Origin of the sequence: Halalkalirubrum salinum, assembly GCF_005543295.1 — an archaeon.
In the GTDB taxonomy this organism is placed as follows: Archaea; Halobacteriota; Halobacteria; order Halobacteriales; family Haloferacaceae; genus Halalkalirubrum; species Halalkalirubrum salinum.
Window position 1 is genome coordinate 14,754 of the sequence record NZ_SRSG01000037.1, and the last position, 54,149, is coordinate 68,902.

Here is a 54,149-nt window from a genome sequence, read left to right on the forward strand (position 1 = left end):
TCGTGTGCGCTCGAAAGGTGTCGCGAACCGAGCGCAGCGAGCAGTGACAGCTCACCGGCGAGCGCGCCGGTCGCGATGCACTCCGCGAGCGCATCCGCGTTCGACCCCGCAGGATCGCCGCCGCCGCGGATCCCGAGCACGTCGAGTGCTTCTGACTGTGTCGGGAGCTTCGTTCCGCCGCCAACGGTCCCAACCTCAAGGCTCGCAAGCGAGACCGAAACGTATAGCGACCCATCATCTGTGACCTCGGCAGTCGTGATCGCGTTCGCCCCTTCGACAACCTGCGCTTCGTCTTGGCCCGTCGCGAGAAACATCGACGCAACGACGTTCGCAACGTGGGCGTTGAAGCCGATCGACCCAGCCTTCGCCGACCCAAGCAGGTTCTTTCGGGTGTTAATTTCGGCGATCGCCGCGGGCGTGGTGTGGAGCTTTGACTCGACGACATCACGTGGGATCTTTACGTCCGCAGTTACCGAACGCCCGCGACCCTCAATCGCGTTGATCGCGGCGGGCTTTTTATCAGAACAGACGTTGCCCGACAGCGCAATGAGCGAGGCGTTGGTTTCGGCCTCGATCACGTCACAGGCGGCCTTGGTGGCGATCGTGGCCATGTTCATTCCCATCGCGTCTTTTGTATCGTAGCGGAATCGCGGATAGACGTTGTTTCCGACAACGTACGGCGTCACGTCAAGTAGTTCGCCGTGGTTCGTCGTTTCTTCGGCGGCCGCGGCGAGTGCGTCTTCGTTGTCTCGAATCCACGAGACGAGCGCCTCGGCTTCGACGACATCTGCAACGCGAAACACCGGTGCGCGAGTCATTCCAGACTTCGTCACGCGTGCGGTTGCGCCACCCGCGCGGTTCAGCGCCGAACACCCCCGGTTGACCGAGGCCAAAAGCGCCCCTTCCGTGGTCGCGAGTGGGAGATACGCCTCTCCGGTGTAGGCACCACCGTCGATCGACACCGGACCCGCGACGCCGATCGGCACCTGGGCTGCCCCGAGCATGTTCTCGATGTTGGGTTCGGCGTCGGCCGCGGGGAACGCGTACGAGCCGATCGTTTCGAGGTCTGCACCCGTCTCCTCGGCGACGATCTGCCGGCGAGCGGCGGTCGCGATGTCAGGGTCGGCGTGGGATTCGAACTCGTGAAAGCGGATGTCGTTCGCTCGGAATCCTTCGACGAGTCGATCGATCGCGTCCGACGGCTGGCTGGCGTCCGGATCAGTCATGGCAGTACCTCATTCGGGCGGCCGCAAAGGAATATCGGCTCGCGATCGCCGGCACGTATACCAGATACTGCTATAGCAAATTGGTGTGGCCCACGTTAGAGTAACCGTACAGAGGGATAGACAGGGCGCTAACCACTCACACGAATGCTAGTCGGTCAGTTCGAACACAAACCGTGCTCCACCAGCAGTGCCATCGGTCACGGACAGTTCCCAGCCATGAGCTTCTACGACCCGTTTTACGATGGTCAACCCAAACCCGGTGCCACCACGCATCGACGAGTGGCCTGGTTCAAATACTGTTTCGCGCTTGTCCGCTGGAATCCCAGGCCCATCGTCTTCGACGTATATTCCTTGTTCACCGTGCGCTCCGACGTGTACAATCACTCCAGGGCCGCCGTGTTCCACGCTGTTCCGGAACAGATTCTCGAAGACGTGCTGGAGTCGATCAGAATCACCCTGAAATATCATCTCCTCGGTGATTTTGATGGTTGCGTCTTCGGTGTCCACCGTCGCCCAGCACTTCCCGACGAGGTCTGTCAAGCTAATTGACTCCGTTTCCGCAATTACGTCGCCCTGACGAGCAAGCGTCAACGTATCGTCAACGATCGCCTCCATCCGGTTGAGCGCTGTCAGGAGTGGCGCAAGATGCTCGCTCTCGGTCTGCTCGGCGAGGAGCGTCGCACGCCCCTGAGCGACGTTGAGCGGGTTTCGCAGGTCGTGGGAGATAACACTCGCAAATTCGTCGAGGCGCTCGTTCTGCTGGCGCAACCGTCGCTCTCGTTCGACGCGTTTAGTCACATTTCGAGTGATTCCAACAAGTTCAGTTATCTGCCCATCAGTGATGATAGGTGCAAGCTTCGTTTGCCAGAAGCGGGCTCGCTCGTCGATCCGTAGTTCTTCCTGATAGGAAATTGGCTCACCAGCGTTGACACAGCGGTGGTAGTTTGCTTCAAGTTCTGCACCCTGGTCGGCCCCGAATACGTCTTGAGGGGTTTGTCCCTGGACGTCTTCGGTCATGATGCCGGTCTGTTGCTCATAGGAGGGACTGAGTCGTTCGAATTCGAATCTGATAGAGTCAGCTGGCCCTTCGACATTGACAAGAAAAATCGCGTCTTCCACGTTGGTCAACAGCGCTTCGTACTCTTCGGCGAGTTCGCGAGCTTCGGCCTCGTACGCTTTTCTCGTGGTAATATCTCGACTGCTGAGGAGGATGCCATCGACAGCGTCATCGTCAAGTCGATTGCTCATCGTTGCTTCGATCCAGCGCCACGATCCGTCAGCGTGCCGGAATCGGACCTCAACAGTCTCGGACCCCGAACGAGTCGATCGAACCGCGGCCACCGCGTTGGCATTTCGCGCCCGATCTTCGGGATGGACAAATTCGTATCCTTCGTGGCCGACCAACTCGTCAGGGTCGTAGCCGAGAACGCGTGTGACAGCAGGGCTGACGTAGGTGATCGTTCCGTCGGTATCAATGACTGTTGCGATGTCAGTTACTTTCTCAACGATCGTCCGATACCAGTCAGCCCCTTTTGTACCATGCTCTTCAGGGGTCAGACTGTCTGTCATAAATACTAGTATGATTTCGAGATACAAAAACAGCCCCAAACGCCGGTAGCAGTACCAAATGGACAGAATAAAGGGATTTCAGCTGTCCCGAGTGTCAAGAAGATTATCTGGATGTGGCCGCTACAGCGACCCGATCGCCGGATCCGTCAGATCAGCACCCAAGACAAAGTCGGGTTCGTCGGCAACGGGCACCCGTGCCCGCGCAGTGTCAGCGATCCACCGGGCTGACTCCGGAATCAGCACGCGGGTTCGATCGACACCCGCGGCCGCCGCATCTCGTTGAATCGCGTGATACAGCGCCTCGGCTGCAGCCGGCGTCTCCCAGGCGGCAACACCGTACAGCGCCCATGTTTCGGTTTCGCCAGCCTCGGCCGATCGTTCGATCGTTCGGTCACGGTAGGCGATACCCGCGACACCCCCGTCGCGGACGGTCAACAGCCGGTCATCCGCGGCGGCCCCAACGAGTCGATCGCGGGTGAGCGTCGACAGCGCCCACGACTCTTCGTCGTCCATGACGAGTCCGCGAAGGTCCTCGCGGGCGGCTGCGGTCGTCCAGAACGACCACGCCGCAGTCGGGTTGTCCCCGATCGGGAGGGCAGGTTCGGCATTCGGATCGGGTTCGGGCTCAGCAAAGCGGAACTCCGTTTCTGGCTCGAAGCCGACCGACTGCGCCTGGCCCAAGCCGGCGATGTTCCACGAAAAGACCATCACGCGCGCGACGGTCGCTCCTTGCTCGCGACACCACCGGAGGCCAGCGTTCGCCAGCGACTTCGATCGGCCCTGTCCCCGGTATGCGGGGTTCATCCGCATCCCCTGCAGCCATCCCTCGTGGTCGCTGAGCATAGCCGCCTGACAGATGCCGGCGATGTCCTCACCGTGGTTGACGTCGAGAACGAACGTCCGCTGGGCAGCGCCATCAGTCTCGACCCACTCAGCGAAGACCCGCGGGATATAATCGGAGACGTCGCGATCACTCCAAGTGTCTTCGGTGAACGCGACGACGGCCGCCTCGTCGTCGGATTGAGCCTGTCGAACGGTGAGCGTTGGAGACGATCGAGTCATGCTTATCGCCAGGGTTGGGACTCTTCGGTGAGTTCGCCGGCAAGATCAGAACGCATGGCGTCCCGAACAGCGGTCTGCTCGCCGGCGAGGTTTGCGAGCGCCCACATGAGCTTCACCTTCGCCGTGCCAGCCAGCGTGTCGCCGGCCTCGACGACACCCGCATCGAGGAGATCACGGCCCGTGTCGTAGACGCGATCGCACACCCGGCCAGCGAGACACTGACTCGTCATAACGACCACGGTTCCATCGTCGACGAGCGATTCGATCCGCGGAATCAGATCGGTGTGCACGTGTCCGAGCCCGGTTCCCTCGATGACGACACCGGCCATTCCGTCGAGATAGTCCCACGCGCGTGGGTCCATCCCGGGGGTGAATTTGACGAGTTCGACCGCCGGTTTGAGATCATTGGCGAGCGAAAGACTCCGTTCGCCGCGTTCGGTGTACTCGCGGACAAACTCGATCGCCGCTGTCGCGACTGATCCGTCAGCGCCGTCGTCTGTTGCGGTCTCGTAGGCGATCGTCCCAAGCGGTTGGTTGCCGATCGTCTCGAAGGCGTCTCGCCGGGAGGTGTGGTTTTTGCGGACGCGGGTTCCCCGGTGCAGCGCACAGCTATCGTCGCTTTCAGAGCCGTGCATGCATACGAGCACTTCGGCGCAGTCAGCTTTTGCGGCTTCAACTGCACAGATCGCGTTCATGACGTTGTCCGAGGAGGGCCGATCGGCCGACCGCTGGCTTCCGGTGAACACGATCGGCACGGGCGTCTCAAGCATGAACGACAGCGCCGCCGCGGAGTACTGCATCGTGTCGGTCCCGTGCATGACGACGACGCCGTCAGCGCCGGCGTCGATCTCCTCGTAGACGGCGGTTGCGAGGTCACTCCAGATCGAGGGATCCATGTTTTCAGAGAGGATGTTCGCAACGACGCGTCCGCGGTAGTTCGCCCGGCCGGCGAGCTCTGGAACTGCCCGAAGGACGTCTTCGGCGTCGAACTGTGCAGTCACCGCGCCCGTCCGATAGTCGACCGTCGACGCGATCGTCCCGCCAGTAGAGATGAGCGAGATCGTCGGGAGATTGTCCTCGAACGTGATTTCGGAGACGTCGCTGGAGTCATCTGTGTCGTCTGTGTCATCATCGCCAACGTCGTAGACATTCGTTTCGAGCACGTCGACAGTGGCGTCTGTCCGATCGATACCGATGTTGTAGCCACCGTCGAGTTTGATTACGAGATTGTCGCTGTCCGAAGAGGGCATCAACACGCCCTCGTTGGTGACGTCGTCGCGGGTGACGCGGACCCGATCGCCTGGATGCATACCGATCGGTTGCCGGTGGGCGGACTTGAAACCAACCGTTTGTGCCGAGAAACGGTGTGTGAAAAACACACAAATCGATGGGGAGAACACACAAGTCGATCGCTCGCGTATACACGGCCATGCAGCGTTCCAAGAGCCGATCGAGCGACGGACAGACAGTCGCCGAGGGGACAGACATGGACGGTCGACTTGGTGGGACGGGAGCCGACAGTGGTTCGGAGCAAGCCGACAGTCCTGGACGAATCGGCATGGACGGAACGCTCTTTTCAGCGAAAGCGCTGGGCCTGTCGCTCGTCCTCCTCGCAGTCGGGGCGGTCGCCGGCGGCGCGATCCCACTTGTTGGTGTGATTGGTCGGCTCGCCGGTGTCTTTGTCGCCGCGTTCGTCGTTGGACTCCTCGCGAGCCGATCGCGATATCTCGAAACGACGATCGCGGGTGCGATCATCCTCGCAGCGTCGTTCGCGTTCGGGCTGTTATCTGTTGGCGTGTTACCCGTCGGATTAGATTTCTTGTCGCAGTACGGGCTGGGCTTTTCAGCGCTTGGGGCGGCGATCGGTGGCGGAATCAGTGTAGTCGGCCACTACTTTGGACGCGATCTCCGCGCCGGCCTCACAGAAGAGATTCCCTGAACAGAGGACCGCACCCCGGCTTATTTGACCGTCCAGCGATCGCCCGTTCGTTCGATAAGACCGCGGTCTTCGAGCAAATCGAGGGCGTCGGTGGTCGCAGTCGCGGCGGCACCGACGCGTTCGATCACCGAACTCGTCTGCCCATCGGATTCGGCGACCGCAGCAAGAACCTCTGCGTAAAATCGGCTGTCTGTCTCGGTGCCGAGTCGATCATTGAGCTGATCAAGCGTGTCGTTGATCCGCCCGTGAACCCACCGTTGGGCGAGCGAAAGCTCGTTTTCGAGCGATTGGAGTCGCGCAAACTCAGTAGCTAGCTCCTCGACCGAGTTGGCTCCGAGATTCTCGGTTGCTGAGTCGATAGAGAGGTGCGGACAGCGCCCGGACATATCCAGCGATGTACTCGCGGGATACGCGCTTTTGGTCCCAAACCCGTGCGGGGAGACGTTGACTTCGAGCCGGAGACTCCGAGAGATGTGAAAGTACTTCCGTCGCTGGTTGTCCGTCCGGCTCTCGATGAGTCCTGCCTCTTCGAGCTTTCGAAGGTGATCGATTACCGCCTTGGGGCTGACGCCGAGGTACTCGCTGATTTCGGTCACGTAACACGGCTTCTGTGAGAGCAAACGGAGAATGCGCCGCCGGTTCTCGTTTCCGAGTAAGTCCAAAAGCACCGCGGAATCCATACCCGTCGATAGGTCACTGCGGTTGAAAACGTTGTCTCCCACGAAGCACGCTCATTCGTCAAGCTGATCGAACGCCCACGCCGCCACCGCGACGGTGACGATCGACAGTCCGACAGTCACCGTCGCCAACACGATCCCAGGATCGTACCGGATCGGGGGATGATACCCGAAGCCGTAATCGAAGAGATCGTTTGTGAGCAACAACGCGAGTGCGCCCACGAGCGCACCGCGCGTGGTTCGGCCGTAGTGGACGATGAGAAACGCCTGAACGACGAATAACAGATGTGTGAACAGAATGAACCAGTACGCGTACAACGAGGCGACGTCGAAGCCGATGTACAGGTCAATCCGACGATTGAGCGCGATAAACGTCCAGATGCCATACTTGAAAAGCCACACAAATGCGAGGGTGTGTAGATATGCCAGTGGACGGTTTTGCGGTACATTGTCGAGTGGATGCCCAAGGGTGGGTAACAGCGTCGCCAGTGAGAGCGTTGCCAGCGCGATCGCTGTCGGCGAATCGCCGTACAGCGGCCACAGAAACGTCGGTACACTGGAAAGTGTCTCGACGTAGTACAGCACGCCGACGAGAAATGCCATTGCGTTGACGACGAGCAACACAACGAGACTCGGCGCGTTGGTGAGATAGTATTCCGCGTGTCGTTTTGCGATTGGTCGGCGAAGCGAGGCCATCCGTGCAACCGTTCGTGGAGTATCGTGAAATCGGTTGCCTTCGTCAAAGCGATCGTCAGGGGCGGGACCCGTGGAAACGACCATGATTGGGCTGGATGCATCGAAACAGATCTCGGGCGGTTGGATGCGTCGAAACAAAGCGTAATTACGCGCGAGCACGCACAGGGTAGGTATGGACGCAGGTCTCGTTATTCTCGATGGGTGGGGATTAGGCGATCACGATCGCCGCGATGCGGTCAAAGCCGCCGACACGCCGAACTTCGATCGACTCAAAGCCGCTGGCGCGTACGGGACACTGAAAGCCGACGGCCGGGCGGTCGGATTGCCGAACGGGCAGATGGGCAACAGCGAGGTCGGCCACCTCAATATCGGTGCGGGCCGGGTGGTAAAACAATCGTACACGCGAATCGGCGATTCGATCGCCGACGGAAGCTTCCGAACCAACGAGGCGATCAACGGGGCGTTCCAATACGCCGACGAACACGATGGCCGAGTGCACTTCATGGGCCTCCTCAGTGACGGCGGCGTCCACTCGGACATCGAACACCTCAAGGCGCTCATTCAAATGGCCGCCGAATACGGGATCGAAGCGGTTACCCACGCGTTCACAGACGGTCGAGATACATCACCGACGGGTGGCGCGTCGTATCTTGCCGACCTCGAGGGGACGATCGCTGACGCGGGAACAGGTGAGGTGGCGACTGTCGTCGGAAGATACTACGCGATGGATCGAGATCAAAACTGGGAGCGGACTAAACGCGCCTACGATGCGATCGTCCTCGGGAAGGGCGACTACGAGGTTGATAGCGCTGTCGAAGCTGCGGATGCCTCCTACGACCGTGGCGTGACAGACGAATTCATTGAGCCGACAACAATCAAGAGAACACCGCCACTCGGTAACGGCGACGCGATCGTCTGGTTCAATTTCCGGGCCGATCGCGCCCGACAACTGGTTCGCATGCTCGCGGATATCAATCCCGAATGGGACTTTCAGACCAACCCGCCGGAGGCGCGGTTGGTCACGATGACCCAATACGACAAAACCTTCCACCTGCCAGTGGCGTTTCCGCCCGAACAACCCACCGACACGCTCGGGGAGATCGTCTCAGCGGCCGGCCGGACACAGTTGCGACTCGCCGAGTCCGAAAAGTACGCCCACGTCACCTACTTTCTCAACGGGGGCCGCGAAATCATGTTCGACGGCGAGATCCGAAAAATTGTCAAAAGTCCCGACGTGCCGACGTATGACTTCAAACCAGAGATGAGCGCTGCGGAAGTCACAGACACCGCAATCGCGGTCATCGGGTCCGACGATCCAGATTTGCTCGTCTGTAACTACGCGAACCCAGACATGGTCGGTCACACCGGCGATTTCGAGGCGGCGATAGCCGCTGTTGAGGCCGTTGACGAACAGCTCGGTCGGCTCGTTGATGCAATCACTACCGCTGGTGGCGCAGTACTCATCACGGCCGATCACGGTAACGCAGACGACATGGGGACCCCGGAGAATCCACACACTGCGCACACCTACAATCCAGTTCCGATTATTTATCTCAACGCCGAGGGGACAAGCGGCGGTAACCAGATTCGCGCCGGTGGCGCGCTGTGTGACCTCGCGCCGACACTGCTTACAATGATGGGACTCCCCCAGCCCGAAACGATGACCGGTAAATCGCTACTTGAGTGAATCTCTCGGCGATCAGACAAACTCGAATCGCGCGCCGCCGGCCGTGCTTTCGGTAATCTGCATCTCCCACCCGTGTTCGGTAGCGATGTCTTTGACGATCGCGAGGCCGAACCCGGTATTGTCCGGGCTCGTTGAATAGCCCATCTCGAGCACGTCTGTCCGCTCGTCTGGGGCTATCCCAGGACCACTATCTTCAACAAAAAACCCACCGTCAGAGAGCCCACCAACTCTGACGTCGATACTGACACGTGCACCCTCGTCAGCCTGACTTGGTTGTGTGCGGTGAGCCGTTGCGCCGTGTTTGACTGCGTCGTCGGGCTTCGCCCGGTTGCCCGTGGAACTGTGTTCCACGCTGTTTCGAAACAGGTTTTCGAGCAGCTGTCGGAGCCGGCTTGGCTCCGCATCGATCGTCTGATCACTCTCGATCGACAGTGTCGCTTCGGGTACCGAAACGGTTCCCCAGCAATCCCGAGCGACCGATGCCAGCGAGACGGAACGCAACTCAACATCCGGATCAGGTTCTTTGGCAAGCCGGAGTAGATCGTCGACAAGAGTGTTCATCCGGTCGATCGCATTCAGCGCAGCGTCGATATTATCACTGTCATATTCTTCTTGAACGAGTTCGAGGCGGCCGTGTGCGACGGTGAGCGGGCTACGGAGGTCGTGTGAGAGGACAGTAGCGAACTCGTTGAGCCGATCATTTTGTCGCTCAATTCGGTCCCGTTCAGATCTGAGCGTGCTTTCGCGTTCTTGGGCACGTAAGGCGGTTTTTCCAGCGGTTGCGAGGATTCGTGTTGAAAATACGTCTGTCTCATCGAACGCCGACGATGTGGTCTCACCGACCGCGATCGTCCCGTACTCGTCTAGTGGAACATGCAACAGACTCCGAAGGCCAGTGTCTTGATCGGCGGCAAATGCAAGCTCCTCGATGTCGTCGTAGACCCGCACCGCTCCAGTCTCGTAGGCCTGCCAGTTTAGACTCCCTCCCTCAGGAGTAAACACATCTCGTTCGGGAAGTTTCTCCGATACGGAATCAGAGCCAGCGATTGGGACGAGACCGCCGGCATCGGCGTCGTACAGCCGGACGACGACGATCGAAAAGCCAAGAATATCTTCGGCAGCCCCGACGAGGCGATCGGCGATTTCCTGCGTGGAGTCACACTCGATCAACTCGCCAGTCGCGTGGTGAAGCGCTTCGAGCTGATTCCGCTGTATCTCCAGTTTTTGTCGGCTTTGAGCCTGTGAAACAGCATTTTCAATTCGATTGGCGAGTAACGTGTACTGTTCGCTCCCCGAACTCTTTTGCAGGTAGTCGGTGACTCCCGCCGAAATCGCTTTGCTTGCAACCTCCTCGCTACCTCGTCCAGTAAAGAGAATAAACGGGAGGTGTTCGAACTCCGATTTGACGGTTCGAAGCAGTGAGATCCCGTCGGTTCCGGGCATATTGTAATCGGACACGACACAGTCGTATGTGTTCAAATTGAGCCGCTGCATGGCCTCCTCGGCGTTTGCTGCGGTGTCGACGACCATCGATTCGCACTCCCGGACAAGGTACGTCGCCGTCAGATCTGCGAAGCCGGGATCATCGTCAACGTGTAAGACCCGGATCGTGTCCTCCATGCAATAACTCAAGAATCCCGAGGTATATCAATTCTGCCGATACCCGAAAAAAATAGATCAGCCTGAGATCCCGATACACGTTTGACGCAGCACCGAGAAGGCTCAATCGAATGGGCGACAGGAGCGATCGTGAAGCCACCATCGAGCTTGCCCTTGAGTTACTCGCACATCTTGAGCAGCCGGAACTTGAGCTGGCCGATCTGGTCGATCGGATCGAAACGGTCACCAATGACCCACATCTAACACGAGATATCCTCGATAGAGCCGAAACGCGCGGGATTATCACACGCGAGGGTGCACAAATCCGTACCCGGCGTGGAGGGACGTTTGTTCGGTTCGAGAGTCAGGTTACGGTGCGTTCCGGTGAGTTCACGTGTCGCCGATGTGGGGCCTCAATCGAGAACGGCCATTTTATTCGGTTCGATGCTGGTGAACTTGGGCCGTTCGGCTCGTCGTGTATTCGAAAGGTCACCGGTCGGGAAATAGATTGACGTGGTAATACTGTGAAGTACCTCGGCCTGCTTTCTCTGTAGATGGACTACCGGCCACGGCGGAGCTCGGCGATCAGCTGCTCGAGTAAATCTCCCTGCCGTTCGAGCTGTGCCGCTTGCGTCTCGACAGCGTCGGTGAGCTTCGCAAGCTGTACGGAGAGATCCTCCTCGTCGACCGGACCCGCAGATTCGAACGGAGAGCCCTCGAAGGCATCAGCCGTAGTTGGAGATTCTTCGGGAATCGTATCGTCTGAGGTGATCGTCGCAGACCCATCAGTAGTAGATACTGACCGCACGGCCGAGTCCCCTCGTGTGGACTCTGTTGGAGCCGAATCGGCACTGTTTGAGCCCAGTGGATCAAGGCCAGTGTCACCGAAATCGAGTGAATCGGAGCCACCGTCATCTGCGTTTTCGGGCGATCGGTCCGCTACGGGCGCATCCGCGTTTGCTTCTACTTCTGCTTCTGCTTCGCGTATTTCTTGCAGCTCGGATATTGTCTCGACGTCGTGATACGTACAGATCGCGTTCGTGAGCCGCTCTCGGACTGCACGTGACTGCTCGTTCGGCGTTTTAAATCGTTCTTGTCGACCATCGAGGGTCAAGACGATCGAGGTCGCAACACTTCCTTGTTCGAACGTTAGATCGACGACGTCATCGAAACTGTACTGCTCGGCGTCAAGATCCCAGACTGCTGCACCGATATGTTTCACCACGCGATCGCTCGTGACCACGAGGGTCAGATCGTTGAATCGGAACAACTCCAGAACCGACTCATTGTCGTGGACGGTTCCAGCGGCTTCTAAAACGCCGGCGATGACCGGTTCCAGTACCGTATCGACGTGCTTTGTGGGTACTGCAATCGTCTCCTCGCCGTCGAGACCGTACGTGAGCGTGATCTTTGCCTTGCGTCGGCCGACTGAGACGCCAACGCGTTCGGCGTCGAGTGAGTACGTCTGAATCGATTCGTCGGACAACAGTCCTTCGGCTCGGTAGATGAGGACCCGCGTCGGCGTCACTGCGAGCACGTCGTCACCACCAAGTGACACGCGCTCTCGGACCGACTCCTCGTCGAGCGTCGTTTCGAGAAGCTCGGGCAAACTCATTGTCAAGGTGTTTTATCGCCAGCGTATAAATTCGATGGATGTTGCTGTGCTGTCATTGTGCGCTGCGCTGCGTGTGGTTTCGTACCACGATCGATCGAGATGAGAAGGTTAAAGACTGTCATCGCAGTACGTAGCGGTGAGGCCGGGTGGCTTAGCTGGACATAGCGCCGCACTCATAGGGTTACTGAGATTCGGTGCGGTAACCGCCTTGGAAGCATCCGCTCCCTTGAGGCTTGCCGAGCCTCACACCTGGGCTATGCGGAGATCGCGGGTTCGGAGCCCGCCCCGGCCATCTACCAATTCGTGTGCATGGCCACGAACGGATTTTGTGGATATCGTGAGAAAGAGTGGTTGTTGTCGAATGAGTCGTTTATCGAATTATACCGGGCGGCCACCCTCGCTCGTACCGAGGAGGAGGGTGCCGACAGTGAGAAGGACGGCTGCGATCGCGAGTCCCACGTAACCGATGGTACCGGTGCCCGTGGCGATCCACGGAAGAAACAACGCGACACCAATGACGAGCAACACCGCGCCGACAAGCGCCTGCTTCGGGATGGTTGGCATAGATGCTGATGCGTGACCACGAATAATGAGGTTTCCCCTTTTGCCGGAAGGTGCCGCAGACACGCGCGATATGTCGCCTGGGAAGGTCATCGGGACGACGGTTTATGCCCCGCGATCCCGTAGGGACTGTATGGCCCAATCAAACAGGAGCGATCGATCTGTTGACGTTCCAGAAAGCGACGATGAGTGGCGCGAACGGCTAACTGACGAGGAGTATCGCATCCTCCGTGAAAGCGGCACGGAACCACGGTTCAGCGGCGAACACGTCGATCGTGACGACGATGGCACGTACCGCTGTGCGGGCTGTGGTAACGTCCTCTTCGATTCGGAGACAAAGTTTCACTCTGGCTGTGGGTGGCCTAGTTTCTACGCTGCCGAAAGCGACGCGGTAACCAAACATACCGACACGAGCCACGGGATGCACCGAACCGAGATCCGCTGTTCGGCGTGTGACAGCCACCTCGGTCACATCTTCGATGACGGCCCAGAGCCGACCGGCAAGCGATTCTGTATCAACTCTGTGGCAATTGATTTCGAGCCCGAAGCGTGAACACAGCGACGACCGAGTGTTCGTCAATCGTGAGCGTGTGATCGCATCCCCAGCGATCGTTCTTCGCAGACATGAGAGACGTATTATAATCCCTGCTCAGTTCCGCTCGCCAGTCGTGACTTTCAGTACCTTGGGATGGATTGAGGGCGTTTGCGAACAGATTCTCCTGGATGACTCGAACACGAGAGCGAAACACGTCGTAGTCTCGGTACCGCCGTGCTTCGATGCCCGGAAGGATGGTGATCTCCACGATAGGCGTGGGCCATCACCGAACCGAGTCCCGTACTGTCGTCAACCATTTCGCGGCCAATCTCCCGTTGGTCGGGTGCTGTTGGGTCGAACTCGTCGCGACTTGAATCGGTGATAAAGGAGAGACATCACCTTGCTCGATAAGCAGGTATGGTAACCACATAGACATAGAGGGCCTCGTTATCCAGTTCTTCGGGCGAATCGCGTCCGTCTTTTGGCACCCTTTCATGTGCAAGCAACAGGCAGTAGCCGTGCTCTCCTTCACTGAAGAATATGAAGACTGTTATTCATATCGTATCAGGAGACGAGACCGAACAGGAAACAGCACTGGCTATTGCCAGAAACCTCTTGGACGATGAGAGTGGAAGTATCGACGATGTTGCGGTTGTCGTTCAGGCGGATGGAGTGAAGGCGATCGAAACTGGCCAGGAGAGCGAGAAGCAGGTCCGGGCCCTCTTGGACGATGGTGTCCCATTCAAGGCCTGTAGCAACACAATCGAGATGATGGATCTTGACGAATCAGACCTCGTGGATGGCGTTGAGACCGTCCCGGAGGGCGCTGTGGAAGTAACACGACTGGAAACAGAAGGGTTTCGTAACTGCTACAAAAAACGGGCGTGATTGGGAGTGTTCGGTAACAAACCTAACCCAAACATTTATTTTATATTGAGTATAAATCCAATATAATGGCCGAGTTCACGTTTGAGGGTCGAGAAGCCCTTGAGAAAGAAGCAAAACCTATTGGCGGTGGTGCACACGTCCTTGTGCCGAAAGACTGGATTGGCGAAAAAGTCGCAGTCATCCGCCTCGAACAGCAAGAAACTGAAGACGACGAGTAACACCGTATGGCGTTCACACACCTCTCACTCCCAATCCATCTTCAGTTCGAGGAGCGAGAGCGCCACGTTCGACTAGACACACTCACGGCCAACGTAGCCAACGCTCTCATCGAAAAATACTGGACGCCCGAACACCTCGCCGGGATTGACGACTACTCGTATCAAGCGTGGAAATACTTTGACGCGAGCGAAGCGTTCGCAGACGTTGAATTGTACCTCCCATCGCGGTACAAACGGTGTGTGATGCAAAAAGTCGGTGAAACACTCCGAAGCCACGCCGACAAACGCAAAGCGTTCCAATCCATTCATTCCGTTCTCTCCAACCGAAAGATTCGGAGCATCGAAACCCGGCGAATCAAAGAACAACTTTGGAACGCAGAGGAATACATCAAATCAGGGTACGTTGACCTTCTCATCGGCCAACTCAACTCGTACTACGACCGTCACGGGCGATTCCCCGAGTCATATTTCGATATACAAAAGTGTCCCACGTACTCGAAAGGCGTTCTTCCGTACTCCGCAGACGACGGGCCAACGAGTGGACAGAGTGTAAAATACGACTACGACGAAGACACGCAAACACTCACAGTCAAACTCAAAACACCGGACATACTTGAACCCGGGTCTCGTGGTGATTGGACGTGGACGAAACACGAACTTGAGGGATACGAAGCGTTCCACGAATTGCTCGACCACGGCAGTCTCTCCGCCCCCTCGTTCCACCCCACACAGACCAAAACTGGGGAAGATTACTACGAACTCTCGTTCCCTGTCGAAGTCGAACACGCAGAGAAACCAGACGACGTGGAAACCGTCTTAGCAATTGATGGTGGTCTCCGAAAAGACGCGACTGCAGTTTGACGATACCGTGGTGCGGGAAGTCATGGTCCCACGACCGGACGTGGTGAGTGTTCCGGCGGATGCCACACTATCTGAATTTCATTCGATCGTTTTAGCGGCCGCACATACGCGCTATCCGGTTCTTGACGCCAACGATGGTGACCAAGTGATCGGATTCGTCGATGTCAAGGACGTGCTGCGAGCAGAGGTGGACAATGAGGATGCCAAGAGAGTCGATGACATTTCCCGTGAGATTCTCATCGTCCCAGAGACGATGTCAATTAGCGATCTCCTGAGACAGTTCAGAGAGGATCACCAGCAGATGGCCGCAGTCATCGACGAGTGGGGAGCGTTCGAGGGGATTGCAACGGTCGAAGACATCGTCGAGGCCCTCGTCGGGGATCTCCGGGACGGGTTCGATCTCGATGAGCACGAACATTCGATACGCCAGCGTGACGATGAGGGGTACGACATTGACGGCGGAGTCCCATTGTCGAACGTTTCCGACGCCCTCGATGGCGACTTCGATAGTGAAGCGGTCGAAACGATCGGTGGACTGGTGCTGGAACGACTCAACCGCGCGCCAGAACCTGGCGATCGCGTCGAGATCGACGGTCACGTCGTTGAGGTAACGAGCGTCGAAGGAACCCGAATTTCGACGGTATGGGTCCACGAAAGGGATATGGACGATCCAGCAGTGGACCGGTAACCCGCGTGAAGTTCTTTCTCCACTTCTCACACCTAAAATGCGCCTACGATCCGCGGTTCTCTTGACTCGTATGCCCGCTGAACACCGTTGGCTTGTGTACGTCGCGTCCACACACTCCAATGCAGGGCCCGTTGGTGACCTGCGTAGGAGAAGATAAAATAGCGATCGGTCTAAATTATCGGTATGGCTGTTCCACGCCTCGTTTACGACGATGATTGTGGGTTCTGTATGTATATGATTCGGTGGCTGCTGCGGTTTGGTACGTTCGATCCTGTCGGGTTCAGCGAGCTCACACCGGATCAGAAGGCCCGGCTTCCAGACGAATACGATAGCTGTATGCACCTGTTGACCGACGAAGCGGTCTATTCTTGTGGTCACGCGCTTGAACAGTGCGTTAGCCGGTGTGGCGTTTTCGGGCAGTATCTCGTTCGCACAGCGCGTCTGATTCCGTTTTGGGGATGGATTCGAGAACGTGGCTACCGATTCGTCGCCGATCGCCGATCAACCTGGGGACGGTTTCGATCCTGCGAGCACGTCGAGGGGAGTCTTTCTGGTTCCCAATCGACATAAATCCATACGGATACAGACACGCTGTCTCTTGCACGCCAGTAAGACGCCACAAAACCACCACCAATCGATCGCTACAACAGCGATTTCACGTGTGAGACGTATTGATCGCCAACGGCACGTTCGATCGCGGCTGGCTCCTGTTCGCCGTTAACCGAGACGATGTAGGCCCGACCGTCGACAGCACCGTACGCGCCATGGATGTCGTAGACAAAGCCGTACACGTCGACGTGATCAGGAATCGAATCCGCATCGAGTAAAAACGATACCTGTTCAAGAACGTTGTACTCTACGAGACGGTTGATTGTGGTCTCTCTGTCAACTTCGTCGGCCAACCCGGCTTCGAGACCGGATTTGACGATCGGGATGAGCCCATCGATGTCATGTGCGATCCCCGGGTCAGTCGGATATTCGTCCTTGGTCACGGCGTCGTACGCGGCCGTGACCGCGCCACACCCAGTATGTCCGACGACTGCGATCGCGGTGGTTTCGGTGTGGTGAATCGGGTACGTGATGCTCCCCGAAATAACGGCGTCGCCGTCGATCGTCGTCCGGACTTGATTGCCAATATTGGTTGCGGTAAAGAGCCACCCCGGTTCGGTGACGTTCCACATTCCCTCGTGAGCGACCCTAGAGTCTGAACAGGAGACCGAGACGACTGGCGGTTTCTGGCCGTCTCGGACCGCCGTGAACAGATCAAGCGTGAGTGACTGATGATGATCGTCGTTTCGGGCTAACAGCTCCGAGAGGAGATCATCTCGCATACTACAAGACGAGTAGGACGAGTTGATAGGCGATCCCGAGCGCGAACGCGGCGATCAACAGCGCCGTGGCGATGACGACTGCCGGCGCAAGCGTCTGTTCATCGCTGACGAGATACTGCTCCATACTCTCGACCACGGACACGACCTAAATAGGCGTTGTGTTGTGCGTACCAATGCACGTTCGTCAGTCAGCCGATCAATCCGAGCACGACTACCACGACTGGGACCAACACGAAGAGATAGCCCGCCGCGGAGATCGCCCAATCACGGGCGATCGATCGTTTCCTCGCCGTCGAGATCCCGGTCACAAGCTGGAGCGGAACGAACACAAAGAATCCCACCATGAGCGCGTAATAAACGATCGTACTGGCGAGAAGTGCGGCGAGCGACGAGCCAACGATCGCAGTACCCGCAAGAAGGAACCAGATGAACAGCGCCCCGGCCCCCGTTCCAGCGAGATAGTGGACAACGGTTGCGAGCCGCTTCGGCGCGCTGTCAGGGTGGGTCTCTGTGAGTACACCAGCCGCGATGGTCGGGGGCGTCGTTCCCTCCGGAAGCGCGGCCATGATCCGATCCATGACCAGCGTTCCAAGTATCCCTGCTGTAAGGCCGATTGGAAACGCGATAATTGGATTCTGGACACCGGCGATCGCGGTTGTCAACATCGTTCACGTATACGTGACGTGCCCAAAAGACCCTCGCGATTGAGAGACTCACCGATCGAGAAGAAACTCAGATCGCGACAATCGGTATTACAGAGAAACAGGACATGTGAGCCGCTTGTGTATGACAAGCGGTGTAATTGTGAGTGGGACCGCTGAGAATTGAACTCAGGTCCAACGGACCCCATCCGCAGAGGATACCACTACCCCACGGTCCCGTATTTCGATCGAGGAGAGTCGGTCAATTAAGCGCTTCGTTTCGATCGCCCGTCCGGACAGTAGCCCACTCAAACCAATACTCGTTCGAGGTCGACAACCGTCCCGGAGTCGGCGTCTGGATCGCCGACAAGCCGGCCGAGACAGACGACTGAACCACTCGGGACATGACATGCGAGCAGTTGTCCCTGGGCTGGGTCCCCCGAGACCTCGATCACGCCGGGGGCGTACACCGGCGCGCCGCGGGCGACCTGCTCGGCGGCCGAGGGAGCGATCGTCACTGACGGTAATCCAGACAGCGCACGTTCGGCCGGTGAGAGGATCGATCGCAGGGCTTCTTCGTCACCTTCTTTCGCGAACTCGATCGCGTCGACGAGATCGTACATCGAAACGAGGTCGGTGTCATCGAACGGATCGGTTGCCGTCCGGCGGAGGTGGCCCATGTGTGCCCCAGTCCCGAGCGCGAGCCCGATGTCGTGACACAGTTTACGAACGTAGGTGCCGCTCTCACAGCGGATTCGAAGCAGGACCTGTCGGTCTGCAACGTCAAGCACGTCAAGGTCGTATATTTCGCGGCTCCGGAGTCGGCGGGTGACCGCGCTCTTTCGCGGCGGCTTCTGATAGATTTCGGCTTCGAACTCGGCGATCGTCTCCGAAAGTGTCGCAGGCGTAGGGCCATGGAGTTCTAACACGGCGACGTACTCTTTGGTCCCTTCGAGGAACACCTGTGCGATCCGCGTTGCGTCGCCAAACAACACCGGCAGACAGCCCGTGACCTTCGGATCGAGTGTGCCCGAATGCGCCGCCTCTTCGATCGGCTCCGCACCAAACGCGGGACACGCATCTACGACCGTGTCGCGAGCCCAGCCGGTGACTTGGTGGGCGGACGGCCCCGGAGGCTTGTCGAGGTTGACGACCCCAAACGTGAGCAACTCGGCGATCGACCGATCTTCGGGCGCTGGGCGAATAGACATGCTCAAAAGTCGTAGTTGACGCCGGTCACCGCCGCTTTGCCTTCGTCACTGTCTGGATCGTAGGAGTCGATCGCGGTCGTGAGCATGCCAAGAACGCCTTCTGGACTCCACCGGGCGGTGTTGTACGCGATATCGTAGATAGTGAGATCTCCGATGTTGATGTTGTAGTACTCGCGGTAGCGTTTGGCTTCACTCTGTTCGCGGCGATCGGTCTCCGTTTCGGCGACCGCGACCGGCTTGTCCTCGCGATCGGCGATCCGCTCGGCACGGATCGAAAGCGGCGCGTCGAGCCAGATCTTGATGTCGGCGTGATCGCCCGCCAGCCAGCCTGCAAGCCGGGATTCGAGGAGCACGTCGTCGCGTTCGACGGCAATCTCGTAGAGCCGTCGATCGAGTTCGCGATCGATCGAGTCGTCGCTTTCTGCGTGTTCGTTAAACTCCACAGGCGTCATGTCTCGTTCGGCCGCCATCTCTCGGAAGATGTCGCCGCCAGAGATGTGTTCGAGATCGAACGCCTTCGCGAGCGCGGCGGCGGTCGTGCTCTTGCCGCTGCCCGGCGGACCGGAAACGGTGAGTAACATATGTACTCTCCGCCGGTGTCGCTAAAAGAGGTTGTCCTTCGACCGCGCCCTGCGAAACAAAACCACAACTGAGACCGCTGTACCCGATCGCCCGTCCGACTAAGCGGCCGACGGACTCATACTGATGTTGAGTCCCTTCTGGATGATCTGGTTGAACGCCATCGAACAGAGGAAGTACCAGACAATCCACATCTGCATCGGCCCAACGATCCCCGTCGTCCACGTGACTTCTCCGGCCAACGGAACGACGATCTCGCCGAGCGCATCGCCGTGGCCGTCCCAGACGCGCCAGTACAGCCAGAGGAACGCCGGGATCGTGAGGAACATGATCCACACCATCGGGCGGAACTGCTCTTTCATCATCCCGACCTGATCGCCCATCATCTCCATCTGTTGTTCTTGCAGCTCGTCCATCTTCTCGTCATCGCCGGCTTCTTTGGCCTCTTTTCGTTTCTCGGACATCTCTTTCATCCGAGCCTGGTATTTGCCCATCTTTTCGGTGTCCATCAGGCCAACCCGCAGCAGCGAGGAGTACAGCCCCGTCACGAGCGCGAGGATCATGATAACGAGGTAGAAGGGTAACATCGCGTCGATCGGCCCCAACACGATGTTGACTGTCCCCCCGATAACCGATCGGACTGGTTCGTAGGCATAGCCAACGAACAACAGCAGGGTGAACAGGCCTGCGCCCTTGTCCCACTTGGTCCAGGTGTTCGATTCGATCTCTTCGTACTCGAAGTCTGCTTCGGCTTCGAGTCCCTCGCGGGCTTCCTCGAGGTTCTCGACGCGGAATCCCTCCTCGCCGTCGACGAGAATTTCTTTTTCGATGAGCCGGCCCCACTGCCCGCTCGTGATTTCGTCGCGAACGTCGACCCACTTGACGTCGCCCTCGCTGGCCCGATCAAGGACGGTTTCGATCGCCGATCGCATCTCCTCGCTCTCGCGGGCAAGCGATCGGACTCTCGATTCGATTCGACTCATTAGTACTCGATTAGCAACCAGACGTTAAGAACCTTTTACTCTGGGTGCGCGGTCGAACTAGCCCACACAGCGGTGATCCCCGCCAGTTGCCAGCATCCACGATTGTCAGCGCTATAGTAATCGTTAGAACTTATTGCTCAAAAAGTGTTGCAGTAGATAGTGAACCATCTCGACGAGATCTCCGTCGAGGAATTGCAAGACGCCCTCGACAACGTGGACAATAAGAAGCCGATACAACGGCTCTTAGCGGCAATAGCGTACAAAAACGGTGTTTCCCAAACCGAGTTAGCTGAGTGGTACGACGTGCAACGGCGGACAATCTACAGCTGGCTCAAGCGACTCGACACAAACGAGTCGCTTGAGCAGGCCGTGTCTGATGATAAACGAACTGGAAGAAAACGAAAACTTTCAGAACCACAGCAAGAAGAATTTGAAGAAGCCGTTCACGAACCACCTAGTGAGGCCGGGATTGACGCGCCGGCGTGGACGCCAGCGCTTGCTCAAGATTTTCTCGAAGAAATGTACAGCGTCGAGTATTCAATCCCAAGTTGTCGGCGGTTGCTGAAAGAAGCGGGATTGAGCTACCAGAAACCCCGGCGATCAACCGCCGAAGCTGATGAAGACGAGCAAGAAGCGTTCCAAGATGAGCGCAGAAAAAGCGGCGGGGGATGGACGCCACCGTAGTCTGTATCGACCAAAGCAAGAGATCTGTGCACGCGGCGCTCCGTCGAACTCTCTGGGCAACGCGACTGGACGCGTCTACTGGACGCGATCACCGAAGGCAGTGGTCGCTTTTTTTGCCGAGTCACCGAGTACGTCACCGCCGATTACGAAATCAGTTCATTTGGCGTTGTTGAAATCCTATTCTTCAGACACAGAGTAGGATGAAACAGCCGGTCGCTGAAGAGTGCGTATTGACTACCAATAGCTCAGCCAGTTCAACGAGGTGACCCGGTGGCTACTGCGGAAAACCATTTCCCGTTGTGACCTCTACATTCTAAAGATGGTTTCCAAGGAACTCGACAGCGTGGATAAAGGCATACTGTATCTTCTCCAGAAGGATGCCCGACGTAATACGACCGAGGACATGGCTGAGAAAGTCGGTGTTTCGTCCAGTACGGTTGCTAATCGAATCAACAGTCTTGAGGAGCGTGGCGTCATTATCGGTTATCACCCAATCATCAAGTATAGTGAAACAGGGTTAGGTCACCACCTCCTCGTGACCGCCACAGTCCCCCTCCAAGACCGAGAGAAGATACTGGCCGACCTTATGGAGGTTTCCGGTGTCGTTAGCATTCATGAGCTATTGACTAACAATGAGAACCTGTCACTAGAAGTAGTGGGCCGCACGTCGGAGGACATTGAGGACACCCTCGAAGCTCTGGACTCACTCGGCGTCGATATTGAGCGGATGGAGATGATGAAACAGGAGCGAACGAACCCGTACAACCACTTCGGTCAGGAGTTTGCGAATAAGGAGGACACTGGCTAATTTCCAGCCTCTCTTAAGTCACTCTGGAAACTATCAATACTCCAATAGGTTCAACAAGGGCGGGGACTATAGGAGTGTATGGTCAAAGCACAGACCGCAACAGCGACCGTCGATACTGTAATCAATGAAGTAGTTGAGACAGTAGCCAAAGCAGAAGACGTTGACCCTCTCGAACTTACTCCCCCGCTCTATGAAGTAATCGACCCCGACGCCTTAGAGAGCTTATTTGCCAACCACCGAGTACTTGGGAAGGTTATTTTCAATTATGCTGGCTACGAGGTGAGTGTTTTCTCTGATGGGGATGTTTCGGTCAAATCCCACGGTACATAACCACAATCGCTGACAGAATCGATGATACCCGCACCGCTGTAGATAACACTTTGCTGGATACACACTCTGTACTGATCGAGACTGGGTCAGAATGTATCACTTGCTGAGGATTTCAACAGAGCCGTTCATTTTATTATCAGTAAATGGATTCGAGGATAGCTTGATTGTAGTATTTGATGTGGCACTGTATTTCCAGGCATCGTATCCTCCGGAGTTGAATCCTGTCGAGAGGTGCTGGAGACAGCTTCAAGCGTCTCTTCGCAACCGCTTCTTTGACTCACTCGACGAGTTGACGACAGCGATTGATACAGCTCTCGACCAGCTCTCAATCCCAAAAGTGAACAACTACTTATAAAACTACTATAGTAGAGATACGAACGTCCCTTCTATCGGTACTCCCTGCCGATTTGTCGGCGCGCTCTCTGAAACACTGAGTTAGGCGCTCGATTCGATCGGCTTGGCGACTGCTTCGAGTTGGTCCATGGTGAGTGTAATCCGGCCCGTCGTCTCTGCCTCTTCGGACCGGCCGGGGTCGAATTTCAGCTCATACTCGTGCCAGTCACCGAGACGGGCAGTCGGACAGAGGATTTCTTCCTCGCTGAAGCCCGCTTCGGACTGCGTCACGACAACCGTTCGACGGCTTCCAGTGGCAGGTTCGAGTTTCAGCGCGTAGCTGTGCCAGTCACCAAAGCGTGCGGTGACATCCAGGATGTCTCCCTCTTCGAAGCCAGCGATCGAGTCTGTGATTTCGTAGTTATGTGCGTTCATTACATGCAACAGTACGAGCTGGAGTCATAAAAATCCAATTTATAATTATTAACTGGTCTTCTGTGGACAATTATTTAGAAATATAGCCCTATATAGAACAAATATATGTTACTCAGCCGTGTGGCTGTGAGAATCACCCGAGAGCCAGGTTACTCTCATTCCGACGAGTAACGTGCATCTCTCACTGCTCAAGATCCCGACGCCTGGTCAGTCTTGTTAGTTGCAGAAAACGCACCGCAAGTGATCTACTGTACGATCGGTAGCTTCCGGTTGAACTCTGTCTAACGGATTTACACCGGGAAACACAGCTATCGTAACGTTTGCGACGATTTGCAACAGGTACCTCCGAATCCTGTCTGAGAGAGCGTGAATCAGCAGCTACTGAATCACTGTGAGATCATAAGTGCAAACGCTGCTATAGCCGTCATCGTCAGCGGGAGTCACCACCCGTCGTCAGCATCTACGGTTGTCACCGCCATCCGTGCCGATCGCCCAAATCGCGTCAGTCCAGAACCGCGACGATACGCTCGAAAACCTCGTCGGGCGATGCCTCGCCGTCGATCTCGACGAGATCACCCTCCTCGCGGTAGTGTTCAATCACTGGTTCGGTGTTTTCTTCGTAGACACGGAGTCGATCGCGGACGACATCCTCGGTGTCGTCATCGCGCTGGACGAGTCGATCGCGAACGGCCTCGTCGTCGGGCATGTTGAACTCGGTGTGGTAGATGTCGCCTGTTTCTGGATCCATTCGCCGGCCGGTAAGCCGTCGAACGAGTTCCTCCTTGCCGACACTGAGGTAAATTACCGCGTCGAGATCGGTGATTTCAGAGAGATACGTTGCCTGTTCGAGGTTCCGTGGATAGCCGTCCAGTACGTAGCCGTCCGCGTTCGACAGCGCTTCGCGGACGATCTCGTTTACTACCGCATCAGGGACGAGTTCGCCCGCGTCCATGTACTCCCGAGGGGTGCCGTACTCGGTTTCCATGTCCTTGTTCGCCCGGAGCGCATCACCAGTCGTGACGTGTTCGATGTCGTATTCGTCAGCCAGTCGCTTGCTCTGTGTTCCTTTGCCCGCCCCGGGCGCCCCAAGGAGCAAAATTCGTGGTTCCATATCTGTATCAACCGTGGGGACTCATAAATATCTAAAGAAACGTCTGAGCAGTGTCCCTTGGGTAAAGATCACGGGGCGATCAAACAGTACACAGAAATCTCGAAACCGAACAAGTATTAGCCCTCTCCGGCCGAACCGATCGGTAGACAATGCCGGATCAGCGCAGGAGCACCAGACCGATAGCAGATAGGGTGTCGGCCGTTGCGTCCCGGTTGGGGGACATCGATCGCGGCTGGCTGGCCGTGCTCCTGGGGTTTTTGATCGTTGGGATCCAGTTGGCGATCCAGCTTCTGGGCTAAAACAGTGGCCACATACATACGAACTTACGCGCCGGGATTTGGGCTGCTGGTTGCCGCTGGCGTGCTCGCAGTCGCGACCGCGTCGCTGTCGCCGCTGGTGAACGCACTCGTTGTCGCCGTATGTATTGGGGCTGTGTTGGGTAATCTCGTTGATATCCCAGAGCAGTTCGAAGCAGGGATCGGGCTCAGACGACTCTTTTTAGAAACCGGAATTGTTCTCCTCGGAGTGAGCGTCGCGCTTGCAGAACTCCTCACGGCCGGACCGCGACTTCTTGCAATCGTGCTCGGAACTGTCGCGTTCGGTTTGGTCGTGGTTGAATCGATCGGTCGCGTCGTGTTTGGGCTCACAGATGAATTGCCGTCGTTGCTCGCGGCCGGTTCGAGCATTTGTGGGGTGTCTGCGGTTGTGGCCATTGGTCGGGTGATCGGCGCACGCGACGGGCCGCTTGCGCTCGCTGCTGGGACGGTTTTGTTTTTTGACGCGGTGACGCTCGTGTTGTTTCCGATCGTCGGGAGGGCGTTATCGCTTTCGAGCGTTGAGTTCGGCGTGTGGGCAGGATTGAGCATGTTCAGCACGGGACCGGTCGCAGCCGCGGGGTTTGCATACTCGCCGGAAGCAGGCCAGTGGGCAACAGTCACGAAACTCGTCAGAAACTCGCTTTTGGGGCTCGTTGCGATCGGGTATTCGATCGTCGCGGTCCGGCTCAGACACACAGTCGGTACAGGAACGAAAACACGTGCGACTGATCCGTCGGTGACCCGGCTGTGGAGAGACTTTCCAAAGTTTCTCGTCGGGTTTGTGCTTCTGGCCGTGGTTGCTAACACGGGCGTGCTCACCGCGTCGTCGATCGAGGCAATCGGGACGGTCACCGACTGGCTGTTCGTGCTCGCATTTGTCGGCCTAGGAACGACGATACAGCTCTCGACAATGCGCGACGCCGGGGGTACGCCGGTGGCGATCGTGCTCGTGTATCTGGTTATTATTGCTGGAGTGTCGCTTGTTGCGGTCATGGCGTTGTTTTGACGGACGAACCCAACAGGCTGAGATATCAGCCCAGCGATACCCAAACCAATTTGCAAGTACCCGATAGAGTATACGCATGACACGATTTGACGCGTCAACACCCGGCGATCGCCGATCGCTCTTTGCTGATGCGATCCTCGCACACAGACAACGGAACAGCGAGTTTCTGACAGTCGAACCGGATGCAGCCCCACCAACGGCCGAGGACGAACTCCTGCCGTGGATCCAGTTCACCGAACGGACGTTCGCAATGGACTGTACGGACGCCGAACTCGATCGGCTCAAATCCCTCGTCTCGGAGTTCCCGGAGTTTCGGATTGAATCACTCGACAGTCCCGAAGAGGCCGAAGGAACTCACGCGAAGATCTCGGCACGATCGGACGCGAATCGACTCGCGTCGTTTATTGATGGCGCGTTTCAGCGGGTGTACGGCTACGATGAAGAATATACGGCGTGGGTCGTTGCGATCTGAAGCGCGGTGCAGTCAACGATCGCCAAACCGGTTCGTCAGCCGGTGAGTGGTTGTCAAACCGGTTCGTCAGCCGGTGATCGATCCCTCGTGTTTTCGTCTGAGATACAGATACAACAGGTGCGACACCGCTGGCACGAGCAGCCCGAACACCCCCCAGCCGATCGCGATCGCGATCGACTGTCCCCGTCGATAGGCGTCTCGAGCGATCCAGATCGAGGCGACGATCGTGATACCATAGATTGCAAGAAAGTATGCGCCGGTTCGGAGTGTATCGATCGCGAGTAAGGCGAACGGCGCCGTGGTGCTCATCGTTCATTCATTCGGACGGGTAGAAAAGAGAATAGCGGTTCACACTGCAGGCAATCAGCGATCGGCTCCAATTACACGTCGAAGCTGCTGATGAGAGTCTCCGTGTTGAAGACGCTCTTCAGAAACGTCAGTTGGTGGCCAAAAGAAGTCTCGAAGTCCTCACCGAGGGGACTCGAATGTGTGGCCGGGAACCGGACGAGCGAGGAATCGTCGATCGCGTCGGCCGCAGTCTCGATCTCGTCGGCTGGAATCACCTCGTCGTCAGTGCCGGCGAGCAAGAGTGTCGGTGTGGTGATTTCCTCGGCAGTGACGATTGGTCGGTACCGACCAATCGAGAGGAAAATCCGCGCAGGCGTCTCGTTACTCCACGAGGATTCACGATCGACCAGATCGAGATACTCTCGGCGGATTCTCGGCGAGGTAACGACCGCGGACGATCCTGGATCACCGACGATCGGCACATGATAGTGGACCCCAACGATTGAACCGATCCGGTCACGCAGGCCACGAGCGATCGAACCGATCGCGCGCTTCGGTTGCCGGAGCATTCGCTTCAGAGCGTTTCGCCCGTCTGTGAACGGACTCATCGCGATGACAGCGTCAACGTCGAATCGATCCGCCGCAACCGAAAGGACGTGGCCGCCGGACAGCGAGTAACCCCAAAGCACCAGTTGGGTCCCGTCGACAGCGTCGAGTCGCTTTGCGGTCGCAATCGCCGCCTCGTAATCCTCAATTTGAGCGTCAATGGCGACGAGCGATCTCGGCTCGCCGTCGCTGTCGTTGTGACACCGGAAGTCAAACAAGAGCGTCGCGTAGCCCGCCTGTGCGAACCGCTCGGCGTAGGCAGGGTAGCCGAAGGTTCGCCACGCGCCGAGTCCCGGAGCCATGACGATCACCGGCGGATTTGCAGGCCGATCGGGGAGGTACAGCGTGGCCGAGAGTCGATCGGCGTCGGCTGGATCTGCATCGATCGGCGTCGTGAACTCGACGCGGCGGGTGGAGTACGCCTCCCGAGCAGGCCGTCGAATTGACTGTTGGGCGTAGTTCTTCGGGTTTCGACGGGTCACGGCTGGCCCTCCGGTGCGTCGTTCGATTCCTCGGCCGTGTGTGTAATCGTGCTCAATACCCGCGTCGAGAACGTCTCCTCGGAGATTTTGTACTCGGCCAGGTCCCGGAACCACTCGGGTTTGGCATGCCAGACTCCCATCGGATCGTCAGGAGATCGCACAACAGTCGCCTCAAGCCGGCAGGGCTCAAGACGATCATCCTCACAGAGGTCGATCACTGTATTCAGCGCGCGGCCCATCTCCGGGTGGTTAATCTGAAACCCCGGATACGCAGTCATGTACGTGAGTTCGATGCGATCGGGATCCGCCGATGGGACCGCGGCTACGTCAACCACGTCGATACCGTGGTTTCGGAAGGCTTCTTCCAGCTCGGCGATCGGTTCGGTCATGATTTGGAATTCACTCCCCGGGGGTAAAACCTTGTTCGCAGAGCTGGACAGTTCGACGACGGCCCGCAGACAGGAAATCAGTACCTGACATCGAGAAACCTGAAGAGAAAGGTCCACTGTTCAGCCTGCTCAGTGACAATCATCGATCGCGACTTGCCAGTTCCGTGGCCGGTGTCAGTACGGACCCGAAGGGCGATCGCATCTTCGCCGGTCGTTTCTGCCTGGAGCCGCGCGGTCATCTTCCGCGCATGAGCCGGGTGGACGCGCGTATCTCCCTCGGCAGTCGCAATGAGCGTCGCTGGATAGTCAGCCGGTTCGACGTTATGGTACGGCGAGTACTCCCGAAGGTATTCGAAGTCCTCGGGATCCTCGGGATGGCCGTACTCGGTTGTCCAGGAGGCACCCAGCAAGAAGGTGTGGAACCGAAGCATGTCCAAAAGCGGAACCTGACACAGTACGGCGCCGAACAGATCGGGTCGCTGTGTCATCGCCGCCCCGACCAGCAGGCCGCCGTTTGAGCCACCCGCGATCGCAAGCCGTTTCGGGCGGGTATACTGGCGATCGATCAGTCCCTCCGCGACCGCGATGAAATCGTCGAAAACGCGCTGTTTGTGCTCGCGGCGGCCAGCCTCGTGCCACGGCTCGCCATACTCGCTGCCGCCTCGAAGCGTCGCGAGCACGTACACCCCACCTGCTTCGAAGAATGGGAGCGCAAAGCGGTTGAACGATGGCGTGCGGTTGACCCGAAAGCCGCCGTAGCCGGTGAGCAGCGTCGGATTGTCTCCGTCGAGAACGAGGCCCTCGCGATGGACGACGAACGCGGGAATCTCGGTCCCGTCAGCGGACGTAAACCACTCTTGTCGGACGCGAAGATCGACGGCTACGTCGACATCGATCGACGCAATTTCCGTTGGCTCGCCGTCGTTCAGGTCGTGGAGATACACTGTCGAGGGGCGGTTGAACCCCTGAATTGTGTACGATATCTCCGATCCCTCGTCGTCGCCAAGCACCCCACCAACACTGCGCAGTTCCGGAACCGCGAGATCGCGATCGTGGTCACCCTCAAATCCGAAGACAGACAGCTTGGAGGCCGCATCGACGTGATAGTGCGCGACGAGTCCCGCGGCGGTTGTCGTGACACCTCGGAGGACGCCCTCTGACTCGGAAATCGTCTCTGTTACCGTCGCTGGATCGATCGGTCCCGCGAGCGCGTCTTCGATCGGAACCGAGAGCAGCCGCGATCGGGGTGCGTCGTGGTCGGTGAGCAAGTAGAGTCGATCGTTGGCTACGTGTGGCGCAAAGCTGTGTTCAGTGTCGGTGATGACAGGCGAGAGATCAAGCGAGTCGGTCGCGGGATCGGACGCCGAAAGAGCGTACACCTCCGATCGATCCCATCCCTCAGAGAGAGTCACAATGAGCACGTCGTCGTCTGTCGTGACGCCCGGCCAAGTTGTCTCACCGACGTCCTCGAGAACGACGCGATCGGTTGCCTGCTCGGTCCCCAGGTGGTGGTACAGGACGGACTTTTCGAGTTGACCGCCTTCGTCCGCGTCGGCGGTGCCGGTTGCGACGTAGTAGAATCCGTTGTCGGTCCACGCGAGGCTGTGCGTACGGCCGGTTTCTTCGAGGTTATCGATCTCGTCGCCGGTGTCGACGTCGATCACGTACACGTCGTAGTTCTCCGTGCCGCCGGGGCTGACCCCGTAGGCGAGCCGATCGCCCGTCTCATCTGGAGCGTACCAATCAACCGAATCTGTCGCCTCTTCGCCCCACGTGTTGGGATCGACGAGCACGCGTGGATCGGCTTCTGGCGCGTCACGGACGGCGACGACCGACTGTTCCATCTCGGCACGGCGATATCGCTGGAAGTACCGGTCTCCCACGGGATTCAACGGCCCGAATTCGTCGATCGAGGCCAGCGTTTCAAAACGCCGTTCGAGCCGATCGCGAACGGGATGGTCAAGCACCCAATCGGTGTACTCGTTCTGTGCGTCAGTCCACGTAGCAACAGCGTCGTCCTCATCAGGATCGGCTTCGAGCCAGCGATACGGATCGGTGATCTCGACGCCGTGGTGCGTTTCGGTGACTGGGCGGCGAGCGGTATCCGGCGGATTCATTACGGACAGGTCATCCGGACGATACATCAACGTCAGGGTCTCGGAAGCTCACGAACGCACAGCCAGACAGCCAACTGCGACTCGTCACGCTATCGCGTGCCAACCAGGCAGATAGTCAACACTTCTTTCATGAATGCTCGAATAGTGTTACCTAACTAATGAGCGTCGTCGGCCGTGTTGCCGAGCGATCGGGCTTCGTGCTCGCCAGTCTCCTCGTGTTAGCGTTCGGATTCGTCTCTGGCGTCCGGTACGAGGAACTCACGCTCGACCTATTATTGATTACAGTCCGTGTTGCGATGCTCGACGCCGCGTCTGCGGCGATCGTATTCTCGGGGTTCGTCGTCTTGAGCGGCGGGCTGTTGTTCCGTGAGATCCGGCGCGATCGGGCCGCGGATCCGATCCGTGAGGATGGTCCACCGATTACCGCAATCGTCCCGGTGTACAAAGACGGCGACGTGCTCTCTCGAAGTGTTGAGAGTCTCATCGACTCGACATACCGGAACCTGTCGATCGTCGTTGTCGGCGAACCGGATGACGACGAGACGATGGCGGTCGCCGAGGAGTATGCCAATCGCTACGACGACGTCATCGCGTGCACGAACCGCTACCCTGGCTCAAAAGCCGGGGCGATCCAGACAGCCGTCGAGCGATCGGAAGCCGCCGCGTTCGCTATCTTCGACGCTGATGAGGTCGTCGATCCGTCGTTCATCGCTGCGGGCGCGTATGCGGTGTTCGATGACGGGTACGGCGTGTTTCAGGGGCGGCGAATCCCTGAGCCGACAGGACTCGTTGAGACGCTTGCGTACTGTGAGCGGGCGGCGTTCCACGCGAGCTACAAGCTCATCGAGCCAACCGGATTCTACAACTGCCGGAGCTCCTCCACGATCGTCTCCCGAGACGCCTACGAGACGGTCGACGGCTACGACGACCTGCTCACCGAGGATCTCGCGTTCGCGCACAAGTGTTTCCGCCACGGAATCGAGGTGAACCAATCGCGGAACCACACGAACCTGATGGAAGCCCCGCACTCGCTATCGGACTTCTGGGGACAACGAAAGCGATGGCGGACTGGGCAGGTCGAGGTGCTTCACGAAACAATCCGCGGGACGCTCACCGGCGGCACCTGCAGGCGACGGCTGCTCTCGTTCGGCCGGCTGGCGTCGAGCCTCGTTGGTAGCCTGTTCACGCTCGTAATCGCCTCGAAGCTGCTCGTGTTGATCCTCGCCGGCGCGGAGATCTTCTTTTTGTTGCCGGCAGCCGCGATTGTACTCACGATGGCCGCGATCGCACTCGTCGACTATCGGGCGGGCCAGATACAATACCCGCCGGGTGTCGTTCTCTCGCCACTCGTGTACCCGGTGTTCGGGCTGTTGACCGTCAAATCTGCGCTTGTATATGCGCTGAGCTGGGACGGCTCGTGGTACCGCGTCGAAAAGAAGGGGGCGTAGTGATCGTTCGGAGCACCGTATGCGTACTTCGATCGCCACCGCTTTGATCGCCCACGCGGACCCTCACGTATGGCTCATGCACGTACCGACGAGGACGGTCCCGATCGGGCGCCGCTGCCGCGGTGGCTCGCTCCAGTGCCGCGGGCGATTGAAGACCTCGGATTGCGGCTCGTCTGGCTCGTCGTCGCGATCAACCTCGCGGGCACGGCGTTCGGCTTTTGGTACTATCGGTTACAGTTTACTGACACGCCGGCGAGTATGTGGATTTTCGTGCCCGACAGCCCGATGGCGACGCTCTTGGCGGCGATCGCATTCGGGCTGTGGGCGATCGGCCGGCAAAACGACTACGTGTCGGCACTCGCGTTTTTCGGCAACATCAAGCTTGGATTGTGGACACCGTGGGTGCTCGCAGCCTTCTTTGACGCCTTCTATGGGATAAACGGCCCGGCGATGTACGCGTTCTTGTTTGTGAGCCACCTCGGAATGGTTGTCCAGGCGTTTGTCCTCCATCGGATCACCGACTTTCCAGTGAAAGCCGTCGCCGTCGCGCTGGCGTGGTACACGATCGATCTCACCGTCGACTATTTCCTGCCGATCGTCGGCCGAACGGATCCGTTCGGATATCTCCCAGTCCTGCCGCACCACACTCGGATTCCGGTGCGATACAGTACGGAGATCGCCGCCGGCGCGAACGCGTTTCAGATCGCGGCGTGGGGGGCGGTGTTGTTGACGATCGCACCGCTGTTTTTCGCGCTCGCGACGCGCGTGAAGACGATCGCACAACGGTCACCCTGAAACCATTCGTTCGAGTCAGAACGCATACACTCAACGCGATGTCTGGAAGTATTTAGTCCATATTACAGCAAACCTACGAGTAGTATAATGACGAGTGTTTCTAAAATTTCAATAAAATATTTGATACAACATAATATAAGATTTTATACATGAATATACAACAAATTCTGCGCTAGAAATACAAATTATCAAATAAATACTCGGCTCTGCACGTTTATATACAACCCTCAGAGCCCTCTGAATGGAGGAAGAGATGGTCGATTTCTTCCATCAACCCATCGAGATCCCGCTCTGGCTGCTCGCGCACCCACGAAAACATGTTGTAGATCGCCTCTTTGAGACCGTGTTCAAGCTGGGCTCGGAGCGACGAGGCTTTCGAGACGAGTCGCTCCGAGACGCTCGACGGAGAACCAAGCCGAAGCAGACTGTAGGTGAGCATCTGAAGGTGCCAGTGACGACTGGCACCATCAGAATCACGCACCTCGCAGCCTCCAAGGCCAAGATCCCCCTTCGAGTCCTCGAAGAATGTCTCAATTCGCCACCTCTTGGAGTAGCTTCGAATGATATGAGCTGACGGAGCGTCAATCTTGTTTGTCGCCAAGTACTTGACTGGATTCTCTTCGTCCTCGTCAACTTCTTTCTCGGTGATTACTAGCCGTACCTCTCCCAATTTTGATACAGGCAGCGTTTTCGTCCAGATGTTGTAGACCTCATCGTCAATCTCCCGTTCTTCAGTGTCGATGCTCTCTGCGAGCGCATCGACCCGCTTCTGTTCGCCATCGTATGTGACCTGTCGATTGCTCCTGAGAGGTCCAATCCAGTCCTTTCGGTGGGATTCGACATGCTTGATCAGCTCAGAACCGTGAGCGAACCACGAATCGAAGAGATAGGTGGCCGCAGGCACACCTATCTCGTCTTCGAGTTCTGTGATTATCTCCTGTGCAAGCTCGTACTTCGTCGCTTCTACGTCCTCCTCGTCGTCATCAGCTTTCTCGTACTGGCGAAATGCTAGTGGATAGGACGTTTTGTGGTCAGTATAGAACGCATAGACGAGATTTTGTCCCCAGACAGGCTTGCCTTCGCTGTGATCATAGAACGATCCAGCACCGGGAAGTTCCTTCCCGGTTCGCTGGAGCACTGAATCGTCGATGACAATGTAGCCGTCCTTCGACCACCGCGTCTCACCGTGATTTTGCAGTTCCTCTAACCGTTCGTGATTAAGTTTGTCTTCGTCCCAGTTGTACTCGGTGATGAACTTGTTGAGTGCCCGATCGCTTCCGGCCGGAAGGACTTCTCGTGCAATCCCGGTGACGGTCTTGCTGCTGGCCGCAGCAAGACCTGTCACGTACGTTTTGGCATGCTGAGTCTGATGATACGATAGTGAGTCGAACTCATCCAACGGGTCAGTACACGAGAGGAAGTCTGTGATCGGCAGCATTAGCTGTCAACGCCATCTATATCGCGGCCTTACTTAAACGTGCAGAGCCGAGTAAATATCTATTTGTAGGTGAATGATTAATTGTGAAGTATGGAGGGGCCAAAGAACGGCCCAAATCAGATGGGTCAATCATCAGTGGAAGATCGTCCACCAGTGTTAACTGAAGATCAATTCTACCGAGCCCTCGCCTCAAAATATCGCCGGCGTGTTCTTTATTGTTTATTTGATATGAAAAGTACCACGGTTGAGGAACTCGCGACCATCCTCTGTGGTTGGGAAGCGACGACCACAGGGACAATGCAACTTCCAGCAGATCGAAACAAGATCCACATCGCATTGATGCACAGCCACTTGGCCCAACTCGCGAATGCAGGACTAATCGAATACGATTTCCAATCCGATTCTGTCCGGCTAAAGCCGCTGCACCCGAAGGTCAAAGACGTCATTCGTCAAAGTGTGAAAACTGGTCAACAGGACGAGTCGTAACGATATGTTCGATTCACTATTCACCGATCTCGAAAGTCGAGATCAGCAGATGACAGCGTACAGGAGTGGTGAGCCATCTGCAATCGAACAGTGGCTTGCTACCCACGGCGTTGCAATCGAGTCCCGATCGATTCTACCCGATGGGCTGGACCCATTTATCGAAATCAAAGCTGATGGCAAGGTTGTGGGTATCATCGGGATCGAAGCGCTCAACGCGCTGATTGAACCACCGATCGACAGACCTGGCGAAAGAGACGAGATCTCAGAGGGGTACCGAGTACTCTTTGAGATCCTCGAGAAGACCCTGTTCACTGGGATGAGCCGTCGTGACCTCCTCGCAGTCAGCCGTGAAATCGAGGATCGCGCCTTTCGCGTTGGGGAAGGCTGCCTGCAGGCTACTTTTCAAACACCCTCAATATTCAAGTCACAAACGGCTGTGTATCGAACACTTGCAACCGAAACAGATCTAGATATCCACGTGTATGCTGTCGAAGACTGGGACCCACCATCGATTCGTGGGATTACATATCACACTGATGCAGTCGAGCGGTTCGAATCCTATTGGGCGCTAGCGTACAATGGCGGGACTGATGAAACACAGGCGTGCGGTCTGGTTGCCAAACAACGATCGGATGCGTACACTGGGTTCTGGACGAACGATCCAGCACTTGTCGAAGAAATCAGGACCGCACTGAGCACAGTCTGACTCGTCTCCGAACGTCTGTACACCGAGACGTGACGCTGTTATAATTTCGTCGTCGAAATGGGGGTTCTACGACGATTCGTCTTCGTAGGAGACCGCAGTCCCTCGTGCGACCGGCTGCAAGAGGTACCGATCGGTCTGACCGCGACGGACCGGCGTGAAGTCACCGGTGAAGGAGGTTGTTTGCTCCTCACGGATCTCGAAGGGCATCTTGAACTGCAGCGGCGCGTTCCCGGGTGTATCTACCTCGGCTGACTCGCCATCGGAGAGCGTCCCCTCAACGTTGGATACGTCCAGTTGGAGGAACTGATATTCGCCGGTCTCGATCTCTCGTTCGTCGATCAGATCGGTTTCGCCGTCCTGTAGCTCGACGAGATCGGCCTCCTGTGACTCGTCGAACTCGAAGTATTGCCGATCGTCGCTTTCGTCGACATCCGCCTCGTCGGTCTCGTTTGCGGTCGTATCCGATTCTTCTGTCTCGTTTTGGTCGTCCGACCCGTTTTCGTTGTCTATTTCGTCTTCGTCGTCTGTCTCATCTGATGCAGGCTTGATCCAGATTCCGTCGATCGTGACGATACACGACTCGAAGTCCGAGATATCGCCGGGTTGGTCGGTGACCCGCGTCGCGAGCGTGCCGGTCGCTGCCTGTGCGCTCGAACAGCCAGCCAAGGCCGTTGTGCCGATCGCTGCGATACCTGCCGTTTTGAGATACGTTCGCCTGTCAAGTTTCGATGAGTCTGTAAATGGTGTCATAGTAGTTGCTGTGTTTGAGGTACGGTGTTGGGTGTAATTGGTGCTCAATTCTGGATTCAAACTGGGATCTTCCCTACGGAGCCCCAGCGTCCGATGGTCGGAGGTCGCGGAGTGATTCGCCGAGGTTCTCGATCGATCCGTCGAGGAACGAGTCGATCGTCTCGTGGATGTCACCGACGAAATCAGGGACCGGGCCAGGGAGTCCGCCGTCTGGACCGATCGAACCGGGACCAGTTCCATCCGCTGCGGGCGTGCCACCCGGTGCTGCGGCTCCGACAGCCGCCGTTGCGGCGAGCGCTACTGTCAGTCCGATCGCGATCGCAAGGATCGTTCGTGTGTTCATTGCATTTGGGTCGTTGGCTGCGATCGGGATAAGACACCCAGACCGTCTATCCGAATTTACCCCGATTGTCGGCGATTGACGGACGGTTGGCCTGAGTATCACCCGTTTTGTGTGGCGATTTGGGCCGATCGGCCTCTCAACCGTTGAAACAACACGGTCGTAGGTTGAACGCGGATCGTTCGCCGATCGCTCGTTGATTGAACACGGATCGTTCGCCGATCGTTTCCGGGACACTTGCAGATCGATCGTGGATCGAGCGCCGAAGTGAGTCAGGCTCAGCGACTAGCGGGTATATAAAACACCCCGCATATGTGGGGCGTGTGTTTGGGTCGATCGAGAGCCGTTCAATATATATGCAACAGTCAAGTGATGGACCGTCATTTGCAGACGACGGCACACGCGACCCAGACGCGGACACCCAGGCTGTATTCGAGGCACTCGCAGATCCTGACTGCCGGATGATTGTCGGTGCGGCAACAGAGCCGATGACTGCTGGCGAACTCGCCGAAGCCTGTGAGATCCCGTTGTCGACGACATATCGCAAGATCGATCGACTGGCGGCGACCCCGCTGCTCGAAAAGCGCACACGCCTCGATATGGACGGCAACCACAGTGCTGAGTACATCTCCCGTGTCGAGGACGTGAGCGTCTGTTTCGAGTCGATCGGCGCTGCCATCGAGGTCACCGGGCCCGAAGATGAGGCGACGGTCTCGATTCCGCGTCGAGTCTCGGCGGACTGAATACTGGTTTCACGCTATCTCTCCGTGATTCGATCGCGCCGTGACACACACTAAGTGTCCTGCGCACCCAGTGATCGTATGGTAACGTACGATCACGTCCGAACGCTGCCGATCGAGATCGAGCGGATCGAACGATCGACGCGAACCGCTGAGACCACGAGCGACTTCACTCGCTGGACGACCGTTTTCGAACTGCATGGCTCCGAGACAGTCGGCCGCGGCGAAGACGTGACGTACGATACGGTCGATCACGAAGCGCTCGCAGACGCACCTAATGACGTGTTTGACTGGCTGGAGGGCACGTGGACGGTTGATTCGCTCTCGGAAGCCGTCGGCGATCGCGATCTGTTTCCGACAGGCGAACCCGAGCGGGCGGATTCGAGACACTACCGCCGATGGGGAATCGAGAGCGCGGCGCTGGATCTTGCGCTCAAGCAGGCCGAAACAAACCTCGCAGCTGCGGTTGGACGCTCGTACGATCCGGTTCGGTTCGTAACCAGCCTCCGCGTCGAGGATGCTACCGCAATCGACCGGCTCCGCACTGTCCGCGAGCAGGTACCAGATATCGGATTCAAGCTTGACCCAACGCCTGCGTGGGATGACGAGTTAACCGACGCGATCGCGGCGATCGGCGGCGTCGACATCCTCGATTTGAAGGGATGGTACGAGGGGACGGAGGTAGATCAAGAACCCGACCCCGAGCTGTATGAGCGAGTGTGTGCGGCGTTTCCCGACGCGATCGTCGAGGACGCGGCGTTTCTGCCCGAAACCGAGTCGCTGCTTTCGGCCGAGCGCGATCGGCTCTCGTTTGACTATCCGATCACGAGCGCGGCGGACATCGCCGATATGCCGATCGATCCCGAGTGGATTAACATCAAACCCTCGCGGTTTGGCTCGATCGAGTCACTCTTCGAGGCGATTGACTACTGCGAGGAAAACGGGATTTCAATGTACGGCGGCGGTCAGTTCGAACTCGACGTTGGTCGCGAGCAGATTCAGGCGCTCGCGTCCGTGTGGTACCCTGAGACGCCGAATGACGTTGCCCCCGGCGCGTACAACGACCCGACGAGCGAAGAGCCGTTGCCACCGAGCCCATTGCTGCCGAGTGAGCGGCCGATCGGGTTCGGTCTGTGACCGACGAGTGTACGGGTCAGGTGGTTGAGACTAACTCTTTGAGAGACTGAACCGTTCGGGACGGCGTGGGACCAGCTTCGGGTATCGCGTGTGGATCGCCGACAAATATTGATCGGATGCCTGCGGCGTGGGCACCACGCACGTCTGATCGGAACGAATCGCCGATGTGAACTGTCCGATCGAGAGCGACATCAAGTGTCGAACACACAGAGCGGAACGGCTCCGGATCGGGTTTTGCAGCCGTGTCCGTACCAGCATACACGACCGTATCGGCATCGATTTCGCTGCCAAGGAGCTTCTGTCGCTGGGCTGCCGGCGGGCCGTTCGTGACGATGGCAGTCGTCCGGCCGCTGGCGTTGATCGCGTCGAATAATGGGCCGACACCGGGGCACCGATCGACGTTAGTGTGATCACGTTCGTCAGCGAACGCGCGTGCGACTTTCCGACCGATTGTGCGCTCGAAGCCCGCAGCTGCGGCAAGATCGGCGAAACAGCGCGCCCTCAGTTCGTCAATCGAGACGGTCTCTTCGAGCATCGAATCGAATCGATCCTGATAAGCGTCGACATCGAAAAGCGGCTTGATCCCGACTGTGTGGAACGCGATCGAAAGCAGCGCCGCTGGAGATCGACGGTATTGCACGAGGGTCCCATCGAGATCGAACAACACAGCGTCGACGTCATCGAAGATCGGATCGAGCGCGGACATGCTACACACCAACCGTATCAGGATCTGCGAGCGCGTATCGATCGTCCATCCGATCAACGTGGCCCAGCAGCACGAGCCACGTGAGCAGGCGATCGCACGCTACACGCCATGTTTCGCGCCACGTAGGACTTCGGCGGCGCTCCCACTCGGGTGCCAGTTCGACGATGGGTTCGCACAGCTCAGCGGCCGTCAGCGGGCCCTCGCGTTCGAGGGCACCACACACGGTTTTGACGCTCAGCACTGCCGACGGAAACCGATCGGCAATCGTCTCTGCTGTAACCGACTCACGTGTTCGGACAATCCCAGAGTCGGACGAGCGAATGACCGACAGCGATCGCAGTAATGCGAGCCAGTCGCGAGCGTCTTCAGGCGTTTCAGCCGGGCCACGACGCTGCAGCCGAGACTGACACGCCACTGTCGTTGCGGGGACCAGTGGAACGAGTTTGCGGACCGCGAGGACCGCATCGACCGACGCCGGAACGGGCGGCAATCGGGTCGGCTTGAGCCGCATCAGGGCAGGTCAAACGACTCTGCGAGCAGCGTTTCGTTCGTCTCGCCAATCACGTGGGTGTCCCCGCCGAGCACGTCGATCGTCACTTTCGCGGGGGCAAATACCGACTCCGGCACCTCGTAGAAGTCCCAGTCGGCGTCTTCGAAGATTTCGACGAACGGCGTGCCATACTCCTCGGTAGCTGTCGAGGCGACCTCGTCGAATCGTGCGAACTCCTCGTCGACCTGGAGGAACACCTCCGCGCCGTACGCCAGCGCGTCGTTCGTGCGCCCCATCGCGATCGTCTCGTCGTCACTTACGGGTGCCATCGGGGCGGCTCCCGAGGCGGTCTTGATCGACATCGGGTCGTAGCCGAGATCCGAGAGCCGAAACGCCGCGAGTTCGGCGGCTCGGGAGGCCATCGTCACGCTGCCGACTGTCGAGGCTGACGGGTGGACGGGCAGGAAGATTCCTGTCGGCTGGACACCAGTCAACTCAGAGATATGTTCGACGATCCGGTCATCGGGGAACGCGTCAGATTCGATCGACAGGACAGTAAAGTCGCTTTTGTCGTAGTAACCCATCCGATCGAACTCCGACTCGCGTCGGGCAAGCGCACGGGCAGGCCCAGACCCAAGTCCGTTGAAGTCTGCAGTGTCGAGTTCCCAGCCGGCCTTCTGTGAGCACAACAGCGCAATTCCCGGCGAATCAGTCGTCAACTCAACGTACGGGCGTGGCGATCCCGCAAGAGAACGCATAGTTGTGTGAACGGACGCGAGGCCGGCGGTCTGGATCTCAGCCAGAAACAATCCGGCTTCGATACCGCCAGGCGCGTCTATGCCGAAATCGAGGACCGTTGCGCCCGAATCAAGCTCAAAGGCCTCGATACCGAGCGAGTCGGTGAAGTCGAGGGCCTCGTCGACGAGTTCGAGGGCTGATCGATTGATGCTTTCCATACGAAGAAGTTTATCCGGCATCCGCTAAAGAGATTGTCCGTTCAGTTTCGATCGGTAATCCTCGCAGATGCACTTCGATCGGCACTCGCCCACATCGAGTGGCGATCACTAAGCGGACAATTACGACCGATCGCTCCGAGCCGGCCGACCCAGGTGTGTCTCGACCGCGTCGACTTTCTCGTTGGCGGACTGGCTGACGGTCCGCTTATCGTCAATTTTTAACACGGTGCTGACGCGGTCGGCGTCGACGGCATTGTGTGCTGCGGCCGCCGCCGCCAACAGTTCGTCGATCGATTCGGCTTCGATGACGGTTCCCATCGGATTCGTCTCGTAGGTAACATCGAACGCATCGAGCGCGTCGACGGCTTTTGCGACTTCACCAGACATGCTCCCTTCGATCACTGGTGCGACGCTGAGCAGTGCGATTACTGTCATGAACGGTGGTACGCTTGCGGTCGACAAATCGGTTGCGCGGCTTGGACACGCAGATCCGTATTGGTGCTCGATCGTTTCGATCGTACTCTGTACCCTACATGTTGCGGTACGTCTATTAGGTTCGCTTTCATCACAATTTCCATGAGCGGTTTACAGACCGATCGGATTCACATTCTCCATGTCGATGACGATCCATCGGTTACTGAGCTCTTGGCGGCTATTTTCGAGCGGGACTTTCCTGAGTGTACCGTCCACTCGAGTCGCGACCCAGACGAAGCACTCGAGGTAATTGTACAAAAGGACATTGAGTGTGCTGTCCTCGACTACGATATGCCGGAAATGAACGGCATCGACCTCCTTCGGCGGATTAAATCGGTCCGTCCAGCGCTGCCAGTGATACTCTTTACCGGCCACGGGAGCGAAGAAATCGCTGCCACCGCAATCCAGGCTGGCGTTGACGGCTACGTTCAAAAAGGTGGCCGAGAAACGTTTGGGCTGCTTGCCACCCAAATACGGAATCTTGTGACAACTATGCGGCTCGATCGTGAGCGCCACGAACGAACCAAAGAGCTGTCTGTGCTGCATGCAGCGACACTCACCCTTTTAGAAGATCGATCGATGGAAGCTCGACTGACCGATCTGACGTATACGATCCCATCAGGATACCAATATCCAGAACACACCGCAGCACAAATTAGTGTCGGCGAATCAATATATAAAACGCCGAACTTTCGCAAAACGGATCCCAAACAGACGAGTTCACTCACACTTGAAGACGGTCGTCAGCTCGAACTAACAGTTTCGTACACCCGAGCGTTCGGTTCAGACGCATCGACAGGAGTGGAGGATAGTTCAGTGGCTGCCAGCGATGACAACACGCCGTTTCTCGAAGAAGAGCAGGCGTTGTTGGACTCGATCGCGAATATCGTTCGGGTGAACCTCGAACGCGATGAACTGATCCATCGGCTGTCTCGGACGAATGCAGAACTGGCTGCGCTGATCGACAATACGCCGGCTGTCGTGTATCTCAAAGACGCCGACGGTCGGTACCTGTTGGTCAACGATGAGTTCGAACGGCGAATGGGGAAACCGCGAGCAGCAGTGCTTGGTCGCACACCTGCAGAGGTACACGATGAATCGTTCGCCGAGTTAATCGAAGCACACGACCAGGTGGCCCGCGAACGTGGCGAGCCTGTCGAGTTCACTGAGACAGTGTGGATCGACGGGGAACCAACCACGTATTTGTCGATTCGAGTGCCGCTGTTTGATGATACCGGCGAGCTGTACGCGATGTACGGTATTTCGACGGACATCACGGCACAGACTGAACTCGCAGAGCGGAACAAACGGCTGCTCGATCGCATGACGGACGCGTTCTTTGCGCTAGATACCGACTGGCGGTTTACGTACCTCAACGAAACCGCTGAAGATGTCCTCGATCGATCGGCTGCCGAGCTGCTCGGCACGACCGTGTGGGAAACGTTTCCCGAGGCGATTGACACACCGTTCGAGACGAGATATAAAGAAGCGATGCAAACACAGGAGCCGGTGACGTTCGAAGAGTATTACGCCGAACTCGATGCCTGGTTCGACGTTCGTGCGTATCCCTCTCCGAGCGGGTTGTCAGTGTACTTTTACGACATCACCGATCGGAAGCGCCAGCGGGAAGCACTTGCGCACCGCGAGGAGACGCTCCGACAAATGCACAATATCATTGCGGACCGAGAGCGCTCGTTCGACGAACAGGTTCGTGACCTCCTTGCATTGGGGCGGTCCAAACTCAAAACGGCGTACGGAACACTTTCTGAGATCCGTGGCGACGAATACATCTTTGAGATCGTCGACGCAAACGACGATAGCATCGAAGCCGGTGACATTGTTCCGCTGTCGGCGACAAACTGTGAAATTGCTGCGAGCAACGAGCGGACGCTCGTTCTCGGTGACGTCGCGAGGGATGCCCCCGAAGAGACCGATCGGGCCGGTTACACCGAGTGGGGGATTGCCTGTTATATCGGCGCACCGGTGTACGTCGGCAACAAAGTGTACGGTACCTTCTGTTTTTATGACACCGAACCGCGAACGGGCCAGTTTTCTGACTGGGAGGTGGCGCTGGTCGACCTCATGAGCCGATGGGTGACGTACGAACTAGAGCGACAACGGACAAACGACCGCCTCGAACGTCAAAATGAGCGACTTGAAAGCTTCGCGTCAATCGTCAGTCACGACCTCCGGAATCCACTGAATGTCCTCGTTGGGTCGATCGAACTCGCCGAAGAAACCGGGGGAGCCGAACAGTTCGAGCGCTGTTACCGCGCGATTGAACGAATGGTGGCACTTATTGAGGACCTTCTCGCCCTGGCGCGAAGCGGCGAGTCGATCTCAGCGCTCGAAGCTGTGCCGCTCACGGCAGTCACACGGAATAGTTGGGAGACGGTTGACGTCGGCGGTGCAACCCTGGCTACTCCGACCAAAGTGGAGATCAAGGCGGATCGAACTCGGCTCCAACAGCTTCTAGAAAATCTCATACGAAATGCGATCGAGCACGGCGGCGAGAACGTGAATGTAACTGTTGGCGACCTCCCGGACGGGTTCTACCTCGAGGACGACGGTCCAGGAATCCCCGCAAGCGATCGCGAACAGGTCTTCGAAAGCGGCTATACCACCAGCCAGTCGGGCACCGGATTTGGTCTCTCGATCGTCAAATCGATCGCGGACGCCCACGGGTGGACGGTCGAGATTGTCAAGGGGTCAGACGGCGGCGCACGGTTCGAGTTTGCTGGCGTCGATCGTCCGATATCGGAAAAAGCGTAGCTATCGAGGGAGATCACCGTTGCCAGGCAGCGGGCGCGATCCCGATCGCTCGGACGAGAGTCGGGTACGTGAGCGCGACCGCGAAGACAATCCCCAGCGACGGCAGAAACTCCATCTCACCGACCAAAAGCTCGACAAGTTGCAAAATAAGCATCATGAGGAGGAACATCGCGATCCAGTGCGGGAGTAGCTGCCGAATTGAACCCACTGGCGTATTGCTCATACAAACTTCTCAACGGGGATTCGTATTCATTTGTCGGTTTCGCGGCGGTTCAGGTCCGCTGAAACGGAAATCAGACGAGTGGTCAGTACCGGGAGGGGAGGAACGCCAACATTAACAACAAGCCGACAATCGAGAAACTCGTGACGAGAATGTACCACAGTCCGCTGATGCGATCGTTGAACCGATCGACCTGCGCAACCTGTGCCTCGTAGCTCGATCGATCTTCAATGAGCCCCACAGAACTATCGCTTTCGAAGAACACGAGGAAGGTCTGGTCATTCTCAAGCGTGACTTCCTGTTCCTGTTCGAGGTCCTCGGAGTACGTCTCCTCGCCCGTCCACGTGACGATCACGAAGTTAGGATCAACCGTATCAACAGTCACTGTTTCATTGTTGTACGTCAGAGTATCCCCACTCGAAAACGTCTCAGATCGTGGCTCAGGGAAGTATTCGTCCGCAGGGACGAGCACTTCCTGGCCGTCCTCAACGACAATGACCGACTCGTTTCCGTCCTCGTCTTCGACGGTCTCGTTTCCGACGTCAGGGTCCTCTTCGAGGATCGCCTGCCGATCAAGCTGTTCAACGAGCGTGAAGCCGTCGGGTTCATCGCCGCTGTCGACCGCCACTTCCCACTCGGCGTCGTCGTACTCGATCGTGCTCTCGTTACTCCACTGTTCGGAGAGCTCTGCCTCGGGATCGCTCCACTCGATCGTTCCACTGTACACTGTCTCGCCGTCTTCTTCCTCACCGGAGAGCTCTGAGGCCGTATAGGTCGTGCCGTTGATTTCGAAGGTATCTCCGTCTGAAAGCTGATACTCGGCGTCATCGATCGACACGGTCGGTGCCTGAGCGGTCGTGATGAGCGCGTACGACCCCACGCCAACCAATAAAAAGATCGCGACGTACACTGCCACAGCGCGTCGTTGCATAATTTGAGCATGGACGACCCGTCGTATAACGGTTACTAACCGCGGCAGGGATACCACGAATATCTACGATGGTTCGGCGGGGTCACGCGTCCCGATCAACTCGCCCGCGGTAGCTGTCTCAACTCATCCAGCCCGGCCATCGAGCGTATCGAAATCGAACCCTGAGAATCCCGTCGGGACGACGCCGTCGCGTGCGTACACGTACAACGCTGTCCGAACGATCGTCCGGACAGTCCGCCCAAAGAGGTACGCTGCGAAGACCGCCCCGAGGATCGACCAGACGTAGACCCCACTCGGTAGGGCCACGAGTTGTCCAAGAGCCAACGCGCCGGTGGTAGCGATCGCAAGCACCACGAAGCCAGCGACTACCCCGATAATTCCAAGCCCGAGCCCTGTGCTCAGGGTCTCGCCCCACGTCTGTTTGAAAATCGAGACACTCCGGGTGAACATCCCACGAGCGAAGACGTCTTCGAACACGATCGCCGGGAGGACAAAGAACGTCGCGACCAGCCACCCCATCGCAAATGCCGACCCGATAATCCGGGAGATCGCAGAGTCAGACTGGGTGAACCACCGGAGAACGAGCCCGGCGACCGCCGCAACGAGCGCCCAAATAAAAAGCGGCCAACGGCGATCCCACGCGACGGCCACACTAGCCATGATCGGCGGTCGATTTCCACGGAAGCGCTCGTAGACCGCGTGTGAGAGCGCAGCAGCGAAAAAGGCAGTAGAAAACGCCGAGACGAGGTATACCACGGCAACCGCGATCCACCCGCGGATTCCCCCGAACAGCGATCCGGCACTCATCATAATGAAGACGATCGCGGCGAAGGCGATCGCAGCGAGTCCGCCCGCCGCCGGCAAGACGACGAGACGCGGCTCTCCACGGAGCAGCCGGACGCTGGCGGCCGTCAGCCGCATGGCGGTTGTCAGTCGGCTCACGAACCACATACCGATGCTGGCGGGCGGTGAGCGCAAATGTCTTGCGCACGCGATCGCCAGCGCTTTCGACCACCTGCACCCGCGATCGCCAGCGCTTTCGACCACCTGCACCCGCGATAACCTGCAGCTCCGATCACTCCCGAGTGGTTCGGACAGCCGTTCCGGAAATATTGACCCACAACATCCCCTCTCCCATCTCCTCGTAGTCGAACGACGCCCCGACGATCGCGTCCGCCCCGAGCGCCTCCGCCTCAGCGGTGGCGTCGTTGATCGCCTCCGTTCGACCCGCTTTGATCTTTTTTTCGTAGGAGCCGCTCCGCCCACCGACCACGTCTCGAATCCCGGCAGCGAGGTCACTGATGACGTTCGCACCAATAACGGCTTCCCCGGCGACGACACCAAGGTACTCGGTCACGTTCTGTCCGTCCAATCCGTCTGTCGTTGTAATTGTAATGTCCGACATACAGTCGGGAGTACGACGGGCACAGCGATAAATCGCGCCGGCGTCCGCCCCGGTTTTATGCTATGTTCGCGTGAACGATCGCACATGAAGTTCCACGCGATCGGGCTCGGCGGGGCGGGCTGTCGTATCGCCAATCATCTCGCCAAACGGTACGGCTCCGAGTGTACCGGAATCGTCGGGTTCGACACCGATGTCGAGGAGCTCGCGCAGGCGACGTCGATCGATCCAGAAAACCGACATCGGATTGGTGACGAAGCAGGCGGAGCGGGACTGGGTGGCAATCTCGATGCTGGGTTTGCGATCGGCACCGATCACAGCAAGGAGATGAGCCGGGCGATCGATCAGACACAGCCCTCCAGCGCAGAGGCGTTCGTGTTGCTCTGTGGGCTCGGCGGCGCGACGGGCGCCGGGTTCGCACCCGCGCTTGGGTCGGCACTGAAGACGATTACAGACGTGCCGGTGTACGCGCTGTGCACGCTGCCAGCCGCGAGCGAAACCGATGCCGTTCCTGAAGGTGAACTCGGGATCCACCGACCAAACGTCGCGAGTAACACGCAGCGGGCGCTCAATCGTCTCGATAGCGTGGTTGACGCGTTCATCTGTTTCGACAACAATCGGTGGCTCAAGGCTGACCAACGCCTCGTCGCTCACGAGGATCGTCTGAATGGGACGATCGTCGAGCGGCTCGCGTCGCTGTTCGGTGCGGGTGAGAGCGATGACGGACGCCCGACCGCCCAGCAGATCATCGACGCTAGCGATATTGACCGAGCGCTCGGCAACAGTGGAGACATTGCGACGATCGGCTATGCCGAACAGGCGGTCGAGGTTGACCGAGGCTCGCGGTTTGGGCTGGGGCTGTTCGGCTCCAAAGAGCCAGAGCCAGTCGACACGGCAAAGGCAGTCAGCGCAATTGAGACGGTGATCCGCAAGGCCGCGCGGGGAAAACAGACCGTCGAACCGATCGACGGACGAGCTAATCGAACACTCCTCGTCGTGGGGGGACCGCCCTCGTGGCTCAATCGCCAGGCGATCGCCCAGGGCCGTGAGTGGCTCACCGAAGAGGTTGGGTCGGGTGCGCTGTTGCACGGAGACGCACCTGATCCAGAAGCAAATGCCGTGTACGCGGTCGTCTTGCGTGCGGGGATCGAGCCCGATAATTGGCTATTGAAGACAGACACAGATCCGTGAATTCGTGGCAAAGTTTATCACATCCCGAGCGCATTCTCAAGCTAGATGGCTACCGTTACCATGCCACCTAGCGAGGAGGCGAGATCGGTGTTCAAACGCCTCGGATACGCCATAGACGGGGACGGAATGGAATTCATCGCCGAACGAAAGTGGCGACGTGTGCTGGTGACACCAGTACCCGAGACTGACGCGGAGTCGCCCGCGGAACTGCTCGAAGACGAGGATGCGAGCGACTATCCACGGCTCCGTTGTTTCGTGACATGGAACGGATCCGCAGACAAACTCAAACGGTATCTTCGATCGACAAAGCCGCCATACGACTGGGCAATTATCGGCGTCGACGGAGAGGGCGACTTCGAGGTCGTCTACCCGAACAGTTGGGCCTGAGAAGTCGACCCACCACCTACGCTTTTGTTTCCGTGTGACGATGTGACACCTGCGATGGTATACAAAAAAGTTACATTGATCGGCAAGAGCACAGAGAGCTTCGACGACGCGGCCGACGATGCGATCGACCGCGCCACAGACACCCTCGACAACGTCCACTGGATTGAGGTCAAGGAGCTGGGTGTCGAACTCGCGAGCGTCGAAGATCGAGAGTACCAAGCTGAGGTCGAGGTTGCGTTCAAACTCGAGGACTGATCGCCGCAGGTACCAGTCCTGTCGATCGGCTCCAACCCGACGAGTTGAAGCAATCGGAGCCGCCACCGTAGGCTATGGTTCGACTTTTACACTATTCGGATATCGAGAATATCTACGACGAGCCCGATCGCGTCGGTCGGTTCGCCGGTCTTTTGTCGGCGCTCGACGGCGAGGACGCACTCGTCGTCGGGACGGGTGATAACACTGCCCCGGGTGTGACCTCCCTCGTCAGCAACGGCCGGCAGGCGCTCGACCTCTACAGTGCGATCGATCCGGATCTCGAAACGTTTGGAAATCACGACTTCGATTACGGCCCCGATGCGGCGGCAGAGATCGTCGCCGACTCCCCACAAACGTGGGTGAGCACCAACGTTCGGACCCGCGCAGGCGATCGGTTTGCCGCCGACGCGGGCGTCGTACCAACAGCAACCCGAACTGTCGATGGAGTCACGATCGGATTTTTCGGCGTGACCGATCCGGCCACGCCGTCGCTGAATCCGATGGCGACTGAGCTTGCGTTTGACGATCCCATCGAGGCCGCCAATGAGGCGATCGAGACACTTCAAACAGACGGAGTCGATCGAATCGTTGCACTCTCACATTTGGGCTCGGGCGACGACGAACTCGCTCGCAAGACAGACGTCGATGTCATCCTTGGTGGCCACATCCATCGCGAGCGGATCGATCGGATAGACGGAACGCTTCTCACCCGACCGGGCGTCAACGGTGAAACGGTCCTCGAAGTTGTCCTCGATGGCACAGAGCCAACAGTACAACAACACACTCTCAACGGCGCAGCGACGGTCGACTCTATCGTCGCATCGCTCCGTGGACGCCTGGAGGCAGCAGGTGTGGATACGGTCGTCGGAACCGTCGACGATGCTATCGATCGCGACCCAGAGACTGTCCACGGCGGGGAGTGTCGGATCGGCAATTTCGTCGCCGACGCGTACCGGTGGGCCGCCGACACCGATGTCGGATTACAAAACAGCGGTGGAATCCGACCGGGTATGCCCCTATACGGCGAGGTGACGATCGCCGATCTGATAAGCGTCATTCCGTTCGAGGAGCCAGTGGTTTCGATCGAACTCACCGGCGAGGAGCTATGGAGTGCTTTCGAGTCGCTCGGCGCACCTGCTGTCGATTTCGGCGCAGACGACTGGTGGCACGGCCACGTGAGCAATGCCACTGTTCGGTGGGACGAGGACGCAAACGAACTCACGGCAGCGACGGTTGGGGGCGAACCGATCGATCCCGATCGCATCTACACTGTCGCGACTGCAGAGTACCTACTGCACTCAGATCACGAGTTTCCGGTGATCGACTCGACACACTACCTTGACGATCACGGCGTCCAACACGAGGTGCTCGCGTCGTACGCACGAACGCACGGAATCAATCCGGCGATTGAGGGACGGATTGTCCGTGAATGATCAACGGTCGAAAGGTCCGCGAGTGCTTGCCGATCGAATTGTCCGCGAGTAATCGCTCACCATCTGGAGTGGATCGTCGCCGCTGTCGATCGATGTCGTTTTCATGATGTCGATCCGAAAAATAGCCAATGACACTCGTCGTTGTGCCAGTTCGGTATCCGCTAACCGATCACTCAAAGACAACGCTTTCGGAGGCGATCCGCGTTGCCGACGAGCGTGCGGCCGATCTCACAGTTCTCCACGTCAACCTCTTTCAAAACGGCGAGCACGTGACACGAACCGAACTCAAGCGCGCAGTCGAGCGGGAGTTCGGCGGGATTCCCAACGCTCGGTACGTGGTCAGAAAGGGCTTTCTCGTCGAGGAGACGATCCTCGAAGAAATCGCCGGTGAGGGTGCAGACGTTGTCGTCATCGGATCCAAGCAAGCCGGACGATGGCGACGGATGGTCAGAAAGCTCCTCTCAGACCCCGATATCGACTCGTATCTCCGCGAGAAACTCGACTGTACAGTGATTACCGTGAGCGCGACCGGTGACGTGACAACAACCTAACTAAAATTCATGATCAGCGGCGTCTCAAACCCCGAGTGTCGCTCTCAGGAAGTCTCGTGTCCCTGGCCCGAGTCCAACAGCGAGCACCGCGATGAGAAGCACCCACGAGTATCGGGGGCTCTCTTCGAACATCTCGGGGTTGAACAGCCAGACGACGAACACCGCGGCACCGATCTTGACGAACAAAAACGGCCACGCAGTGCCGATCGCCGCTGACATCGACGCAGGCTGGATGGCTCCGGTGATGTCGATGATCGCTGAATTGACGACGTGTTTCGGTGAGTAGCTCGGAATCCCGAGCGGCCCTGACCAATCAAGGCTCAACACGTTCGCAATGCCGTCGACCGTGTGGCCCCACACGATGAGTGCACCCGCCAAGCCGGTCCCTGCGTGGATCTCCGGCATCGACGCGCGGGTACCGTACCAGACGATCGCTGTCAACACTGTCGCGCCGCCGAGCGTGATTGTTGGAACCGCCCACCGAACAGAGATGACCGTCGTCGTCGCAGCCACGTACGCGTAGTAGACAAGCGTTGTCGCGAACGCGATCGCGCCGATCGACGCGAGGACGTACTCGTAGCGATCGACGAGCCCACGGCGCTGTGCGCCGACCGCGAGTAACAGCCCTGTGACGGCAATGAAGAAGACGGTGAAGTAGATGAACGGACTGATCAACAGTGCACTCAGGGGGAACGGCAGCGCCGCAGATGCGCCGCCGCCGAGGGCGATCCCAACGTCTTCGACCGTCCGGAGCGATCCGCCGAACAACATGAACGGAAACAGCGCGAAAAACAGCCCGCTGTCACGGCCAACGTCCAGCCGCCGGACGAGGAACACGACACCGGCCAACATCAACACGAGGATCAGCGCGTAGCTGAGCGTCGATACCGTGGTGTACCCCGGTTGGGCAACGATTCCTGACGCGGCCGAACAATCGGCCGCCGAGTAGTACAGCGAGGTCTCTCCGCCGGCCCGAACCGCACACGAGGCACCCTCACCGTCGGCGACGACAGGCCCCCAGAAGTACCGCCAGATGAACCCGTCGTACACTGTGCGCGGGAACAACAGCGAACCACCGACGAGTGCCACCGCGAGCAGCGCTACGACAGTGCCCCACGCGGTCTCGGGGTCAGCGAACCGGCCATCAGAAACTGCAGCCATACCAGTACACGGGCAGACGATCCTGTTGAGCGTTGCGGTCGATCGCGCTCACCGTACACAGCCCGTCGACTACACCGGAGGCCCTGGCGTTTCGTAGTCGGTACCGAGGATGATCATCGTCTGCGATCGCGAGAAGCCATCCATAGCGGCGACGTTGTCGAACATGAGTTCTCGGAGTCCGTCTGTGTCTTTAGCGAATACCCGCAGGATGACGTCCCATTCGCCGGTCGTGAGGTGGATTTCCTCGACGCCGTCGATCTCTCGGAGCCGCGAAAGGGCATCTTCCTCGCGGCCCTGTTCGACGCGCAGCCCGACGAGCGCCGAGACGCCGTAGCCGACGGCCTTCGGATCGATGTCGGCGTGGTACCCACGGATCACACCAGCGTCCTCGAGGCGACTAACGCGGTCGTGGACGGTGGCGCTCGACATCTCGATCCGCCGTGCGATCTCGCTGAACGGGGTTCGAGCATCCGCTGAGAGAATGCGGAGGATGGCCCGATCGGTCTCGTCAAGCTCCATACCCACACTACGTGTGCAGCGGCCTTTTCCGTTGCGGCCGCTGGATAGAGAACACGTCCGGTTGCAACTGATCGACAAGGCGACAGCCGACACTACTTTAGCGAGTCCGGATCGATCGCCCGCGCGGCCGCCAATACGTCGTCGTGGACCTCGCCGTTCGAAGCGACGAGGCCGATCGAGTCGTGTCGCCAGCGATCGCCGTTGAGGTCGGTAACCCTTCCACCAGCTTGTCGGATGAGGTACACGCCGGCGACGGTATCCCAAGGGTGGGCGTCGAGGTTCGTGATGACACCGTCGAGTGAGCCGTCTGCGACCATCGACAGCGACGCCTGTGCGCTTCCGTAGCGCTTGAGATCGCCAAATCGGGTGACAATCGCCCGGCCGGCGTTCGCGTACGCCTCTCTGTCGTCGAAATCCCACCACATCGTTGGACACACGCTACACGCTTCGGGATCCGATTCGGTCGACACCGTGATCGGGTCACCGTTTCGGTACGCGCCGGTCTCGTCGGCTGTGTAGGTGTCGCCGATTGCCGGGAGGACGTTCGCGGCGGCGATCGGTTCACCGTCGTCGACCGTAGCGACAGACGTCGCCCAGATTCGGGCGTTATGGACGTAGTTGTTCGTGCCGTCGATCGGGTCGACGATCCAAGACGGCCCTGTGTCGGGGACGGTTTTGCGTGCGTCGGCTTCCTCGCCGACAACGGCGTGGTCAGGATAGTGTTCGGTTATCGTCTCGATCACGCGGCGCTGGGCGTCTCGATCGGCAGCGGTAACGACGTCGGTTTTGTTCGTTTTCGTCTCGACGTGAATTCCGGTCCGAAATCGATCGAACGCGAGTTCGGCACCGGCGATGGCAGCCGAAAGTGCGACGCTGGCGCGATCGTCTTCGTTCATACCCACTCTCGTTGACTCGAACGCCTATATACACCGATTTCGATCGACGCCACTACGGCCCGGAGTTGAGTGAGGGCCAGACCTTTTTTGTTCGTTCGCAGCCACGGCTATCTGTGTCCGCAGAGGTTCCGGAGGACGTTCGATCGACGCTTATGCAACTGTCCACCGAGGCCGCCGAACGGGCCCGCGACGGCAACCGCGAGCCAGTTTTGCGGATCCTCGGGACGATCGAAACAGTTGCACAAAACAAGCTCCCTGTCGGCGACCTTCAAGATCGACTTCTCCACGGCTGTGCAGCCGTCAGACAGGTGGCCGGCCACGAACCGCTCGTCGCCGCCGAATATCTCGACTCGATGGCTGCAATTCTTGCAACATCCAACGAGTAATTTACTCAATTTCGAGTCGGAGTAAATACTTATATCATGCCCGCATATACTCGAATATGCACCCCGAGGAAGCGGTCAAACAGCTCCGATACGTGATCGATGCAAGTATCGATGAAGAGGGCAACCGAACGGCACCCATGTACGGACAGACGTTCGAACGCGTCGCTACGGAGGGTACAGGTCAGGATGTCACAGTACTGGCCGATCGAATTGGTCAAGCGGTTCGTGCGGGCGATCGACCGCTTCCACAGGAAGCGAACCGTCTCGCCGAGGATATCCTCTCAACACGGCGGCTGACCGACGGCGGCGTCGACGAATAACCCCCCAACCCGTTTTTATTGTTCTCTTTTCGACGAAGACGTATGCGTATGCAGTCCAAACCATCACATATGAGCCACGACGATCGCCACTCTGCGGATGAGATAGATTCCGATCGAGAGCCCAACGTCTTCGGCGACCCGCTCAAGCCGTGCAGCGTCTCGCCCGAGACGGGTTATTTACGAGACGGCAACTGTCGGCACATCCCGCGGGATCCTGGCCGCCACGAGATCTGTGCGGTCATGTCCCAGGAGTTTCTCGAGTACAGTCGCAGACAGGGCAATGACCTGATCACACCGCGCCCAGAACTGGAGTTCCCAGGGTTGCATCCCGGCGATCGGTGGTGCGTGTGTGTTCCACGCTGGCTCGAAGCCGAGGCTGCTGGTTTTGCGCCCCCGGTCGTGCTTGCAGGGACTGCGGAGGCGGTTCTCGGGGAGGTATCGATGAACATGCTTCGAGAGTATGCACACGACAGTGACGACTGATTCATTACGCTAACAGCGGGTGGCAACCGTGCATGAAACCGGACAGTTAGCCGCCAGATGTTACGACACCCCACATATTTCCGATGACACATCGTGGGTAGCGCATGGCACAGATTTCTGCAACCGATCAAGACCAGCTCAGAGCCGAGTTCGATCGCCAGCTGGCGGTTGGATTACATCACGGTGCACAACTGGCAGTGTACGTCAACGGCGAACTCGTGGTTGATTTCGCCGGCGGAACAACGGGCCCGGAAGGGGGAGAAACAACACCAGACACCCGACATCTCCTGTTTTCGTGTACGAAACCATTCGTGGGCGTGGGGCTGCACCAACTCGTTGAAGATGGGGAGGCAGCGTACGACGATCGCGTGGTCGCCCACTGGCCGGAGTTCGCGGACGCCGGCACAGAAAAATCGGACATCACGATACGACACGTACTCAGCCACACGGCGGGGATCCCGTACGGAGCGTTCGACGACCAAGCCGAAAAGTGGGGAGACTGGGACGCCGTTGTCACGGCGATGGAAGAGATCGATCCGGTGTTCACACCGGGCGAACAGCCAGCGTACCACACGCTCAATTACGGTTGGCTCGTGGGTGAGCTTATCCGCCGGATTAGCGGACAGCCTGTCGACGAGTACGTCAAATCGAACGTATTTGATCCGCTGAAGATGGAGCACTCTGCGATCGGATTAGCTGAGGACGAACCAGACGATGTGGCGACACTCGCTGGGTTCGAGCTGTTCGATCGATGTCGTGAACCCGGCGAGGGACTTGGCATGCCAGCCGCGGAGTCAGCAGCGGCATTTAATCAGGACGCGGTTCGGCGGGC

The 54,149-nt window shown here is 58.1% G+C and carries 63 protein-coding genes, 2 tRNA genes and 4 pseudogenes (1 of these 69 only partly in view); 32 read left to right on the forward strand and 37 right to left on the reverse strand.

What is annotated here, in order from left to right; all coding sequences use genetic code 11:
* The 4 genes from hmgA to gatD form a co-directional block, all read right to left on the reverse strand.
* Positions 1–1,226, reverse strand: a 1,226-nt coding sequence (hmgA, locus tag E5K03_RS12470) for a hydroxymethylglutaryl-CoA reductase (NADPH) (RefSeq protein WP_138007298.1), incomplete at its 3' end; no start/stop codon positions are given.
* A gap of 147 nt (positions 1,227–1,373) precedes the next feature.
* Positions 1,374–2,795, reverse strand: a complete 1,422-nt coding sequence (locus tag E5K03_RS12475) for a sensor histidine kinase (RefSeq protein ID WP_138007153.1) — start codon at positions 2,793–2,795, stop codon at positions 1,374–1,376.
* Between the two features lie 120 nt (positions 2,796–2,915).
* Positions 2,916–3,857 (reverse strand): GNAT family N-acetyltransferase, encoded by a 942-nt coding sequence (locus tag E5K03_RS12480; RefSeq protein WP_138007154.1) that lies wholly within the window; start codon positions 3,855–3,857, stop codon positions 2,916–2,918.
* A gap of 2 nt (positions 3,858–3,859) precedes the next feature.
* Positions 3,860–5,167, reverse strand: coding sequence for a Glu-tRNA(Gln) amidotransferase subunit GatD (gene gatD / locus E5K03_RS12485; RefSeq protein ID WP_138007155.1), 1,308 nt, complete (start codon positions 5,165–5,167; stop codon positions 3,860–3,862).
* Between the two features lie 119 nt (positions 5,168–5,286).
* Between gatD and E5K03_RS12490 the strand changes: the two genes are divergently transcribed.
* On the forward strand, positions 5,287–5,796 hold the full coding sequence (locus tag E5K03_RS12490) for a hypothetical protein (protein ID WP_138007156.1): 510 nt from the start codon (positions 5,287–5,289) through the stop codon (positions 5,794–5,796).
* Positions 5,797–5,816: 20 nt separating this feature from the next.
* On the opposite strand, the gene E5K03_RS12495 is transcribed toward E5K03_RS12490, so the two are convergent.
* Complete coding sequence (locus tag E5K03_RS12495; protein ID WP_138007157.1) at positions 5,817–6,476, reverse strand: ArsR/SmtB family transcription factor; 660 nt, start codon at positions 6,474–6,476, stop codon at positions 5,817–5,819.
* A gap of 51 nt (positions 6,477–6,527) precedes the next feature.
* Positions 6,528–7,169 (reverse strand): DUF1405 domain-containing protein, encoded by a 642-nt coding sequence (locus E5K03_RS12500; protein ID WP_138007299.1) that lies wholly within the window; start codon positions 7,167–7,169, stop codon positions 6,528–6,530.
* 172 nt (positions 7,170–7,341) lie between these two features.
* Here E5K03_RS12500 and gpmI point away from each other — a divergent pair, with 172 nt between their 5' ends.
* Positions 7,342–8,856: a 2,3-bisphosphoglycerate-independent phosphoglycerate mutase gene (gpmI, locus tag E5K03_RS12505; RefSeq protein WP_138007158.1), complete on the forward strand. Its 1,515-nt coding sequence runs from the start codon at positions 7,342–7,344 to the stop codon at positions 8,854–8,856.
* A 12-nt stretch (positions 8,857–8,868) separates the two neighbouring features.
* Here gpmI and E5K03_RS12510 read toward each other — a convergent pair whose 3' ends face one another.
* Positions 8,869–10,476, reverse strand: a complete 1,608-nt coding sequence (locus E5K03_RS12510) for an ATP-binding response regulator (protein ID WP_138007159.1) — start codon at positions 10,474–10,476, stop codon at positions 8,869–8,871.
* Positions 10,477–10,586: 110 nt separating this feature from the next.
* Here E5K03_RS12510 and E5K03_RS12515 point away from each other — a divergent pair, with 110 nt between their 5' ends.
* Entirely contained in the window at positions 10,587–10,967 is a 381-nt protein-coding gene (locus E5K03_RS12515; RefSeq protein WP_138007160.1) for a DUF5830 family protein, read from the forward strand.
* A gap of 47 nt (positions 10,968–11,014) precedes the next feature.
* Here the strand turns inward: E5K03_RS12515 and E5K03_RS12520 are convergent, their stop codons facing one another.
* Positions 11,015–12,070 (reverse strand): DUF7115 domain-containing protein, encoded by a 1,056-nt coding sequence (locus E5K03_RS12520; RefSeq protein WP_138007161.1) that lies wholly within the window; start codon positions 12,068–12,070, stop codon positions 11,015–11,017.
* Between the two features lie 140 nt (positions 12,071–12,210).
* Here E5K03_RS12520 and E5K03_RS17280 point away from each other — a divergent pair.
* Positions 12,211–12,362, forward strand: a tRNA-Met gene (locus E5K03_RS17280).
* 86 nt (positions 12,363–12,448) lie between these two features.
* On the opposite strand, the gene E5K03_RS12525 is transcribed toward E5K03_RS17280, so the two are convergent.
* Positions 12,449–12,634 (reverse strand): hypothetical protein, encoded by a 186-nt coding sequence (locus tag E5K03_RS12525; RefSeq protein WP_138007162.1) that lies wholly within the window; start codon positions 12,632–12,634, stop codon positions 12,449–12,451.
* A gap of 130 nt (positions 12,635–12,764) precedes the next feature.
* Here E5K03_RS12525 and msrB point away from each other — a divergent pair, with 130 nt between their 5' ends.
* On the forward strand, positions 12,765–13,184 hold the full coding sequence (gene msrB, locus E5K03_RS12530; RefSeq protein WP_138007163.1) for a peptide-methionine (R)-S-oxide reductase MsrB: 420 nt from the start codon (positions 12,765–12,767) through the stop codon (positions 13,182–13,184).
* Positions 13,185–13,269: 85 nt separating this feature from the next.
* On the opposite strand, the pseudogene E5K03_RS17945 reads toward msrB, so the two are convergent.
* Positions 13,270–13,549, reverse strand: a pseudogene (locus E5K03_RS17945) (DUF2270 domain-containing protein); the annotation flags it as partial.
* A 157-nt stretch (positions 13,550–13,706) separates the two neighbouring features.
* Between E5K03_RS17945 and E5K03_RS12540 the strand changes: the two are divergent.
* From E5K03_RS12540 to E5K03_RS12560, 5 genes and pseudogenes are all read left to right on the forward strand, one after another.
* Complete coding sequence (locus E5K03_RS12540) at positions 13,707–14,054, forward strand: DsrE family protein (protein ID WP_138007164.1); 348 nt, start codon at positions 13,707–13,709, stop codon at positions 14,052–14,054.
* A 65-nt stretch (positions 14,055–14,119) separates the two neighbouring features.
* Complete coding sequence (locus tag E5K03_RS12545; protein ID WP_138007165.1) at positions 14,120–14,272, forward strand: DUF2080 family transposase-associated protein; 153 nt, start codon at positions 14,120–14,122, stop codon at positions 14,270–14,272.
* A 6-nt stretch (positions 14,273–14,278) separates the two neighbouring features.
* Entirely contained in the window at positions 14,279–15,133 is an 855-nt protein-coding gene (locus E5K03_RS12550) for a hypothetical protein (RefSeq protein WP_138007166.1), read from the forward strand.
* Positions 15,132–15,821: pseudogene (locus tag E5K03_RS12555) on the forward strand (hemolysin family protein); the annotation flags it as partial. The gene E5K03_RS12550 and the pseudogene E5K03_RS12555, both read left to right, overlap by 2 nt.
* 183 nt (positions 15,822–16,004) lie before the next feature.
* On the forward strand, positions 16,005–16,391 hold the full coding sequence (locus tag E5K03_RS12560; RefSeq protein WP_138007168.1) for a thiol-disulfide oxidoreductase DCC family protein: 387 nt from the start codon (positions 16,005–16,007) through the stop codon (positions 16,389–16,391).
* 71 nt (positions 16,392–16,462) lie between these two features.
* Here E5K03_RS12560 and E5K03_RS12565 read toward each other — a convergent pair whose 3' ends face one another.
* The 7 genes from E5K03_RS12565 to E5K03_RS12590 form a co-directional block, all read right to left on the reverse strand.
* Positions 16,463–17,152 carry a carbonic anhydrase gene (locus E5K03_RS12565; RefSeq protein WP_138007169.1) on the reverse strand — a complete coding sequence of 230 codons (690 nt, stop codon included), beginning with the start codon at positions 17,150–17,152 and terminating at the stop codon, positions 16,463–16,465.
* A 1-nt stretch (position 17,153) separates the two neighbouring features.
* Entirely contained in the window at positions 17,154–17,276 is a 123-nt protein-coding gene (locus E5K03_RS17750) for a hypothetical protein (protein ID WP_265338734.1), read from the reverse strand.
* A gap of 64 nt (positions 17,277–17,340) precedes the next feature.
* Positions 17,341–17,817 carry a hypothetical protein gene (locus E5K03_RS12570; RefSeq protein WP_240730022.1) on the reverse strand — a complete coding sequence of 159 codons (477 nt, stop codon included), beginning with the start codon at positions 17,815–17,817 and terminating at the stop codon, positions 17,341–17,343.
* 144 nt (positions 17,818–17,961) lie between these two features.
* Positions 17,962–18,032, reverse strand: a tRNA-Pro gene (locus E5K03_RS12575).
* A gap of 69 nt (positions 18,033–18,101) precedes the next feature.
* A complete protein-coding gene (locus E5K03_RS12580; protein ID WP_138007170.1) occupies positions 18,102–19,004 on the reverse strand; it encodes an RNA-guided pseudouridylation complex pseudouridine synthase subunit Cbf5 in 903 nt (300 codons plus the stop codon).
* Positions 19,005–19,006: 2 nt separating this feature from the next.
* Positions 19,007–19,585, reverse strand: coding sequence for a (d)CMP kinase (gene cmk / locus E5K03_RS12585; RefSeq protein ID WP_138007171.1), 579 nt, complete (start codon positions 19,583–19,585; stop codon positions 19,007–19,009).
* 99 nt (positions 19,586–19,684) lie between these two features.
* Positions 19,685–20,566, reverse strand: coding sequence for a DUF106 domain-containing protein (locus E5K03_RS12590; protein WP_138007172.1), 882 nt, complete (start codon positions 20,564–20,566; stop codon positions 19,685–19,687).
* A 159-nt stretch (positions 20,567–20,725) separates the two neighbouring features.
* On the opposite strand from E5K03_RS12590, the pseudogene E5K03_RS12595 reads away from it, so the two are divergent.
* The 4 genes and pseudogenes from E5K03_RS12595 to E5K03_RS12610 form a co-directional block, all read left to right on the forward strand.
* Positions 20,726–21,397, forward strand: a pseudogene (locus tag E5K03_RS12595) (IS630 family transposase); the annotation flags it as partial.
* 172 nt (positions 21,398–21,569) lie between these two features.
* Positions 21,570–22,058 (forward strand): Lrp/AsnC family transcriptional regulator, encoded by a 489-nt coding sequence (locus E5K03_RS12600; RefSeq protein ID WP_138007173.1) that lies wholly within the window; start codon positions 21,570–21,572, stop codon positions 22,056–22,058.
* Between the two features lie 78 nt (positions 22,059–22,136).
* Complete coding sequence (locus tag E5K03_RS12605) at positions 22,137–22,388, forward strand: HalOD1 output domain-containing protein (RefSeq protein WP_138007174.1); 252 nt, start codon at positions 22,137–22,139, stop codon at positions 22,386–22,388.
* 124 nt (positions 22,389–22,512) lie between these two features.
* Positions 22,513–22,743: pseudogene (locus tag E5K03_RS12610) on the forward strand (transposase); the annotation flags it as partial.
* A gap of 80 nt (positions 22,744–22,823) precedes the next feature.
* On the opposite strand, the gene E5K03_RS12615 reads toward E5K03_RS12610, so the two are convergent.
* Together E5K03_RS12615 and E5K03_RS12620 are read right to left on the reverse strand one after the other, a co-directional pair.
* Positions 22,824–23,156 (reverse strand): hypothetical protein, encoded by a 333-nt coding sequence (locus tag E5K03_RS12615; protein ID WP_138007175.1) that lies wholly within the window; start codon positions 23,154–23,156, stop codon positions 22,824–22,826.
* Positions 23,157–23,658: 502 nt separating this feature from the next.
* Positions 23,659–24,267 (reverse strand): adenylate kinase, encoded by a 609-nt coding sequence (locus E5K03_RS12620; RefSeq protein ID WP_138007176.1) that lies wholly within the window; start codon positions 24,265–24,267, stop codon positions 23,659–23,661.
* 303 nt (positions 24,268–24,570) lie between these two features.
* Between E5K03_RS12620 and E5K03_RS12625 the strand changes: the two genes are divergently transcribed.
* On the forward strand, positions 24,571–25,590 hold the full coding sequence (locus E5K03_RS12625) for a YeiH family protein (RefSeq protein ID WP_138007177.1): 1,020 nt from the start codon (positions 24,571–24,573) through the stop codon (positions 25,588–25,590).
* Positions 25,591–25,666: 76 nt separating this feature from the next.
* Complete coding sequence (locus E5K03_RS12630) at positions 25,667–26,062, forward strand: hypothetical protein (RefSeq protein WP_138007178.1); 396 nt, start codon at positions 25,667–25,669, stop codon at positions 26,060–26,062.
* 66 nt (positions 26,063–26,128) lie between these two features.
* Here the strand turns inward: E5K03_RS12630 and E5K03_RS12635 are convergent, their stop codons facing one another.
* The 4 genes from E5K03_RS12635 to E5K03_RS12650 form a co-directional block, all read right to left on the reverse strand.
* A complete protein-coding gene (locus tag E5K03_RS12635; RefSeq protein WP_138007179.1) occupies positions 26,129–26,371 on the reverse strand; it encodes a hypothetical protein in 243 nt (80 codons plus the stop codon).
* Between the two features lie 71 nt (positions 26,372–26,442).
* Positions 26,443–27,438, reverse strand: a complete 996-nt coding sequence (locus E5K03_RS12640) for an alpha/beta hydrolase (RefSeq protein WP_138007180.1) — start codon at positions 27,436–27,438, stop codon at positions 26,443–26,445.
* Positions 27,435–27,827, reverse strand: coding sequence for a hypothetical protein (locus E5K03_RS12645; protein WP_138007181.1), 393 nt, complete (start codon positions 27,825–27,827; stop codon positions 27,435–27,437). The genes E5K03_RS12640 and E5K03_RS12645 overlap by 4 nt, the downstream gene beginning before the upstream one ends.
* A gap of 77 nt (positions 27,828–27,904) precedes the next feature.
* The gene (locus E5K03_RS12650) at positions 27,905–29,944 is read right to left on the reverse strand and encodes a prolyl oligopeptidase family serine peptidase (protein WP_138007182.1); all 2,040 of its coding nucleotides are present in this window, start codon (positions 29,942–29,944) and stop codon (positions 27,905–27,907) included.
* 158 nt (positions 29,945–30,102) lie between these two features.
* On the opposite strand from E5K03_RS12650, the gene E5K03_RS12655 reads away from it, so the two are divergent.
* Both E5K03_RS12655 and E5K03_RS12660 read left to right on the forward strand, forming a co-directional pair.
* Positions 30,103–31,392, forward strand: coding sequence for a glycosyltransferase (locus tag E5K03_RS12655; RefSeq protein ID WP_138007183.1), 1,290 nt, complete (start codon positions 30,103–30,105; stop codon positions 31,390–31,392).
* A 69-nt stretch (positions 31,393–31,461) separates the two neighbouring features.
* Complete coding sequence (locus tag E5K03_RS12660; protein WP_138007184.1) at positions 31,462–32,187, forward strand: DUF1405 domain-containing protein; 726 nt, start codon at positions 31,462–31,464, stop codon at positions 32,185–32,187.
* Between the two features lie 214 nt (positions 32,188–32,401).
* On the opposite strand, the gene E5K03_RS12665 is transcribed toward E5K03_RS12660, so the two are convergent.
* Positions 32,402–33,625 (reverse strand): IS701 family transposase, encoded by a 1,224-nt coding sequence (locus E5K03_RS12665; RefSeq protein WP_138007185.1) that lies wholly within the window; start codon positions 33,623–33,625, stop codon positions 32,402–32,404.
* 90 nt (positions 33,626–33,715) lie between these two features.
* On the opposite strand from E5K03_RS12665, the gene E5K03_RS12670 reads away from it, so the two are divergent.
* Positions 33,716–34,111, forward strand: coding sequence for a helix-turn-helix domain-containing protein (locus tag E5K03_RS12670; protein ID WP_240730023.1), 396 nt, complete (start codon positions 33,716–33,718; stop codon positions 34,109–34,111).
* Between the two features lie 49 nt (positions 34,112–34,160).
* On the forward strand, positions 34,161–34,817 hold the full coding sequence (locus E5K03_RS12675) for a DICT sensory domain-containing protein (protein WP_240730024.1): 657 nt from the start codon (positions 34,161–34,163) through the stop codon (positions 34,815–34,817).
* Between the two features lie 66 nt (positions 34,818–34,883).
* Here E5K03_RS12675 and E5K03_RS12680 read toward each other — a convergent pair whose 3' ends face one another.
* Both E5K03_RS12680 and E5K03_RS12685 read right to left on the reverse strand, forming a co-directional pair.
* Positions 34,884–35,567 carry a DUF4382 domain-containing protein gene (locus E5K03_RS12680; protein WP_138007187.1) on the reverse strand — a complete coding sequence of 228 codons (684 nt, stop codon included), beginning with the start codon at positions 35,565–35,567 and terminating at the stop codon, positions 34,884–34,886.
* 73 nt (positions 35,568–35,640) lie between these two features.
* Entirely contained in the window at positions 35,641–35,910 is a 270-nt protein-coding gene (locus E5K03_RS12685) for a hypothetical protein (protein ID WP_138007188.1), read from the reverse strand.
* 353 nt (positions 35,911–36,263) lie between these two features.
* On the opposite strand from E5K03_RS12685, the gene E5K03_RS12690 reads away from it, so the two are divergent.
* Together E5K03_RS12690 and E5K03_RS12695 are read left to right on the forward strand one after the other, a co-directional pair.
* Complete coding sequence (locus tag E5K03_RS12690) at positions 36,264–36,650, forward strand: winged helix-turn-helix domain-containing protein (RefSeq protein WP_138007189.1); 387 nt, start codon at positions 36,264–36,266, stop codon at positions 36,648–36,650.
* A gap of 78 nt (positions 36,651–36,728) precedes the next feature.
* Complete coding sequence (locus tag E5K03_RS12695; protein ID WP_138007190.1) at positions 36,729–37,784, forward strand: hypothetical protein; 1,056 nt, start codon at positions 36,729–36,731, stop codon at positions 37,782–37,784.
* 16 nt (positions 37,785–37,800) lie between these two features.
* On the opposite strand, the gene E5K03_RS12700 is transcribed toward E5K03_RS12695, so the two are convergent.
* The 4 genes from E5K03_RS12700 to E5K03_RS12715 form a co-directional block, all read right to left on the reverse strand.
* Positions 37,801–38,490 carry an HAD family hydrolase gene (locus E5K03_RS12700; protein WP_138007191.1) on the reverse strand — a complete coding sequence of 230 codons (690 nt, stop codon included), beginning with the start codon at positions 38,488–38,490 and terminating at the stop codon, positions 37,801–37,803.
* A gap of 1 nt (position 38,491) precedes the next feature.
* The gene (locus tag E5K03_RS12705) at positions 38,492–39,001 is read right to left on the reverse strand and encodes a hypothetical protein (RefSeq protein WP_138007192.1); all 510 of its coding nucleotides are present in this window, start codon (positions 38,999–39,001) and stop codon (positions 38,492–38,494) included.
* Complete coding sequence (gene mch, locus E5K03_RS12710) at positions 39,001–39,936, reverse strand: methenyltetrahydromethanopterin cyclohydrolase (RefSeq protein WP_138007193.1); 936 nt, start codon at positions 39,934–39,936, stop codon at positions 39,001–39,003. The genes E5K03_RS12705 and mch overlap by 1 nt, the downstream gene beginning before the upstream one ends.
* Positions 39,937–40,056: 120 nt before the next feature.
* The gene (locus tag E5K03_RS12715) at positions 40,057–40,371 is read right to left on the reverse strand and encodes an MTH1187 family thiamine-binding protein (protein ID WP_138007194.1); all 315 of its coding nucleotides are present in this window, start codon (positions 40,369–40,371) and stop codon (positions 40,057–40,059) included.
* A gap of 141 nt (positions 40,372–40,512) precedes the next feature.
* Between E5K03_RS12715 and E5K03_RS12720 the strand changes: the two genes are divergently transcribed.
* The gene (locus tag E5K03_RS12720; protein ID WP_138007195.1) at positions 40,513–43,182 is read left to right on the forward strand and encodes a PAS domain-containing protein; all 2,670 of its coding nucleotides are present in this window, start codon (positions 40,513–40,515) and stop codon (positions 43,180–43,182) included.
* Between the two features lie 13 nt (positions 43,183–43,195).
* Here the strand turns inward: E5K03_RS12720 and E5K03_RS12725 are convergent, their stop codons facing one another.
* From E5K03_RS12725 to E5K03_RS12740, 4 genes are all read right to left on the reverse strand, one after another.
* Positions 43,196–43,405 carry a hypothetical protein gene (locus E5K03_RS12725; protein WP_138007196.1) on the reverse strand — a complete coding sequence of 70 codons (210 nt, stop codon included), beginning with the start codon at positions 43,403–43,405 and terminating at the stop codon, positions 43,196–43,198.
* A gap of 82 nt (positions 43,406–43,487) precedes the next feature.
* Positions 43,488–44,333 carry a hypothetical protein gene (locus E5K03_RS12730; protein WP_138007197.1) on the reverse strand — a complete coding sequence of 282 codons (846 nt, stop codon included), beginning with the start codon at positions 44,331–44,333 and terminating at the stop codon, positions 43,488–43,490.
* A gap of 123 nt (positions 44,334–44,456) precedes the next feature.
* Complete coding sequence (locus E5K03_RS12735) at positions 44,457–45,284, reverse strand: DUF6159 family protein (RefSeq protein ID WP_138007198.1); 828 nt, start codon at positions 45,282–45,284, stop codon at positions 44,457–44,459.
* 124 nt (positions 45,285–45,408) lie between these two features.
* The gene (locus tag E5K03_RS12740; RefSeq protein WP_138007199.1) at positions 45,409–45,738 is read right to left on the reverse strand and encodes a YbjQ family protein; all 330 of its coding nucleotides are present in this window, start codon (positions 45,736–45,738) and stop codon (positions 45,409–45,411) included.
* A gap of 84 nt (positions 45,739–45,822) precedes the next feature.
* On the opposite strand from E5K03_RS12740, the gene E5K03_RS12745 reads away from it, so the two are divergent.
* The 5 genes from E5K03_RS12745 (at position 45,823) to E5K03_RS12765 (ending at position 49,552) form a co-directional block, all read left to right on the forward strand.
* Complete coding sequence (locus E5K03_RS12745; RefSeq protein WP_138007200.1) at positions 45,823–46,926, forward strand: cell division protein FtsZ; 1,104 nt, start codon at positions 45,823–45,825, stop codon at positions 46,924–46,926.
* A 45-nt stretch (positions 46,927–46,971) separates the two neighbouring features.
* On the forward strand, positions 46,972–47,313 hold the full coding sequence (locus E5K03_RS12750) for a DUF7116 family protein (RefSeq protein ID WP_138007201.1): 342 nt from the start codon (positions 46,972–46,974) through the stop codon (positions 47,311–47,313).
* A 54-nt stretch (positions 47,314–47,367) separates the two neighbouring features.
* Entirely contained in the window at positions 47,368–47,568 is a 201-nt protein-coding gene (locus E5K03_RS12755) for a dodecin (RefSeq protein WP_137196140.1), read from the forward strand.
* A gap of 74 nt (positions 47,569–47,642) precedes the next feature.
* The gene (locus E5K03_RS12760; protein WP_138007202.1) at positions 47,643–49,001 is read left to right on the forward strand and encodes a bifunctional metallophosphatase/5'-nucleotidase; all 1,359 of its coding nucleotides are present in this window, start codon (positions 47,643–47,645) and stop codon (positions 48,999–49,001) included.
* Between the two features lie 128 nt (positions 49,002–49,129).
* The gene (locus E5K03_RS12765; protein ID WP_138007203.1) at positions 49,130–49,552 is read left to right on the forward strand and encodes a universal stress protein; all 423 of its coding nucleotides are present in this window, start codon (positions 49,130–49,132) and stop codon (positions 49,550–49,552) included.
* A 24-nt stretch (positions 49,553–49,576) separates the two neighbouring features.
* Here E5K03_RS12765 and E5K03_RS12770 read toward each other — a convergent pair whose 3' ends face one another.
* The 3 genes from E5K03_RS12770 to E5K03_RS12780 all read right to left on the reverse strand — a co-directional run bounded on the left by E5K03_RS12770 (position 49,577) and on the right by E5K03_RS12780 (position 52,128).
* The gene (locus tag E5K03_RS12770) at positions 49,577–50,713 is read right to left on the reverse strand and encodes a DUF63 family protein (protein WP_138007204.1); all 1,137 of its coding nucleotides are present in this window, start codon (positions 50,711–50,713) and stop codon (positions 49,577–49,579) included.
* A 69-nt stretch (positions 50,714–50,782) separates the two neighbouring features.
* Positions 50,783–51,232, reverse strand: a complete 450-nt coding sequence (locus tag E5K03_RS12775; protein ID WP_138007205.1) for an Lrp/AsnC family transcriptional regulator — start codon at positions 51,230–51,232, stop codon at positions 50,783–50,785.
* Between the two features lie 92 nt (positions 51,233–51,324).
* Positions 51,325–52,128 carry an inositol monophosphatase family protein gene (locus E5K03_RS12780; protein ID WP_138007206.1) on the reverse strand — a complete coding sequence of 268 codons (804 nt, stop codon included), beginning with the start codon at positions 52,126–52,128 and terminating at the stop codon, positions 51,325–51,327.
* A gap of 113 nt (positions 52,129–52,241) precedes the next feature.
* On the opposite strand from E5K03_RS12780, the gene E5K03_RS12785 reads away from it, so the two are divergent.
* From E5K03_RS12785 to E5K03_RS12800, 4 genes are all read left to right on the forward strand, one after another.
* On the forward strand, positions 52,242–52,514 hold the full coding sequence (locus E5K03_RS12785; RefSeq protein ID WP_138007207.1) for a hypothetical protein: 273 nt from the start codon (positions 52,242–52,244) through the stop codon (positions 52,512–52,514).
* A 56-nt stretch (positions 52,515–52,570) separates the two neighbouring features.
* Complete coding sequence (locus tag E5K03_RS12790) at positions 52,571–52,834, forward strand: hypothetical protein (protein ID WP_138007208.1); 264 nt, start codon at positions 52,571–52,573, stop codon at positions 52,832–52,834.
* A gap of 69 nt (positions 52,835–52,903) precedes the next feature.
* On the forward strand, positions 52,904–53,317 hold the full coding sequence (locus E5K03_RS12795) for a DUF2237 family protein (RefSeq protein ID WP_138007209.1): 414 nt from the start codon (positions 52,904–52,906) through the stop codon (positions 53,315–53,317).
* A 104-nt stretch (positions 53,318–53,421) separates the two neighbouring features.
* A protein-coding gene (locus E5K03_RS12800) for a serine hydrolase domain-containing protein (protein ID WP_138007210.1) crosses the window boundary here: on the forward strand, positions 53,422–54,149 show its 5' portion. The gene runs 409 nt beyond the window's last position; 728 of the gene's 1,137 nt are visible here — the first part of the coding sequence; its start codon is at positions 53,422–53,424; the stop codon falls past the right edge of the window.

Bases quoted from the DNA above. Each gene is read 5' to 3' on its own strand.
- E5K03_RS12705 (WP_138007192.1), bottom strand. From the start codon at position 39,001: ATGCGGCTCAAGCCGACCCGATTGCCGCCCGTTCCGGCGTCGGTCGAT.
- E5K03_RS12605 (WP_138007174.1), top strand. From the start codon at position 22,137: ATGGTCAAAGCACAGACCGCAACAGCGACCGTCGATACTGTAATCAAT.
- gatD (WP_138007155.1), bottom strand. From the start codon at position 5,167: ATGCATCCAGGCGATCGGGTCCGCGTCACCCGCGACGACGTCACCAAC.
- cmk (WP_138007171.1), bottom strand. From the start codon at position 19,585: ATGTTACTCACCGTTTCCGGTCCGCCGGGCAGCGGCAAGAGCACGACC.
- E5K03_RS12755 (WP_137196140.1), top strand. From the start codon at position 47,368: ATGGTATACAAAAAAGTTACATTGATCGGCAAGAGCACAGAGAGCTTC.
- E5K03_RS12715 (WP_138007194.1), bottom strand. From the start codon at position 40,371: ATGACAGTAATCGCACTGCTCAGCGTCGCACCAGTGATCGAAGGGAGC.
- E5K03_RS12490 (WP_138007156.1), top strand. From the start codon at position 5,287: ATGCAGCGTTCCAAGAGCCGATCGAGCGACGGACAGACAGTCGCCGAG.
- E5K03_RS12650 (WP_138007182.1), bottom strand. From the start codon at position 29,944: ATGAATCCGCCGGATACCGCTCGCCGCCCAGTCACCGAAACGCACCAC.
- E5K03_RS12790 (WP_138007208.1), top strand. From the start codon at position 52,571: ATGCACCCCGAGGAAGCGGTCAAACAGCTCCGATACGTGATCGATGCA.
- E5K03_RS12495 (WP_138007157.1), bottom strand. From the start codon at position 6,476: ATGGATTCCGCGGTGCTTTTGGACTTACTCGGAAACGAGAACCGGCGG.
- E5K03_RS12685 (WP_138007188.1), bottom strand. From the start codon at position 35,910: ATGAACACACGAACGATCCTTGCGATCGCGATCGGACTGACAGTAGCG.
- E5K03_RS12580 (WP_138007170.1), bottom strand. From the start codon at position 19,004: ATGTCTATTCGCCCAGCGCCCGAAGATCGGTCGATCGCCGAGTTGCTC.
- E5K03_RS12700 (WP_138007191.1), bottom strand. From the start codon at position 38,490: ATGTCCGCGCTCGATCCGATCTTCGATGACGTCGACGCTGTGTTGTTC.
- E5K03_RS12660 (WP_138007184.1), top strand. From the start codon at position 31,462: ATGGCTCATGCACGTACCGACGAGGACGGTCCCGATCGGGCGCCGCTG.
- E5K03_RS12680 (WP_138007187.1), bottom strand. From the start codon at position 35,567: ATGACACCATTTACAGACTCATCGAAACTTGACAGGCGAACGTATCTC.
- E5K03_RS12655 (WP_138007183.1), top strand. From the start codon at position 30,103: ATGAGCGTCGTCGGCCGTGTTGCCGAGCGATCGGGCTTCGTGCTCGCC.
- E5K03_RS12725 (WP_138007196.1), bottom strand. From the start codon at position 43,405: ATGAGCAATACGCCAGTGGGTTCAATTCGGCAGCTACTCCCGCACTGG.
- E5K03_RS12570 (WP_240730022.1), bottom strand. From the start codon at position 17,817: ATGTTGACAACCGCGATCGCCGGTGTCCAGAATCCAATTATCGCGTTT.
- E5K03_RS12745 (WP_138007200.1), top strand. From the start codon at position 45,823: ATGAAGTTCCACGCGATCGGGCTCGGCGGGGCGGGCTGTCGTATCGCC.
- gpmI (WP_138007158.1), top strand. From the start codon at position 7,342: ATGGACGCAGGTCTCGTTATTCTCGATGGGTGGGGATTAGGCGATCAC.
- E5K03_RS12620 (WP_138007176.1), bottom strand. From the start codon at position 24,267: ATGGAACCACGAATTTTGCTCCTTGGGGCGCCCGGGGCGGGCAAAGGA.
- msrB (WP_138007163.1), top strand. From the start codon at position 12,765: ATGGCCCAATCAAACAGGAGCGATCGATCTGTTGACGTTCCAGAAAGC.
- E5K03_RS12730 (WP_138007197.1), bottom strand. From the start codon at position 44,333: ATGCAACGACGCGCTGTGGCAGTGTACGTCGCGATCTTTTTATTGGTT.
- E5K03_RS12750 (WP_138007201.1), top strand. From the start codon at position 46,972: ATGGCTACCGTTACCATGCCACCTAGCGAGGAGGCGAGATCGGTGTTC.
- E5K03_RS12765 (WP_138007203.1), top strand. From the start codon at position 49,130: ATGACACTCGTCGTTGTGCCAGTTCGGTATCCGCTAACCGATCACTCA.
- E5K03_RS12665 (WP_138007185.1), bottom strand. From the start codon at position 33,625: ATGCTGCCGATCACAGACTTCCTCTCGTGTACTGACCCGTTGGATGAG.
- E5K03_RS12795 (WP_138007209.1), top strand. From the start codon at position 52,904: ATGAGCCACGACGATCGCCACTCTGCGGATGAGATAGATTCCGATCGA.
- mch (WP_138007193.1), bottom strand. From the start codon at position 39,936: ATGGAAAGCATCAATCGATCAGCCCTCGAACTCGTCGACGAGGCCCTC.
- E5K03_RS12675 (WP_240730024.1), top strand. From the start codon at position 34,161: ATGACAGCGTACAGGAGTGGTGAGCCATCTGCAATCGAACAGTGGCTT.
- E5K03_RS12770 (WP_138007204.1), bottom strand. From the start codon at position 50,713: ATGGCTGCAGTTTCTGATGGCCGGTTCGCTGACCCCGAGACCGCGTGG.
- E5K03_RS12690 (WP_138007189.1), top strand. From the start codon at position 36,264: ATGCAACAGTCAAGTGATGGACCGTCATTTGCAGACGACGGCACACGC.
- E5K03_RS12480 (WP_138007154.1), bottom strand. From the start codon at position 3,857: ATGACTCGATCGTCTCCAACGCTCACCGTTCGACAGGCTCAATCCGAC.
- E5K03_RS12560 (WP_138007168.1), top strand. From the start codon at position 16,005: ATGGCTGTTCCACGCCTCGTTTACGACGATGATTGTGGGTTCTGTATG.
- E5K03_RS12590 (WP_138007172.1), bottom strand. From the start codon at position 20,566: ATGAGTCGAATCGAATCGAGAGTCCGATCGCTTGCCCGCGAGAGCGAG.
- E5K03_RS12520 (WP_138007161.1), bottom strand. From the start codon at position 12,070: ATGAGTTTGCCCGAGCTTCTCGAAACGACGCTCGACGAGGAGTCGGTC.
- E5K03_RS12475 (WP_138007153.1), bottom strand. From the start codon at position 2,795: ATGACAGACAGTCTGACCCCTGAAGAGCATGGTACAAAAGGGGCTGAC.
- E5K03_RS12540 (WP_138007164.1), top strand. From the start codon at position 13,707: ATGAAGACTGTTATTCATATCGTATCAGGAGACGAGACCGAACAGGAA.
- E5K03_RS12735 (WP_138007198.1), bottom strand. From the start codon at position 45,284: ATGTGGTTCGTGAGCCGACTGACAACCGCCATGCGGCTGACGGCCGCC.
- E5K03_RS12565 (WP_138007169.1), bottom strand. From the start codon at position 17,152: ATGCGAGATGATCTCCTCTCGGAGCTGTTAGCCCGAAACGACGATCAT.
- E5K03_RS12525 (WP_138007162.1), bottom strand. From the start codon at position 12,634: ATGCCAACCATCCCGAAGCAGGCGCTTGTCGGCGCGGTGTTGCTCGTC.
- E5K03_RS12670 (WP_240730023.1), top strand. From the start codon at position 33,716: ATGGAGGGGCCAAAGAACGGCCCAAATCAGATGGGTCAATCATCAGTG.
- E5K03_RS12760 (WP_138007202.1), top strand. From the start codon at position 47,643: ATGGTTCGACTTTTACACTATTCGGATATCGAGAATATCTACGACGAG.
- E5K03_RS12550 (WP_138007166.1), top strand. From the start codon at position 14,279: ATGGCGTTCACACACCTCTCACTCCCAATCCATCTTCAGTTCGAGGAG.
- E5K03_RS12500 (WP_138007299.1), bottom strand. From the start codon at position 7,169: ATGGCCTCGCTTCGCCGACCAATCGCAAAACGACACGCGGAATACTAT.
- E5K03_RS12630 (WP_138007178.1), top strand. From the start codon at position 25,667: ATGACACGATTTGACGCGTCAACACCCGGCGATCGCCGATCGCTCTTT.
- E5K03_RS12600 (WP_138007173.1), top strand. From the start codon at position 21,570: ATGGTTTCCAAGGAACTCGACAGCGTGGATAAAGGCATACTGTATCTT.
- E5K03_RS12775 (WP_138007205.1), bottom strand. From the start codon at position 51,232: ATGGAGCTTGACGAGACCGATCGGGCCATCCTCCGCATTCTCTCAGCG.
- E5K03_RS12740 (WP_138007199.1), bottom strand. From the start codon at position 45,738: ATGTCGGACATTACAATTACAACGACAGACGGATTGGACGGACAGAAC.
- E5K03_RS12515 (WP_138007160.1), top strand. From the start codon at position 10,587: ATGGGCGACAGGAGCGATCGTGAAGCCACCATCGAGCTTGCCCTTGAG.
- E5K03_RS12780 (WP_138007206.1), bottom strand. From the start codon at position 52,128: ATGAACGAAGACGATCGCGCCAGCGTCGCACTTTCGGCTGCCATCGCC.
- E5K03_RS12510 (WP_138007159.1), bottom strand. From the start codon at position 10,476: ATGGAGGACACGATCCGGGTCTTACACGTTGACGATGATCCCGGCTTC.
- E5K03_RS17750 (WP_265338734.1), bottom strand. From the start codon at position 17,276: ATGGAGCAGTATCTCGTCAGCGATGAACAGACGCTTGCGCCGGCAGTC.
- E5K03_RS12720 (WP_138007195.1), top strand. From the start codon at position 40,513: ATGAGCGGTTTACAGACCGATCGGATTCACATTCTCCATGTCGATGAC.
- E5K03_RS12645 (WP_138007181.1), bottom strand. From the start codon at position 27,827: ATGACCGAACCGATCGCCGAGCTGGAAGAAGCCTTCCGAAACCACGGT.
- E5K03_RS12615 (WP_138007175.1), bottom strand. From the start codon at position 23,156: ATGAACGCACATAACTACGAAATCACAGACTCGATCGCTGGCTTCGAA.
- E5K03_RS12695 (WP_138007190.1), top strand. From the start codon at position 36,729: ATGGTAACGTACGATCACGTCCGAACGCTGCCGATCGAGATCGAGCGG.
- E5K03_RS12635 (WP_138007179.1), bottom strand. From the start codon at position 26,371: ATGAGCACCACGGCGCCGTTCGCCTTACTCGCGATCGATACACTCCGA.
- E5K03_RS12545 (WP_138007165.1), top strand. From the start codon at position 14,120: ATGGCCGAGTTCACGTTTGAGGGTCGAGAAGCCCTTGAGAAAGAAGCA.